The organism is Kitasatospora sp. NPDC089509, assembly GCF_044749365.1.
In the GTDB taxonomy this organism is placed as follows: Bacteria; Actinomycetota; Actinomycetes; order Streptomycetales; family Streptomycetaceae; genus Kitasatospora.
Window position 1 is genome coordinate 78,949 of sequence record NZ_JBIVHS010000026.1, and the last position, 57,671, is coordinate 136,619.

The window sequence follows — 57,671 nt, forward strand, 5'->3', positions numbered from 1 at the left end:
GCGGGGGGCGGGGGGGGGGGGGGGGGGGGGGGGGGGGGGGGGGGGCGCGGGGGGGGGGGGGGGGGGGGGGCGCGCGCCCCCCCCCCCCCCCCCCCGCGGCGGTTCCGGTGTGGGTCAGGTGTGGGTCAGTGCATCGCCACGCCGGCGCTGTCGCCGCTCGGCAGGTCGCTGGCCTTCGCCTTGATCGCGAAGATCGCTACCAGCAGCGCGACCCCGGCGAGTGCCGCGCCCACGATGAACCCGTGCGAAATGCCCTGGGCGAGCACCGAGTTGGCGGCGTCCGAACCCGGCGGGAAGTCGTGCTTGTCCTGCAGGTACGCCAGTTGGTCGGGTGAGGCCGAGTGCAGGAACGCGGGCATCTGCGCCTTGGCCTCGGGCACGGCGTAGTGCGCGAAGACCGTGGTGAGGATCGAGAGGCCGAGCGAACCGCCGATCTGCTGCATCGAGTTGAGCAGGCCCGAGGCGGCGCCGGTCTCCTCGCCGGGGACGCCCGCGACCGCGATCAGCATCACCGGGACGAAGATCAGGCCCATCCCGAAGCCGAAGATCACCGTGGGGGCGAGCACGCCGTCGAGGTAGCCGCTGTCCTTGTGGATCTGGGTCAGCCAGGTGAGGCCGATGGTGACCAGCAGCGCGCCGCCCGCCATGAACGGCTTCGGGCCGTACTTGGCCTGGAGGGCGGACGCGATCTGCGCGGCGATGATGATCGACACGCTGATCGGCAGGAACGACACGCCTGCCTTGAGCGGGCTGTACCCCAGCGGTCCCTGCACGAACAGGACCACGTAGAAGAAGATGCCGAACATGGCCGCGGCCAGGCAGAGCATCATCACCAGGCCGCCGGTGCGGTTGCGGTTGGCGAACAGGTGCAGCGGGGTGATCGGTTGGTCGGTGCGCCGCTCGATCACGAAGAAGGCGACCAGCAGGACCGCGCCGCCGACGAAGGAGCCGATCGTCAGACCGTCCGACCAGCCGTAGTCCGGGTTGGCGGCCCGGATGAAGCCGTAGACCAGGCCGACCAGGCCGAGTGTCGAGGCGAAGGCCCCGGGCAGGTCGAAGCGGCCCGGGTGGCGCTCGGACTCGGCGATGTAGCGCGGCGCGGCGATCGCGATCAGGACGGCGATCGGCACGTTGACGAAGAACACCCAGCGCCAGTTCAGGTATTCGGTGAGCAGACCGCCGGCCAGCAGACCGATCGCGGCGCCCGAACCGGCCACCGCCGAGAAGACCCCGAACGCCTTGTTGCGGGCCGGTCCCTCCTCGAAGTTGGTGGCGATCAGGGCGAAGGCCGTCGGTGAACAGATCGCGCCACCGATGCCCTGGAGTGCGCGGGCGGCCAGCAGCAGCGTGCTGTCCTGGGCGAAGCCGCCCAGCAGCGAGGCCAGACCGAACAGCAGGGTGCCGAAGATGAACACCCGGCGGCGGCCGAGGATGTCACCCGCGCGACCGCCGAGCAGCAGCAGGCCGCCGAAGGTCAGGGTGTAGGCGTTGATGACCCAGGACAGGTCGGTGGTGGAGAAGTTCAGCGCGTCCTTGATGTGCGGCAGCGCAATGTTCACGATGGTCGCGTCGAGCACCACCATGAGCTGGGTGGCCGCGATGACGGTCAGGGTGATGCCCTTCCCCCGGCCCTGGCCGCCCTTCGGTGGTGAGTTCTTGCTGAGCGTGTCGGTGATAGCCACGAATGTGCCCCCTGCTGGCTACGTGCTCGGTGCTGTGGGTGCGTGGGTACGGCGGTGCGTCGATACGGTGATGCGTCGGTACGGCGGTGCGTGGGTGCAGCACTGCGTCGGTACGGCGGTGCGCAGGCATGTCGGTGCTTCGGCATGTCGGTGCTTCGGCATGTCGGTGCGGTGATGCGTCGGCCGCGCTGTGGTTCGCGGGCCCGAAGGTGCTGCTGCGTGGCGACGCAGGCTAGGAAGGAACGGTGCCGTTCACTAATCTGGACGATAGCCTGGGCTTGATAGTGAACGCAAGCGTTCCTTAAGGATGGTGGGGATGGAGCGATTGATGCGGCGCCTGTCGGTGGACCGGGCGTCCGCCCGACCGGCGGATGCGGGCCCGTCGTCACCGGTACCTGCGGAACCCGGGGCGTCGGGGGTGCCGGAGGAGTCTGGCCGGTCGGCGAAGTCTGGTAGGTCGGAGAAGTCTGGCGGGTCCGCCGCGGAGCCGGACCCCCGGTGTCGGGGGCGGGCCGTCCGGGAGGCGTTGGCGCGTCCGGTGCGGCGGCGGGGGAAGGAATTGGAGAACGCGATCTTCGAGGCCGCGCTCGACCAGCTCACCTCCGGCGGATACGCCCGACTGACGATGGAAGGCGTCGCCGGTGCGGCACGGACCGGGAAGGCCGCGCTCTACCGGCGTTGGGCGTCCAAGGTCGAACTCGTCATCGACGCCCTGGACTCCACTCTGCCACGCCTCCACGGGATCCCTGATCTCGGGTCCGCCCGGGCGGAGTTGCTGCAGCTCATCGAGCTGTTCACGGACGCGATCTGCTCCCGGGCGGGCGCCGCGCTGCACACGTTGATGGCGGAGCTCTCGCACCAACAGGCCGAGGTGTTCAAGGACTTCATCGCGCAGCGGGTGATCGAACCGACCAAGGACACCATCCTGGACATCCTCCGCCGGGGCGTCGAGCGCGGCGACGTCCGGCCCGGTGCGGTCGCCCCGCTGGTCGCCGACGTCGTCCCGGCCATGCTGATGTACCAGGTCAAGGTCTCCGATCAGGGGCCGGCCCCCGACTATGCGGTCCGGCTGGTGGACGACGTGCTGATCCCGATGGTCCGGCAGCCGTAAGGCCGTCGGCCGGGCGTCGTGGCTGCGGTGACCGTGGTCGCCGGTCGCCCTGGTCACCGTCGTTGCGGCAGCGGTCGGGCTCAGGGGCCGGGCGGGACCGGGTGCCCGTCGGCGGGCTTAGGCTGGAGACCGCCCCACCGGTGCGGGCCGCCCGCCCAACGGGTTGCCCGGCCCGACCGGGCCGCCTCGCGCCGACCGGGCTGTTCCGCCCCACGGGGCTGCTTTGCCGAACGGAGTCCGTGATGCCCATCGTCCCGCCGACGCACTCCGTCGAACGCTCCCTCCGCCGGGCCGGCGCCAAGATCGTGGTCGGGCTGGACGAGGTGGGTCGCGGCGCCTGGGCCGGACCGGTCACCGTCGGCGCGGCCGTCACCGGCCTGCGCAAGCCGCCGGAGGGGCTCACCGACTCCAAGCTGCTCACCGAACTGCGCCGCCAGGCCCTCGCGCCGGTGCTCGCCGACTGGGTCACCGCGTACGCGCTCGGTCACGCCTCCCCGCAGGAGTGCGACGAACTCGGCATGACGGCGGCGCTGCGACTGGCCGCGGTCCGCGCGCTGGAGGCCCTTCCGGTCGAGCCCGACGCGGTGATCCTGGACGGCAAGCACGACTACCTCGGCGGCCCCTGGCGGGTCCGCACGGTGATCAAGGGCGACCAGTCCTGCATCTGCGTCTCCGCCGCCTCGGTGCTCGCCAAGGTCCACCGCGACGGACTGATGGCCGAATTGGGCGAGGACTGCCCGGAGTACGGCTTCGCGGACAATGCCGGCTATCCGTCCCCGGTGCACCGCGCCGCGCTGGAGGAACTCGGCCCCACCGAGCACCACCGGCTCTCCTGGTCGTACTTGGACGCGCTGCCCCAGTGGCGTCATCTGAAGCGCGGTCGGGACGTTCCGGGCGCGGGTCAGGGATCCGCCGACGAACAGTTGACGCTCGGTTTCTGACGGTCCGTCTGGAATTGCCCCGGTGGGGTCGCGGATGCTTGGTGCCCAATGGGTGGGGCGCCCGTGCGCGTTCGACCGGCATTTGATAGATATCCGGGTATGCCTGTCTTCCCCGAGGAGCCGGAGATTCACGAGAGCCTCCCGGGCCCCGGCGTTCCCTTCCCCCGCGAGTCGGACGCACAAGCCCTCCACGCGCCTGCCACCGGCGGCGCGCCCACCGCACCCACCACCACTGCCGCCGCGCCGCTCCCGGTGCCCGGCCCGCGTTCGGCGCCCCGCCCGGCACCGCCGCGTGCCGACCGCTCGGGTCCGCCGCGCCTGATCCCCAAGCCCGGGCCGGCACCGCGCCGCCCGGCCCCCGCCGTCCCGCAGGTCGAGGTCCGGCGCATCGCCGCCGTCCCGGCCGAGGCGCTCGAACGCGCCGATGGGACGGTCGACCAGTTGCTCGACTCGGGCCGCAACCCGGGCGAGATCCTGGTGTTGACCGTCGGCGAGGCACACCCCTGGCAGCAGCACGAGCTCTCCTTCGGTGAGCAGCGCTACTGGGCGCAACTCACCGAGGGCGGGGACGTGTTCTACGCGGACGCCGCGCTGACCCGGCCGGCCCGCCGTGAGGTGGTCGTCCTGGTGGTCAATGGCGGTTCGCCCGCCCGGGCCGCGGAGGCGTACACCGAGGCGCTCGGCCGCGCCACCGCCCTGTTGGTGGTCTGCGGGGAGGCCGGCCCGGCCGCCGCCTCGTCGGCCGGAGCCGCGCCGGGGCGCCCGGTCAAGGCCTGACCGGAGCGCCGCCAGTCCTCGTCCACTCCGGGCCCGGTGCCGTACGGTGCCGGGCCCGGAGTCCGTCCTCGGTGTGCCGCCTCGCTGCGGCGCCAGGGGTCCTGTTCCGGGCGTGTTCTCGGACGGTCGCCCCGGGCCGCTCAGCGCGTGCCGGTGCGGCGGCCCGGTCGGACGGCGTTGACCCGGGCCGGGATCCACGGCGGCTCGGACTGCGGGGAGCGCTGCGGTGCGTCGGCCCGCTTGGCCTGTTCGACGGCTTGCTGGCGGGCGCGCTGGCTGCGCGGAGCTTCGTCCAGTACCGAGCGCGGCGGCAGCTCCGTCACGGTGTGCACCGGGCCGTCCGCCCACGAACCCGCGTGCGGATTGCGCCCGCCCCGTCCGTCCCCGAGGATCTGCCAGCCCGTCGGGGTGAGCCCGACGTACGAGCCGCACCGCAGCCCGTGCAGCCCGGCCGCGTCCCGCAGTGCCCACATCCAGGCGCCGTCCTGCTCCGTCCAGCCGGGCGCGCCGTCGCGGCAGCGCAGCAGCACGGCCGTCCGGGTCGGCTCGGGCAGGCGCAGGTCGTGCGGGGTGATCCGGCGCAGGTGCGTCAGCAGCGCGTTCCGGTGCTGCCAGCCGTCGGTGTCGTGTGGCCAGGGCGTGAACGAGGCCGAGGCGGCGAGGTGGTGGAGCGCGTCCAGGACGGCCACCACGACCGTGCCCGGCTGGGGCAGGTGGCGTTGGTGCAGTTCCAGCACGAATTCGCGCGGATCGCGCAGCAACGGGATCCCCGAGGCGGTCCAGGTCTCCAGGTCCAGCTGCCGTCTCGGCGCCGACCTCCCGGAGAGGGGATGCTGACCTCGGCCGATACCGTTGATCACGATCCTCCTTCCTGACCCGTGGGCAGGCGGGTGCCTGGGTACGCCGGAGGGCGGGTCCGGTGGACCGGGTTTCGGGTACCTCCCAATTCTCGGGGCAACGAGGCCGGAGCGGCAACGATGAAATGATGAACGCCACCCGATAGCCCATGTTCTGCCGGATATGTTCCACGGTGGCCCGAGCGAGCTTCAGGTGCCGTCCGGCCTTGATCCACACCGTGTGAAGAGCATCGCGAACCGTCGTCGACATGGTGGGCACCCCTTTCTCGGGTCGGGTCTCCGGTGTGATCGAAATCGCCCTGCGGGCTCCTTTCCGTTAGGCCATTCGAGTGAAGGCGGCCGGGTGGGCGGCGCCCGGCCGCCACCCGGTCACCCCTGTCCGGTCACCCCTGCACGGCCAGCACCAGCGGCAGCACCGCGCCGGCCCCGGCCCGACGCAGCAGCCGGGCGGCCACGGTGACCGTCCACCCCGAGTCCACGAGGTCGTCCACCAGCAGCACCGGCCCGCCCGCGGCCGCCACCGCTTGCTCCAGCTCCGGCGGCAGGACGAGAGCTCCGGCCAGGGAGTGCAGCCGCTGGGCGCTGTTGCTGCGGGCCCCGTGCGGGGGCAGTCCACCGGCGTACTCGATCCGGCCGAGCAGCGGCATCCGCCCGATCTCGGCGATCCGCGCGCCGAGGCTGCCCACCAGCTGGGGGCGGGTCGAGGAGGCCATGGTCACCACGCCGACCGGACGCTCCAGCCGGGTGCCCTCCGTGGTGGCGGGCCCGGCCCAGCCGCCGGGGCCGCGCGCCCAGTCGGCCAGCACCGCCACCAGCGCGTCGACCGCCTCGCCGGGCACCGGCACGTCCGGCGCCTGCTCGGCGAGCAGGGTGCGCAACCGGTTGCCCCAGCCGATGTCGGACAGCCGGCCGAGCGCCCGGCCGGTCTCCGCCTGCTCGCCCGCCGGGATCCGGCCCTTGAGCGACACGCCGAGCGCCTCCATCCCGGTCGGCCAGAGCCGCCGCGGCTCGAAGCTCACGCCCGGGCGGCCGAGCGCGGCCCGGGCCGCTGCCAGGGTCTCGGCGGTGACCTCCGGGGTGTGCAGCGGCCCCGCGCAGTTGTCGCACCGCCCGCACGGCACGGCCTGCTCGTCGTCCAGCTGGCGGCGCAGGAACTCCATCCGGCAGCCGGTGGACGCCGCATAGTCGCGCATCGCCCGCTGTTCCGCCTCCCGGGAGGCGGCGACCTTGGCGTACCGGGCGGTGTCGTACTCCCAGCTCTGCCCGGTGGCCGTCCACCCGCCCTTGACCCGGCGGACGGCGCCGTCCACGTCCAGCACCTTGAGCATGGTCTCCAGCCGGGCCCGGCGCAGGTCGACCCGGGGCTCCAGGGCGGCGGTGGAGAGCGGTCGGCCGGCCTCGGCCAGGGCGTCGATGGTGCGCCGCACCTGCTCCTCCGGCGGGAAGGCGAGCGAGGCGAAGTAGCGCCAGATCGCCTCGTCCTCGCGCCCGGGCAGCAGCAGCACCTCCGCCCGGTCCACCCCGCGCCCGGCGCGGCCGACCTGCTGGTAGTAGGCGATCGGCGAGCTGGGCGAGCCCAGGTGGACGACGAAGCCGAGGTCGGGCTTGTCGAAGCCCATGCCGAGTGCGGAGGTGGCGACCAGCGCCTTGACCCGGTTGGCCAGCAGGTCGGCCTCGGCGGTGCGGCGCTCGGCGTCCTCGGTGCGGCCGGAGTAGGAGGCCACCGGGAAGCCGCGCTCGCGCAGGAAGGCCGTCACCTCCTCGGCGGCGGCCACCGTCAGGGTGTAGACGATGCCCGAGCCGGGGAGCCGGTCGAGGTGGTCGGCCAGCCAGGCGAGCCGGTGCGCGGGGTCGGGCAGGGCGAGCACGCCCAGGGTCAGGCTCTCCCGGTCGAGCGGACCGCGCAGCACCAGGGCGCGCTCGTCGGTGGTGCCGGTGCCGAGCTGCTCGGCGACGTCCGCGGTGACGCGGGCGTTGGCGGTCGCGGTGGTGGCCAGCACCGGGACGCCGGGCGTCAGGTCGGCGAGCATGGTGCGCAGCCGGCGGTAGTCCGGGCGGAAGTCGTGGCCCCAGTCGGAGATGCAGTGGGCCTCGTCGACCACCAGCAGGCCGGTGGAGGCGGCGAGCTTGGGCAGCACCTGGTCGCGGAAGTCCGGGTTGTTCAGCCGCTCCGGGCTGACCAGCAGGATGTCGACCTTCCCGGCGGCGACCTCGGCCTGGATCTCGTCCCACTCCTCGGTGTTGGCCGAGTTGATGGTCCGGGCGTGGATCCCGGCCCGGGCCGCCGACTCGACCTGGTTGCGCATCAGGGCGAGCAGCGGGGAGACGATCACCGTCGGTCCGGCGCCGCGGGCGCGGAGCAGTGCGGTGGCGATGAAGTAGACCGCGGACTTCCCCCAGCCGGTGCGCTGGACGACCAGGGCGCGGCGGTGGTCGACCACGAGGGCCTCGATGGCCGTCCACTGGTCCTCGCGCAGGCTGGCGGCGGGACCGGCCAGTTCGCGCAGGACGGCCTCGGCCCGCGCCCGGACCTCGGCGCGGTCGGCGGTTTCGGTGCTGTGGATGTCGGGCTGCTGCATGGCGTCGATGTAACCCCATGCCGCCGACAAGCGGCGAATGCGGCTTGGACGGTGAAGCGGAAGGTGGAGTGGATTTCATCCGCTGATCCGCTGAACGGCTGCTGAAATTCACTGACCGGAGTGGGTTTGGCGTGCTCCGAATGAGCGAACGAAAATTCGCGGGCCGAGTTATCCACAGGAAAAAAGAAAATTCCGGGGTCGGTGGCGGACGGCGTCCACGCTTGCGGCCATGAACGCGATGAACAACGAACACGTCACCCTGTCCCTCGGCCCCGCTTCCGAGCAGCGGCCGGTCGTCATGCGCGGTCCGGCCGACATGGCCGAACTGTTGCCCTACCTCCTGGGGTTCTACCCCGACGACAGCATCGTCGCGGTCGGCCTCCAGGGCCCCGACCTGCACCAGGGCGGGGTCATCCGGGCGGACCTCCCGGTCTCGCCTGCGGAGTGGCCCGCGGCGGCGGAGGAGACGGCGGCCCTGCTGCTCGCCCTCTCCGAGCGGCACGGCAGCCGGCCGCTCGAAGTGCTCCTCTACCTCTGCCAGGACCCGGTCCCGGCGCACGCCCCGCCGCCGGTGGAGGGCCTGCGTCCGCTGGCCGACCAGTTGCGCGCGGCCTTCGGGCGCAGGGGAGTGCCGGTCAAGGAGTCGCTGTGCGTCTCGGCCGGCCGCTGGTGGTCCTTCCTCTGCCGCCGGGAGGGGTGCTGCGATCCGGCGGGCAACCCGGTGCGGCGGGGGCCCGATCCGGGCCCGGCGGCCGCCGCCGCGACGGTGGCCGGCCTGGTGCCGCGCGGCAGTCGGAAGGCGATCGTCGGCGGGTTGGCCCCGGTCGGCCCGCCGGAGGACGCCGCGCAGCGCGAGGCGCTGGTGGGCGCCGAGCCGCGGGCCGGGGCCGTCACCCGGGAGCAGGGCCTCGAACTGCTGGAGCAGGCCTTCGCCGAGTTCGCGGCCGGCGCTCGGGAGCTCGACGAGGAGCGGACGGCCCGGCTGCTGTTCGCCCTGCGGGACCGCCTCACCCGGGACCGCGGCGTCGAGTACGTCCGGCCCGCCGAGCTCGCCCCCGCCGAGCGGCTCTGGCGCTTCCTCGCCCGGCGCGCGGTGCCGCCGTACGAGGGGTGCGCGGTGGCCCCGCTCACCCTGCTGGCCTGGGCCTCCTGGGTCGCGGGGGACACGGCCACCGCCCGGGTGGTGCTCGGCCACGTCCTGCGGCTGTCCCCGGGCTACCTGCTGGCCGAGCTGCTGTACGAGTCCATGAACGACGGCATGGCGCCTGGGGCGCTGCTGGCCGCCGTCGAAGCCCAACGGAGGCGGCGCGAGGAGCGTGCGGCCGGTCCTGAGTCCGGGCCTGAGCCGGGTCCTGAGTTCGGCCCTGAGCCCGAGTCCGGCCTCGTGACCGACGGCGGGCCGGAGTCGCCGCCGGGGCCGGGCCGGGCCCCGGGCGGCGCTCGCCGACGGCGACGGGGCGGTCGGCGGAAGGGCACCTCCACGGGGTCGGCCCCGGCCGATCGCGGCCCCGACGCTCCCGGGCGCTCCGGTGAGCCGGGTGAGGACGCGAGGGGCACCGGACCGGTCGCGGTGCTTCCGGCGCCCGGGTGCGGCCCGGCGGCGCAGGGCAGGCCCGCCCGGGGAGTTCGGCTCGGCCGGGCGGGGGCCTGCGCCTCGGCGGCAGCGGTCCGCTCCGGCACCGGAGTCCACCGGTGCCGGAGCAGCCGGCGGGCGGCGAGAGGGGTTCGCGGTGCGCACTGAACCACTCGCCGCCCCACCGGCCGGAAGGCCGCTACGCCTCGCCGTGGGCCATCTTGATCAGTCGGTCCATCACCTTGCCGCCGCTCACCCGCAGGCCGTCGTGCTCCCACTCGTTGGTGACCCAGACCCGCAGGCCGCGCACCGCGCGGGCGGTCTCCAGCGAGTGGGCCGTGTCCACGCACATGTCGTCGTGGTAGACGGTCGCCACGACGGGCACGGTGTTGTCGGCCAGCCGCGCGGGGTCGTAGAGGTCCGGCCAGTCGGTGCGGGCGGCGAGCAGCTCCGCGGTCTCCTTCAGCGGGCGCAGCGCCGGGTCGGTCTCGAACATCCAGGGGTAGATCATCTCCCCGGTGAACAGCACCGGCGCGCCGGACTCCAGCGCCGCCCGGGCGTCGAACTGCGGGTACTCCTTGCGGACCCGCTCGGCGGACCAGGCCGTGCCGCCCTGGTCCACCGAACGCTGGCCGTAGATCGATTCGTGCAGCACGGCGTACAGCGGGTTCTCGGCGAAGGAGAGCCGGGCCTGCACACCGGCCAGGAAGGTGTCGGAGAGCTCGGCGCCCGCCGGGCCCTCCACCCAGGCCTCCTCCAGCAGGTGGTGCAGCGATCCGGAACCGCTGCCACCGACGAACCCCAGCCCGAGCACCTGGAAGGCCTCGACGGTGAGCAGCCCGCCGTCGGGCAGGGTCGCGGGGGAGTCGGCGAGGTGGGCGGCGATCCGCCGCACGGCCTCGACGTCCTGCGGGAAGCGGGCGTAGTGGTCCTCGTTCTTGCGGACGACGCGCGGGTAGGCGGCGCGGTACACGTCGTCGGCCGAACGGTCCAGGCCGGAGAGGCCGCCGGTGAGGAAGACCTCGGTCAGGCCTTCGGGGGCGAAGGAGAGGTAGGTGAGGGCGCAGAAGCCGCCGAAGCTCTGGCCGAGCACGCTCCAGCGGCGGTCGGCGCCGAGCAGTCGGTGACGGATCAGTTCGGCGTCCCGCACGATCGAGTCCGCGCGGAAGTTGGCCAGGTAGTCCGCCTGCTGCTGCGGTCCGCCGCGCCGGGCGAGGGTCTGCCGGGTGGCCGGCGTGGACCGCCCGGTGCCGCGCTGGTCGAGCAGCAGCACCCGGTAGTCGTCCAGGGAGCGGTCCAGCCAGTTGTCCCGGCCGAGTGGGCGGGGGGCCTTGCCGCCGGGCCCGCCCTGGAGGAAGAGCAGCCAGGGCAAGTCGTCCTGCTCGCGGCCGGCGGCCACCACCTCGCGGGCGTAGACCTCTATCTGCTCCCCCTCCGGGGAGGCGTGGTCGAGCGGGACCTGGAAGACGTGGTCGGTCGTGACAATCCCGGGCAGCTTGCTGACGGTGGACATGCAACTCCTCGGTCTCTGCTGGTCACAGCGGTTGCGTCGCGGTTCGCGGGGTCACCGGGTACAGGCGCCGCGACCCTCGCACCGTATCCTGACCGCGGTCGAGCACAGGTTCGACCGCCTCGATTGACCGGACCGGGCCCTCGGCCGCGACCGGGCCCCGGCCCGCCCGGCGCCGAGTTCCGGGGATGGACGGCCTCGGGGCCCCGGCGGAGGCTTCCGTGACGGCTCGACAGGGGCGGCGCGACGGTCCGGTCCGCCGGACGCGACCAATGGCGGTCAGGGTGGGCGTGACCTGGCGGCGGTGCGCGGCGTTCACCCCGGGGGGCCTGTGCCCGGTCGGTGTCCGGCCGCAGCCCGGTTCCCGGGCGGCCGGTCGTCGGCGGGGTGGGCCGGCCGGGTGCGGCCCGTCGGCTCGTCCGATGCGGGCCGCGGGGGGCGGGTCGTCGCGGGCGGAGCGTCACCGACAGGCCGGGTTACCGGACCTGACGGTGTGCCGGGCACCATGACGTGTCCGAGGGCAAGGGCGCGGCGCGCCGGTACCGGTCCGGTGCCGCACACCGCATGGCACGACCCACCGCCGGGTACGGCCAGACACGGCACACCCGCCGACGGGAAGGCCCCGTCGGCCAGGCATCATCAGCACGCGATCGAGCATGCTCGCGGCCCACCGGCCTGACCGGCCACCGGACCGCCGAGGGGAGGAGAGTCCGGTGACCGCCATGAGGCCACTGCAGGCCATGCCGGCCGAGAGCGTGGTCGGCGCGCCCAGACCGCCCGGCCGACCCGACCAGGTCCCGGTGGCCGTGCCCGTCGGCGCCCCCGCCGGCCCCGGACGCACCGCGCCCCCGCCGCGCCCGCAGCCCCCGGCCGTCCACCACACGCTGCTCTGCGTCAACGCCCCCGCGATGGCCGCCTCCGGCCCGGACGGCCAACTGCGCGGCCACGGCCTGCACGGCTTCTACCGCAACGGCGTCCGGGTGCTGGCCCGGATGGAACTGCGGCTGGGCGGCATGGAGCCGCTGCCGCTCCAGGGCACCCTGACCAGCACCGCCCAGGCCCGCTTCCTCGGCGCCGTCCGCCTCCCCGGCGACCTCGACCCGGACCCGGCGCTCACCGTCGAGCGGCTGCGCCACGCCGACGGCGTGGAGACGGTCACCGTCCGCAACACCGGGGCCCGGCCCGCCCGGCTGCCGCTGGAGATCGCCCTCGGTACGGACCTCGGCCCGGTCGCCGAGATCGCCGCCGGGCACCGCCCGCCCGACCTGCCCGGCCAGGTGCAGTCCGCCGGACTGCGCTGGTCCGGTCCGGTGCACAGCGCCGTGGTCAGCGCCAAGCCCTCGCCGCACGCCGTCCTGGCCGGGGCCGGAGTGCTCCGCTGGGACTTGGAGGTCCAGCCCGGCGCCCGCTGGTCGGTCGAGCTGCGCGCCGAACTGGAGAGCGTCCCCGGTGGCCCGCGGCCGCCCGGTGGGCGCGGCACGGGCGTCCCGCTGCCCTGGGCCGAACCGGAGGTGCGCAGCGACGACCCACGGGCCGCGTTGCTGGTCGACCGCTCCCTGGACGCCCTCGGCGGGCTGCTGTTCGCCGACCCGGACCGCCCGACCGACCTCTACCCGGCCTCCGGCGCGCCCTGGCGCTTCGGTCTGGCCCCGGCCGACGCGCTGTGGGCCGCCCGGCTGACCCTCCCGCTCGGCACCCGGCTCGCCGCCGGCACCCTCCGCGCGCTGGCCCGCCGCCAGCAGCTCGCCCCCGCCCCCGGCCGCGCCGAGGGGCTGCTGCCCGGTGCGCTGCGGCACGGCGGCCCCGAGCTGCCGCCCACCTGCACGGCCACCGAGGCCACCCTGCTGTTCGTCACGGTGCTGGCCGAGGCCTGGCGTTGGGGCCTGCCCCGGGCGGAGGTCGCCGAGCTGCTCCCGGCCGCCGAACGGGCCCTGACCGCCCTGCGCGAGGGCCTGGTCGACGGCTTCGTCACCGACCTCAGCCGTCCGGTGGAGGACCGGGCCGCCCAGCCGGTGGCCGCCCGCGCGGAGGTCCAGGCGCAGGCCCACCGCGCCGCCCTGCACGGTGCCGAACTGCTGGAGTCCTTCGCCAGGCCGGGGGCCGGGGACTGGCGGAGCTGGGCCGCCGACCTGCGCGGGCGCTTCCGCGAGCGGTTCTGGATCGACGACCTTTCCGGCGGCCGCCCCGCCGCCGGGCTGGCCCCGGGCGGCCAACCGCTGCCCGCCCTCGCCTCCTCGCTGGTGCACCTGCTCGACACCGGGCTCGCCGCCGACGGCGGCCGGCACGAGAGCCTGTTGGACCGGGAGCAGACCAGGCTGTTCGCCCAGCGCCTGGTCACACCCGAGCTGGACAGCGGCTGGGGCCTGCGGACGCTCAGCGCCAAGTCCCCGCGCTTCAACCCGCTGGGCCACCGGGGTGGCGCGGTGCGGATCCACGAGACGGCGCTGGCGATCGCCGGACTCGCCGAGGCGGGCCACGAGAACGAGGCCCGCGCCCTGCTGGAGGGTCTGCTCGCCGCGTCCGCCCACTTCGAGGGTCGGTTGCCGGAGATGTACGCCGGGGAGCAGCGCACCCCCGGCAGTCCACCGGTGCCCCACCCCGCCGCCTGCCGCCCGGCGGCGGTCTCCGCGGCCGGAGCTGTTCACGCGGTGTTCGCGCTCGCCGGAGTCCGGCCGGACGTTCCGGGCGGCCGTGTCCTGGTGCGCCCGGCCAGCACCGCCCCGCTCGGCGAGCTCGAACTGACCGGCCTGCGGGTGGCGGGCGAACCCTTCTCGGTCCGGGTGAGCCGGATCGGGGTGGCGATGGTCGAGGAGGCCTCCGCGGACCTTCAACTGGTCGCCCGCTGACATCCGGCCAGGCCCGCGCCCGGGCCGGTCGACCCCCGGGGCGCGAGCCCGCGCCCCGGGCGGCCCCGGTCACCGGTGCTGCGCGCTCCGTGAACGGGCCTGTGCTTATCGTCAGAGAGACGACTATGATCGTCGCCATGTCGCGCTACGATCCGTCGGCCTTCCCGCCCTTCGCTGTCACGGTTGACCTGGTGGTTCTGACGGTGCGCGACCACTCGCTCTGCGCCCTGCTGGTCAGACGAGGTGAGCCGCCCTACCAGGGGTACTGGGCGCTGCCCGGCGGCTTCGTCCGTCCGGACGAGGGCCTGGCCGAGGCGGCCTCCCGCGAGCTGGCCGAGGAGACCGGGCTGCGCGCCCACTCCGCCCCCGGCCACGAGGCGGTCGGCCCCGGTGCGGCCGGCGCCCACCTGGAGCAGCTCGCCACCTACGGCCACCCGCAGCGCGACCCCCGGATGCGCGTGGTCAGCGTCGCCTACCTGGTGCTCGCCCCCGACCTCCCGACCCCCCGGGCCGGTGGCGACGCCAGCAGTGCGCGCTGGGCCCCGGTCGGCGAGCTCCTCGGCGAGAGCCCGGCCGACGGGGTCCCGCTGGCCTTCGACCACGGCCTGATCCTTGCCGACGGCGTGGAGCGCGCCCGGTCCAAGATCGAGTACTCCTCCCTGGCCACCGCCTTCTGCCCGACCGAGTTCACCGTGGGCGAGCTGCGCCGGGTCTACGAGGCCGTCTGGGGCGTGGCCCTGGATCCGCGGAACTTCCACCGCAAGGTCACCGGCACCCCCGGTTTCCTCCTCCCCTCGGGCGGCACCACCACCCGTCAGGGCGGGCGCCCGGCCCAGCTCTTCACCGCCGGTGGCGCCACCGTCCTCAACCCGCCCATGCTCCGCCCGGATTCCTGAGCACCCTGCGGCCCCGACGGCCGTCCGCGCGTGCCGTCGAACGGCCCCGGCCCGGGGGCCGACGGCCCGAGCCCGGCGCACAGTGTCGGTGGACGCTTCGGCCGCCGGGCCGAAGGCCATCGGACCCTGGGAGCCCCGTGATGACCGCGGACAACCCGTGCGCCGCCCGGCGGGACGGCATCGTGAAACTGGTGGCGGACTTCAAGAGCCTCACCATGACCACCGACCGGACCGAAGAGCAGCTGGCGGCCCTGAAGGCCGCGCACGCCGCCCCGGCGACGATCGCATCGGTGCAGGAGACGCTGGACGCCGAGCAGGAGCAGCTCGCCCTGCTCGCGCAAGAGGGCAAGGCCGCCGCCGAGGACTTCCAGCAGCAGTGCGCCGGCCAGCCGCTCCCGCCCGGGGCCGCGGCCTTTCTGGTGACGTAGCCACCGGCCTCCCGGGCAGGCGCCGACGGCGCGTCGGACCGTCCGAGCCCGTGAATCGCAGGATCGGATTGTCCCCTGATCGGGTGAGGTGGGCAGGCGGTGGGCCCGTGGCGGTTCGGTAATGCCCGGAATCTGCGGTGCTGACCCCTAATGTGCTGGCGTCGAGCAGGTCGGCCGAGGGCACGGGAGCAGCCAGCGATGATCCAGATCACCGGACTGACCAAGGTCCATCGCAAGGGCGCGCCGCCGGCCGTCCTCGATCTGACCTTCGACGCCCGGCCCGGGATGGTGACGGTCCTGCTCGGTGACGAGGGGGCCGGGAAGTCCACCGCCCTGCGGCTGATGCTCGAACTCGAACGGGGCCAGGGCATCACCCTCTTCGACGGCCGCCCCTACCGCCGGATCCGCCGGCCCGAGCGCGAGGTCGGCGTGCTGCTGCCCGGGCCGGGGGAGGGGGCAGCGGCGGTGGCCGGCAACCCGGGGCGCAAGGCGCGCGGCCACCTGCGGATGCTGGCGGCGGCCGTCGGCGTTTCGGCGCGACGGGCCGATGAACTGCTGGAGCAGACCCGGCTGGCCGCCGTCGCCGGGCAGCGGCTGCGCACCTTCTCGCCGGGCATGCACCGCCGGCTCTCGCTGGCCGCGGCGCTGCTCGGCGATCCCGGCACACTGCTGCTGGACGCGCCGACCGAGGGCCTGTCCCCGCGCAACGTCGAGTGGTTCCACTCCTTCCTGCGCTCCTTCGCCGTCGCGGGCGGAACGGTGCTGGTGACCACCCGGACCCCGCGGGAAGCAGGGCAACTCGCGGACCGGGTGGTCACCCTGGACCGCGGCCGCATGATGGCCGACCAGCCGGTCGCGGAGTTCTGCCGGACCAGGCTCAGCCCCGAGGTCGCCGTCCGCGGACCCCAGATGGCGCGACTGGCGGACCTGCTGGTCGGCCAGGGCGCCGAGGTCCGCCGGGACGGTGGTGCGGGCCTCGCGGTGGCGGGCATCGACCGCACCGAGATCGGCGAACTCGCCTACCGCCACGGGATCCTGCTGCACGAGCTGGCCGACCGGGTGGTCGAACAGCCCGCGCCCCGCACCGCCCTGCCGGTCGCCTCCGGGCGCTCCGGCCACCTTCGCCTCCAGCCGGAAACCGAGCGGGGCCATCAACAGCCCCATGAGCCGGCCCACGAGTCGGTCCACGAATCGGCGCCGGGGGCCGCACGGTCGGGCGCCGACCCGGACCGCCGGTCCAGCACGCCCGAGCCCACTGTCCCCGAGCCCACCGTCCCCGTCCCCGTGCCCGCGACGGAGGGCCGCTCCCGCGAGGAGGTGGTGGCCCGCGGCACCCGCGCGCTGCCCGTCGCCGCCGTGACGGCCGCCCTGCCCGTCCTCGCCACGGTCACCACCCCGCCGTCGGCCGCCAAGGCCGCCACGACCCGCACGACCCCCGCCGTCGTCGTCGACCGGCTCTTCCGTGACCAGCCGGCCGCTGCCACCCGCCTCACCCCGGTCGCCCGGCCCCTCCACGCCGAGCCGGCCCACACCGAGCCCTCCCCGGCGGAGCCCCTCCTGGTCGAGCCCGTGGGCACCGATCCCGCCCACCCGGAGCCCGCCCACCCGGATCCCCACCGAACCGAGGCACTCCGCACCGAGACCGAGCCCACGCGTCGCCGCCAGAGCGCCGCCGACCTGCTCACCGACGACACCGTCCGCCTCGGCCGGGTCAGCACCGGCAAGGCCCCCGCCGCCCCCGCCACCCCCGACGACCACCGGAGCGAGTGAACCGTGCGTGTCCTGGCCTACGAGCTGCGCCGCCTGCGCGGCCTGCGTTCCACCTGGCTGCTGCTCGCCGCCGTCCTGCTCTGCGACGCGGTCGTGGCCGCCGTCCTGGCGAGCCAGGCCCCGACCGGCCCGCTGGCCGCCCCGGCCGGGGTGCGGCTGCTGACCGCCGCCGTCCCGCTGATCCCACTGCCGTTCGCGGCGCTCGGCGCCGGGGTGCTGGGCGCGCTCTCCTACGGCCACGAGGTGCGCCACCCCGGGCTGGCGGCCTCGCAGGTGACCTACTCGCGCCGGGTGCGGCTGCTGCTGGCCAAGCTGCTGGTGGTCGGCCCGGTGGCGGCGCTGCTGGCGCTGGCCACCCTGCTGATCGACACCGTGGCCGTGCACCTCGCCCTGCCGGGCGGGGTGACGGTGGCGGCCTGGACGGACCCCGGTGCGCTCTCCGACCAGGCCTCCGGGCTGCTGGGCGCCGTCGGGCTGAGCGGACCGGCCGACCTGCCCGGGCTGTTCGCCCCGTTGGCGCTGCTGGCCGGGCACGGAGTGCCGGCCGCGCTGCTGGCCTTCGTCCTGCTGACCGTGGTGGCCGCCTGGACCGGTGTGCTGACCGCCTCGCTCACCCGCAGCGCCACCGCCGGGGTGCTGCTGCTGTGCGCGCTGCCCCCGCTGCTGGAGTCGGGCGTCGCCCTGCTGCTGCGCCGGACCGGCCACCCGTGGCCGGTCCGGGCGGCGGAGCTGCTGCCCTTCCAGTCCGGCCTCGAATGGGCCTACGGCTGGGTGTACGGCGGCGTCCGCGGGACGGCGGCCGGAAGCGCGGCGCTGACGGATCCGGCCCTTCTCGTGGTGGGAGCGGCCCCCGCGGCGGCCCTGCTGCTGGCGGCCCTGTTCGTCCAGGTCCGCCGTCGCTCGCTGTAGTACCGCAGCACCGAAGTGCCGCGCGGCACCGCGACGGGCTGCCGCCGCGCGTCCGGGCCCCGCGCCCCGAAGGACCAAGATCGACCAGCACTGACCGCAATGCGCGGTTCTTCCTGATAAGAAGTCAATTATCCAGTCACGGCCGATCACCCTTTCGTGTGCTTTTCACGAGAATTCTCAAGCTGCGCCTGCCGATCGCCGACAAAGGAGGCGTGAGTACCCTTGCGCACCCCATGACCCCCGCCCGTTCCGCCGATGGGCCCATCCACGGTCCCGGCGATCTGGACCGCTTCTCGTACGCCGACCGGCCGACCCCGCCGGCGCCCCGCTGGGAGGGCGCCGAGTCCGACATCGCCCGGGTCGGCCGCAAGACCACCAGCAGCCGCGGTCGCGGTCTGCACGGCCAGCTGGTCCAGCAGCTCGGCCAGATGATCGTCTCCGGCGACCTGGGCGCCGACCGTCCGCTCGTGCCCGAGGAGATCGGCCAGCGGTTCGAGGTGTCCCGGACCGTCGTCCGCGAGTCGCTGCGCGTGCTGGAGGCCAAGGGCCTGGTCAGCGCCCGCCCGAACGTCGGCACCCGGGTCCGCCCGGTCGGCGACTGGAACCTGCTGGACCCGGACATCATCGAGTGGCGCGCCTTCGGCCCGCAGCGCGACGAGCAGCGCCGGGAGCTGTTCGAGCTCCGCTGGGCGATCGAGCCGCTGGCCGCCCGGCTCGCGGCCGGTCACGGCCGGGAGGACGTCCAGCAGCGGCTGGTCGAGCTGGTCGAGATCATGGGCCACGCCGCCGCCCAGGCCGACCTGTCCACCTACACCCGGGCCGATGCCGAGCTGCACGCCCTGATCCTGCAGATGGCCGGCAACCGGATGCTGGAGCACCTGTCCGGGATCGTCTCCTGCGCCCTCCAGGTCTCGGGCGGTCCGACGATCTCCTGCGAGCGCCCCTCCGAGTCCTCGGTCAGCCTGCACGCCCGGCTGGTGGACGCGCTGGGCACCGGCGACGGCACCGCGGGCGAGGCCGCCATGCGGGCGCTGCTCACCGTCCACCCCGAGATGGAGCCCTCCGTCCCCGCGCCCCGGGAGCACTGAGCGGACTGTTCTCACGAGCGGGCGCGTCGGGCGCGGTCCGCTCCTCCAGGGCCCTCCGGTCGCGCCGTACGGCGCAGCCGGAGGGCTTCTGTACGACGTCGGCCGCGAGGGCCCGGCGCGAGCGGGGGCGGCGTCACCCGACCCGAAACGATCGGCGGTCATCCCGACCCGAAGCGATCGGCCGTCGCCCTGCTCCGAAAACGATCGGTGCCCTCGCCCTGCTCCGAAAACGATCGGTGCCCTCGCCCCGCTCCGGAACGATCAGCGCCGTCGCTCCGACCCGGGTCGGGCGGTGCCACCCCGGGCGGAACGCCTCGACATCCGACGCCCCGTCCATGACAATCAGCTCGGGCAGGAGTGCGCGATGATGGATGTCGGCCCCGGGCCGCGGGCGCCGAGCGGTGTGACCCGCGACACGAAGGCCATGCGTAACACTTGACGAGTAGCAGCGATGTGTCCTGAGCGGGAGCAGCTCCGGAATACTCCAACATGTCAGAATGCTGTGTTGGTCCGCGGCGCTGCTGCCGTCCTGCAAACCCAGTCCTCAAGCCCGAGTCGGTCGGAATCGACACCGCGCGTCCGACGCGCGATCTCCTTCCCCGCCCGCTCGGGCGGCCGGTACGGGTTCGAGTCCACTCATCGTCCGAGAGGTTGTTCGTGTCGGCCAGCACATCCCGTTCGCTTCCCCCCGAGATCGCCGAGTCCGCGGCTCTGCTGGCGCTCATCGAGCGGGGCAAGGCCCAGGGGCAGATCGCCGGTGACGACGTGCGCCAGGCGTTCGAGGCGGACCAGATCCCGGTCACCAAGTGGAAGAACGTCATGCGCAGCCTCAACCAGGTGCTGATTGAGGAGGGGGTGGACCTCATGGTCAGCGCGGCCGAACCGGCCGGCGCCAAGCGCAAGAGCGTTGCTGCCAAGAGCCCCACCAAGCGCACCGCCACCAAGGCTGTCACCACCCGGACCCCGGCCGCCCCGTCGGCCCCGACCAAGCCGCCCGTGCGGATCGCCCCCGGTGCCCCCGTCGCGGCTCCGGCCGTCGCGGCCGCCGCGGCGCCCGCCCCCACCGTGTCCGCCGAGATCACCGTCGAGGAGACGACCACCGTCGTCTCCGAGATGAAGGCGGCGGTGGCCAAGAAGGCCGCTCCGGCGAAGAAGGCCGCGGCCAAGAAGACCGCCGCTCCGGCCAAGAAGACCGCCGCCAAGAAGACCGCCGCCGGCAAGGCCGGCAAGGGCGACGAGGAGCTGCTCGGCGAGGAGGAGCTGCTCGAGGACGCCGCTCTGCCCGGCGACAAGGCCGAGGCCGAGAGCGGCCCGGAGGAGGAGTCGGAGGGCTTCGTCCTCTCCGACGACGACGAGGACGACGCGCCGGCCCAGCAGGTCGCCGTCGCCGGTGCCACCGCCGACCCGGTCAAGGACTACCTGAAGCAGATCGGCAAGGTCCCGCTGCTCAACGCCGAGCAGGAGGTCGAGCTCGCCAAGCGCATCGAGGCCGGTCTGTTCGCCGAGGACAAGCTCTCGGCCGCCGACAAGCTCGCCCCCAAGCTCAAGCGCGAGCTGGAGATCATCGCCGAGGACGGCCGCCGGGCCAAGAACCACCTGCTGGAGGCCAACCTCCGTCTGGTGGTCTCGCTGGCCAAGCGCTACACCGGTCGCGGCATGCTGTTCCTGGACCTGATCCAGGAGGGCAACCTCGGTCTGATCCGTGCGGTCGAGAAGTTCGACTACACCAAGGGCTACAAGTTCTCGACCTACGCCACCTGGTGGATCCGCCAGGCGATCACCCGCGCCATGGCCGACCAGGCCCGCACCATCCGCATCCCGGTGCACATGGTCGAGGTCATCAACAAGCTGGCCCGTGTCCAGCGCCAGATGCTCCAGGACCTGGGCCGCGAGCCCACCCCGGAGGAGCTGGCCAAGGAACTCGACATGACCCCCGAGAAGGTCATCGAGGTCCAGAAGTACGGCCGTGAGCCGATCTCGCTGCACACCCCGCTGGGCGAGGACGGCGACAGCGAGTTCGGTGACCTGATCGAGGACTCCGAGGCGGTCGTCCCGGCCGACGCGGTCTCCTTCACCCTGCTCCAGGAGCAGCTGCACTCCGTGCTGGACACCCTGTCTGAGCGCGAGGCGGGCGTGGTCTCGATGCGCTTCGGCCTGACCGACGGTCAGCCGAAGACCCTCGACGAGATCGGCAAGGTGTACGGGGTCACCCGTGAGCGCATCCGCCAGATCGAGTCGAAGACCATGTCGAAGCTGCGCCACCCGTCGCGCTCCCAGGTGCTGCGCGACTACCTGGACTGATCGGTCCGACCGATCGACGGGCCGGTCGGCCCCGTCCGATCGGCGGCAGTACGTGACGAAGGCCCGGAACCCCGTGGTTCCGGGCCTTCGGGCTGTTCGGGGGCGGTGTGTCAGCGTCCGGGTGGCGCTTGTCGCTCGTCCGGGTGGCGGGACGCCGGGAAGTGGTCGCGCAGTGTAGTCGATCACCTACGCTGTGCCGGTTGCCTGCTGCCGAGCCTTGTGGAGACACGGTGCTGACCGACCCGGACCGAGCCGACCTGCCGAACCCCGTCCCGTGCCGGGCCGACCAGCGACGGGCCGACCCGGCCGCCGCGCGGGCGGGCCGCCGCAGGCGGCGGGGCGCCCTGCTGGCGCTGCTCGCCGCCGTGCCCGTGCCGCTGGTGGCCCTCGGCACGGCCGGGCCGGCCGAGGCGCAGCGCCGGGTGGTCGGGGGCGACGCCGTGACCACCGCGGAACACCCGTGGATCGTGGCGCTGGCCAGCCGCCAGCAGTTCGGCGGCGGCCGTTCCGGCCAGTTCTGCGGGGGCGCGCTGGTCACCCCGACCAAGGTGGTCACGGCCGCGCACTGCTTCTACGACGAGGCCAAGGGCCGGGTGGACCGGCCGGGCCTCAAGGTGATCGTCGGCCGGGACGACATGCGCGGCTCGGCCGGCCGGGAGGTGGCCGTCCAGCGGATCTGGGTCCACCCCGACTACAACTACGCCGCGAACATGAACGACGTCGCGGTGCTCACCCTCGCCGAGTCCCAGGGCTCCCGGCCGGTGCTGGAGCTGGTCGGCCAGGGCGAGACCGGGCCGTACGCGGCCGGGACGGCGGCGCGGGTCTACGGCTGGGGCGACACCAGCGGGCGGGGCGACTACTCACCGCTGCTGCGCGCGGCGGACGTGTCGATGGTCGCGGACCAGACCTGTGCGCACGCCTACCCGGGCGGGCAGGACGGAAAGTTCGACGCCCGGGGCATGGTCTGCGCGGGCGAGGAGAAGGGCGGCAAGGACGCCTGCCAGGGCGACAGCGGCGGCCCGCTGGTGGTGGCCGGTCGACTGGTGGGGCTGGTGTCCTGGGGGACGGGCTGCGCCGAGGCGGCCCACCCGGGGGTCTACACCCGGGTGTCCTCGGTCACGGACGCGGTGCGCTCCGTGCTGTGAGTCCGGCGGGGTGGCCCCGGCGGGCCGGGTTCGGCGGAGTGGCTCCGGCGGGGCCCCGGTGCCGTAGGCTTCGCGGCCCCGGGATGTCGCCGCGGGTGATGGTGCGGTGACGTTCTGACGTCACGTCGGCACCCGGCGGCCCGGGGTCGGCCCGGCGCGCGGCCCCGGGAGGGACGGCCCCGGGCGAACGCGGGAGAACCGTCGGGAGAACAGCGGAGCCGGGCGGTCGGCCCCCGAAGGGATCGACCACCCGGCTCCCCGGTCGCGCGCGGTGCGCGACCGGACACAGCTCGACGCTGGCTGCTGGTGGTGGCGCCTGTGATCAGCGCTCGTCGTCGACGGCCGTCGCGGTGGTGGTGGTGCTGAGACGGCCGCTCTCGTCCTGTATCTCCACGGCGATCTTCTTGAGCTCCGGCTCGAACTTCCGGCCGTGATGGGCGCAGAAGAGCAGCTCTCCGCCGCTGGCGAGTACGACGCGCAGGTAGGCCTGGGCGCCGCAGCGGTCGCAGCGGTCAGCCGCGGTCAGCGGGCTCGCAGGTGTCAGAACAGTAGTCACGTCGCCTCTTCTCTAGCTCGACGAGCTGTCGTACCAGGGTCAACATCCAACCAGGCCGAAAACGTTCCCGCTCGTGGCTTTTCTTCTCTGAGGATTCTGCTGTGTTGATGAGGACGTGCCCCGGGCACCGGTGGTTCATGCCTGCCGGATGCCGGGATCCGCCCGTGCCTCGAACGCCCGATCGGGACCGGGTTCGAGGTCCGCGTAGCATAATCCTCTGCCGGGTTGGAGCATAAGCCCCGCCCCGGGCCCCGGTAGCCTGCATAACGGCAGTTCCGGAGCCTGTGCCGGACCCCACGATCCGCCAGGACCGGTGGTACCGGGAGGAGATGGCGCCCCCGGGGCCCACACCCGGGTGCGGTCCTTGTTCGCGCAGCGCGTACAAGCTGCGCGGGACCGGCCCGTCGTGCTGTGCACCCGTCGCAGGGGCGCGAGCACACAGAGCAACGACTGTCGGTGCGGCGTGCTGCACTGGCGGTTGGTCCGGATGCGTCCGGATGTGACCGATGAGACAGATCTTCACCGAGGAGAGTGCCGCGTGAGTGCCGAAACGACCGTGCCGTCCGCGCTGCTGGCCGGCGACGACGGTTCCAACTACACCGCGCGGCACCTGCTCGTCCTGGAGGGCCTGGAGGCGGTCCGCAAGCGCCCCGGCATGTACATCGGCTCCACCGACAGCCGCGGTCTGATGCACTGCCTCTGGGAGATCATCGACAACTCGGTCGACGAGGCGCTGGGCGGCTACTGCGACCGCATCGAGGTCCTGCTGCACCCGGACTCCTCGGTGGAGGTCCGCGACAACGGCCGCGGCATCCCGGTGGACGTCGAGCCCAAGACCGGGCTGTCCGGCGTCGAGGTCGTGATGACCAAGCTGCACGCGGGCGGCAAGTTCGGCGGCGGCTCGTACGCGGCCTCCGGCGGTCTGCACGGCGTCGGCGCCTCGGTGGTCAACGCACTCTCCGCCCGCCTCGACGTCGAGGTCGACCGCAGCGGCCACACCCACGCGATCAGCTTCCGCCGCGGCACCCCCGGCATCTTCACCGAGACCAGCCCGGACGCGCCCTTCGAGCCCGCCAACGGCACGACCCGGACCCGCAAGGTGCCCAAGACCCGCACCGGCACCCGGATCCGCTACTGGGCCGACCGGCAGATCTTCCTCAAGGACGCCAAGCTCTCCCTGGAGAACCTGCACAACCGCGCCCGGCAGACCGCCTTCCTGGTCCCCGGCCTGACCATCGTGGTGCGTGACGAACGGCTCACCGAGAGCGAGCAGGTCGAGGAGTCGGTCTTCCGCTACGACGGCGGCATCGCCGAGTTCTGCGAGTTCCTGGCCCCCGACAAGCCGGTCAGCGACGTGGTCCGGCTGCGCGGAGAGGGCACCTTCAAGGAGACCGTGCCGGTCCTGGACGACCTCGGTCACATGACCCCCACCGAGGTCACCCGGCACCTCGGCGTGGACATCGCGCTGCGCTGGGGCACCGGCTACGACACCACCCTGCGCTCCTTCGTCAACATCATCGCCACCCCCAAGGGCGGCACCCACGTCACCGGCTTCGAGCGCTCGCTGGCCAAGACCGTCAACGAGGTGCTGCGCTCCAGCAAGCTGCTGCGCGTGGCCGAGGACGACATCACCAAGGACGACGCCACCGAGGGCCTCACCGCCGTGGTCACCGTCCGGCTCGCCGAGCCGCAGTTCGAGGGCCAGACCAAGGAGGTGCTCGGCACCTCGGCGGCCAACCGGATCGTCGCGGCCGTCGTCGCCAAGGAGCTCAAGACCTTCCTCACCTCGGCCAAGAAGGACGAGAAGCTGCAGGCCCGGTCCGTGCTGGAGAAGGTCGTCGCGGCCGCCCGCACCCGGGTCGCCGCCCGCCAGCACAAGGAGGCCCAGCGCCGCAAGACCGCGCTGGAGACCAGCTCGCTGCCCGCCAAGCTGGCCGACTGCCGCAGCGACGACGTCGAGCGCAGCGAACTGTTCATCGTCGAGGGCGACTCCGCGCTCGGCACCGCCAAGCTGGCCCGCAACTCCGAGTTCCAGGCGCTGCTGCCGATCCGCGGCAAGATCCTCAACGTGCAGAAGGCCTCGGTGAGCGACATGCTCAAGAACGCCGAGTGCGCCGCGATCATCCAGGTGATAGGGGCCGGCTCGGGCCGCACCTTCGACATCGACCAGGCCCGCTACGGCCGGGTCATCTTCATGGCCGACGCCGACGTCGACGGCTCGCACATCCGCACCCTGCTGCTGACCCTCTTCCACCGCTACATGCGGCCGATGGTCGAGCAGGGCCGGGTCTTCGCCGCCGTCCCCCCGCTGCACCGGATCGAGCTCACCAGCCCCAAGCGCGGCCAGGAGAAGTACCACTACACCTACTCCGACGCCGAGCTGCGCTCCACCCTGCTGGAGTTCCAGCGCAAGGGGCAGCGCTGGAAGGAGCCGGTGCAGCGCTACAAGGGCCTCGGCGAGATGGACGCCGACCAGCTGGCCGAGACCACCATGGACCCGCGCCACCGCACCCTGCGCCGGATCAACCTGGGCGACCTGGAGCAGGCCGAGAAGATCTTCGACCTGCTGATGGGCAACGACGTCGCCCCGCGCAAGGAGTTCATCGTGGACTCGGCGGCCACCCTGGACCGCTCCCGCATCGACGCCTGACCCGCCCCAGCGGCGCGGCACGACCAGGGCCCTCCACCCACGGGTGGAGGGCCCTTGCGCTGCCGGTTCCACCCGGGGTCCACCCCGGCTCCGATCAGCGCGGGGCGCCGGATCCGTAGCGTCGGAGAGGTCAGAACAAGCCTCTCCTCGGACGGAGAAATCCGATGGTCTCCCTCGCCAACCTCCTCGTGATCGTCGCGGTGGTGGCCGTGGTGGTCACCCGCCAGATGCGTGTCCAGCGTCTGGACACCGAGCGCCGCTTCTGGTTGCTGCCGCTGATCCTGGGCGCGCTCGCCCTGCGCGACCCGCAGATCATCGACCACCAGCACACCGCGCTGTCCGCCACCCTGCTGGTCGCCGGACTGGTCTCCGTGGTCGCGATGGGATCGGTCTGGGGCTGGACCGTCCGGATCTGGCGGGCCGCCGACGGCGCCGTCCTGGTCAAGGGCACCAAGGCCACCCTGGCCGCCTGGGGTGGGATGATCGCCATCCGGATCGGTCTGTACGCGGTCGGCTCGGCCCTGGGCGTGCACCAGGCGGGCAGCTCGCTGATGCTCGGCATGGCGGTCCTGCTGCTGGTCCGCTCGCTCGTGGTCAACTGGAGGGCCCGGACGCTGGAGCCCGCGCGGGCGACCGCGATCCTGCACTGACCCGCCGCCGTGAGCACCGAGGAGGCACCCTTGTCCGGGTGGTACTGGACCCGCTGGCCCGCCCGGGAGGGGCTGGAGCGCGAGGCCGAGAGCCTGCCGCGGCGGGTCCTCACCGTGCTCGGCCGGATCGTCCTGCTGGCCGTGGTCGGCTGGGGGACCTTCGCCGGCGGCCGGTACGAGGGCTGGGCGGTGGTGGTGGCGGCGGCCGGGCTGGCCGTCGCCGTCGTACTCGTCACCGCGTACCTGCGGGCCACCCGGGGGCAGCGCCCGGCGGCCTCGTACCTGCTGGCCGCCGCCCTGGTCGGCGGCGCCTGGCTGGCCAACTGGGGCCGGGCCTACACGCTCGCCGACCTGCTCTGGGTCGGGCTGGCGGTGTTCTCGGTGGTCCGGCTGCCGCCCGCTCCGGCGCTGCTCACCATGGCGGCCGCGCTGGGCTCGTACGCGGCGGCCAGCTGGGCGAGTTGGCTCAGCGTCCTGGCCACCGTCGGCGGGGTCACCCTGCTCGGGTTCCTGCTCCGGCTGGACATCGAGGCGCGCGGCGCCGCCCGCCGGCTGCTGGTCCAGGAACGGGCCGCCCGGGCCGCCGAGGCGGAGAGCGCGGCGCTCGCCGAACGGGCCAGGATCGCCCGGGAGATCCACGACGTGCTCGCCCACAGCCTGTCCGCGCAGCTGGTCCACCTGGAGGCGGCCCGGCTGATGCTGGACGCCGGGACGGACCGGGAGCAGATCCGCGAACGGGTCGTCGCCGCACGGCGGATGGCGCAGGACGGACTGGCCGAGACCCGGCAGGCGCTGTCCGCGCTGCGCGGGGAGTTCACCCCGGTCGGGGAGTTCCTGGTGGAGCTGACCGAGCGCGAGCGGGCCCCGCTGACCGTCACCGGTACGCCCCGGCCGCTGCCCGCCGAGGCCGGGTTGGCGGTGCGGCGGACGGCGCAGGAGGCGGTCACCAATGTGCGCAAGCACGCTCCGGGCGCCCGCTGCTCGGTCGAACTGCGCTACCTGGACGGCGCGGTGGAGCTGGAGGTGCGCAACACCCGGGCGCCGCGCGGTCCGTCGACGGGCGGGGCGTCCGCCGCGGAACTGGCCGACAGCGGCAGCGGGTACGGTCTGCTGGGGATGCGCGAACGCGCGGAACTGCTCGGCGGCACCCTGCTGGCGGGCCCGGAGGACGGAGGGTGGCGGGTGTTGCTGCGGGTGCCGGCATGAACGAGGCGGTCACCAGGGTGCTGGTGGCGGACGACCAGACGGTGGTGCGCGAGGGCATCGTGATGCTGCTGGGGCTGCTGCCCGGCATCGAGGTGGTCGGTGCGGCGGCGGACGGGGAGGAGGCGGTCACCCTGGTGGCCCGCCATCACCCGGACGTGGTGCTGATGGATCTGCGGATGCCGCGGGTGGACGGCGTCGAGGCGACCCGACGGATCCGGGCCGCGCATCCGGAGACCGAGGTCGTGGTGCTCACCACCTACGCCGACGACGAGTCGCTGTTCCCGGCGCTGCAGGCCGGGGCGCGCGGCTACCTCACCAAGGACGCCGGCGGCGAGGAGATCGCCAAGGCCATCGCGGACGTCCGCGCGGGTGCGGCCGGGCTCTCGCCGCAGATCCAACTCCGGTTGCTGGAACGGCTTTCGGAGCCGCCGAAGAAGGCCGATCCGACGGCCGGGGCGGGCCCGGAGCGGTCGGCCGGGCGGGGCGGGGAGCTGCCGGACGGGTTGACGGTGCGGGAGGCGGAGGTGCTCGCGCTGATCGCCGAGGGGCTCTCCAACGCCGAGATCGCCCAGCGGCTGTTCGTCAGCCAGGCGACCGTGAAGACCCACATCAACAATCTGTTCGCCAAGACCGCGGTGCGGGACCGCGCGCAGGCCGTCGCGTACGCCTTCCGGCACGGAATCACCGGTTCGCAGCAGTAGTCGGATGAGCGTCCGTCAGATGATCGATCACCTCATTGAGTGAACGTATCTGCGATGGTCGGGGACGGTGTCCGGGGGCCTCCATGATGGTGCGGGTCAGAACGCCCGGCCCGGCCCAGGAGCAGCAGTGCCACAGCAGCAGACCAGCAGTCCCGGCCAGGGGCAGCGATTCGACTGGTGGGCCGCTCCGGCCGCCGCCACCGCCTCCGAGCCTGCTGCCGCGCCCCGCCGAACGGCCGTACCGGCCCAGCCGGTGCCCACCCGTCCGGCCGCCGCCCGCCCGGCCGACACCGGGGCCGAGCCGGGGATTGCGCCCGCCGCCCCGCCGGCCGCGCCGCCCGTGGTGCCGCCGCCCGCCCCGGCCGCCGCCCCGCCGGTGTCGGCGCCGCAGGCACCGGCGCCGACACCGGCGAGCGGCACCGACAGCACCGAGGTCTACCGGAGCGTCCAGGCCAGCGCGGCCTTCCAGGACATCCGCCGCAGCTACCGGGCGTTCGTCTTCCCGACCAGCGGCGCCTTCCTCGGCTGGTACCTGATGTACGTCGCCGCCGAGGCCGCCGCGCCCGGCGTGATGCGCAGCCGGGTGGCCGGCCCGCTCAACGTGGCCTGGGTGCTCGGGCTGCTGCAGTTCGTCACCACCTTCCTGCTCACCTGGCTCTACGCCCGCAACGCCCGGACCAAGCGCGACCGCGCCGCCCTGGGCCTGCGCTGGGACACCCAGGACCAGCTGCGATGACGACCACCAGCGGCGTGCTGAGCACCGCCACCCCGCCCCCCGTCGCCCCCACCGGCCAGCACCACGGCCTGGCGATCGTGCTGTTCGCCGTCATCGTCCTGGTCACCCTGGGCATCACCCTCTGGGTGGGCCGCCAGGGCAGCGCCGCCGAGGACTTCTACACCGGCGGGCGCGACTTCACCCCGCTGCAGAACGGCTTCGCCCTCTCCGGCGACTACCTCTCCGCGGCCTCCTTCCTCGGCGTCGCCGGGCTGATCGCCCTGTACGGCTACGACGGCGTGCTCTACAGCATCGGCTTCCTGGTCGCCTGGCTGGTCGTGCTGATGCTGGTCGCCGAACTCGTCCGCAACGCGGGCCGGTACACCCTCGCCGACGTGCTCGAACTGCGGCTGCGCCACCGCAAGGTGCGGGCGGCGGCGGGCGGCGCCAGCGTCGTGGTCACCCTGCTCTACCTGGTCGCCCAGATGGTCGGCGCCGGCTCGCTGGTCGCCCTGCTGCTCGGTACCAACAGCGCCCAGGCCCGGACCTGGACCATCATCGCGGTCGGCGCCCTGATGATCGTCTACGTCACGATCGGCGGGATGCGGGCCACCACCTGGATCCAGATCGTCAAGGCCTTCCTGCTGATCGCGGGTTCGGTGCTGCTCACCGTGCTGCTGGTGGTCCGCTTCCACGGCGACCTCTTCGACCTGATGCGCCAGGCCGCCCGGCACAGCGGCGCCGGACAGCGCTACCTCGAACCCGGGCTCAAGTACGGCGCCACGTTCACCAGCCGGCTGGACTTCTTCAGCCTCGGTCTGGCGCTGGTGCTCGGCACCGCCGGCCTGCCGCACATCCTGTCCCGCTTCTACACCGTGCCCACCGCCCGGGCCGCCCGGCGCTCCACGATGTGGGCGATCGGCCTGGTCGGCGGCTTCTACCTGATGGCCATCGCGCTCGGCCTGGGCGCCACCGCGCTGGTCGGCTCCGCCGAGGTGCGGCACGCCAACTCGGCCGGGAACACCGCCGTCCCGCTGCTCGCCCTGGTGCTCGGCGGCGGCAACGGCAGCACCGGCGGGGTGGTGCTGTTCGCGCTGATCTCGGCGATCGCCTTCGCCACTATCCTGGCCGTGGTCGCCGGGCTGACCCTGGCCTCCTCGGCCGCCTTCGCCCACGACATCTGGGCCGGCGCCTGGCGGGTCCGCCCGCGCCGCGACGGGGGAGCGGCCGCCGGGAAGCCGACCGAGCAGCAGGAGGTGGTGGTCGCCCGGTTCGCGGCCGGCGGGATCGGCGCGGTCGCGATCGTGATCAGCCTGTACGCCCAGCAGCTGAACGTCGCCTTCCTGGTCGGCCTGGCCTTCGCGGTGGCGGCCTCCTCCAACCTGCCGGTGCTGCTGTACAGCCTGTTCTGGTCTCGGTTCACCGCCCGGGGCGCGGTCTGGGCGGTGTACGGCGGGCTGGTGCCGGCGATCGTGCTGGTGTTCTTCTCGCCGGTGGTGTCCGGCTCCAAGGTGGCGCTGTTCCCCGGCGTCGACTTCCACTGGTTCCCGTTGGAGAACCCCGGGATCGTCTCCATCCCGCTCGGCTTCCTGGCCGGCTGGATCGGGACGCTCACCTCGCCCGAGCCCGCCGACGCGGACCGCTTCGCCGAGCTGGAGGTCCGCGCCCTCACCGGCGCGGGCGCCGCCTAGGGCCTGTCCCCGTCGTGCTCCGGGGAACCCCGGTGGGCCCGCGCCCGCCGGGGTTCCGCCGTGTCTAGGCGCTCCGGGCCGCCAGCCCGTAGCGGTGCTCCGGGCGGCCGGTGTCGCCGTAGCGCAGGGTCAGCCGCAGTCGGCTGTCCCGCTCCAGCTGTTTGAGGTAGCGCTGGGCGGTCGAGCGGCTCAGCCCGGTGGCGTCGGCGACCTCCTGGGCGGACAGCGGCCGGCCGGCCCGGCGCAGCACGCCGAGCACCAGGTCGGTGGTGGGCGCCGAGTGGCCCTTCGGCAGCACCCCGGTGGGCGGGCCGGCGCTGCGCAGGGTCGCGAACAGCCGGTCCACCTCGTCCTGGCCGGCCTCCCGGGCCGGGGCGGCCAGCGCGTGCCGCAGCTGCGCGTACGCGACCAGCTTGTCCCGCAGCCCGGCGAAGGTGAACGGTTTGACCAGGTACTGCAGGGCGCCGTGCTGCATCGCGGCGTGCACCGTGGAGACGTCCCGGGCGGCGGTCACCATCATCACGTCGCAGGCCACCTGGCGCTCCCGCAGTCGGCGGACCAGGGCCAGGCCGGTCTCGTCCGGCAGGTGGTGGTCGAGCAGCAGCAGGTCCACCGGGCGGCGCTCCAGCGCGGCCAGCGCCTCCCCGGCCGAGTGGGCGGTGCCGGTGACCCGGAAGCCCGGCACCTTGGCCACGTAGGCGGCGTGCACGTCCGCGACCCGGAAGTCGTCGTCCACCACGAGTACGTCGATCATCACGCCTCCACGAGCTGAGCGGTGAGCAGGGCCTCGGGCAGTTCGACGGTGAACCGGGCGCCGCCGAGCGGGCCGGTGTCGAGCACGATCCGGCCGCCGGTCCGTTCGACCAGCCGCCGCACCATCGCCAGGCCCAGCCCGCGCGGACGGTGCGCGGGCGCGTCCTTGCTGGTCCACCCCTCCTCGAAGACCTGCTCACGCAGCTCCTCCGGCACGCCCGGGCCGCTGTCCACGACCTGCAGCAGCAGGGTGGAGCCGGCCGCGGCCAGGGTCACCTCCAGCCGGCCGCTCCCCGCCAGGGCGTCCATCGCGTTGTCGATCAGGTTGCCGAGCACCGTCACCAGGGCCCGGGGGTCCACCACCGTGTCCGGCAGGTGCGCGGCCGGGGCCAGCACCAGCCGCACCCCGCGCTCGCCCGCCACCGCGGTCTTGCCCGCCAGCAGCGCCGCCACGTGCGGGTCCTGCACCTGTTCGGCGATCCGGGCGGCGACCACCGCGTGCGAGCCGGACTGCTCCGAGATGAAGGCCACCGCCTGTTCGTGGCGGCCGAGTTCGAGCAGGCCGAGCAGGGTGTGCATCCGGTTGGCGTGCTCGTGGTCCTGGGCCCGCAGCGCCTCGGTCAGGCTGCGGGTGGTGTCCAGCTCGCGGACCAGCGACTCCAGCTCGGTGCGGTCGCGCAGCGTCACCACCGCGCCCTCGGTGGTGGCCGTCCGGTTGACCACCAGCACCCGGTCGTCCCGGACGGCCGGCAGGTCGGTGCCGGTGATCCGCCCGGTCAGCACGTCGGCCAGTCGGCCCGGCGGCAGCACCGCGGCGATCGGGCGGCCGGTGCAGTCCCCGGGCAGGCCGAGCAGCCGCAGGGCCTCGTCGTTGGCCAGCCGGATGCCGCCCCGCTCGTCCAGCGCCACCATGCCCTCGCGGATGCCGTGCAGCATCGCCTCGCGCTCGACCAGCAGCGCGGAGATGTCGGCCAGCGCGATGTTGTGGGTGCGGCGCTTGAGCCGGCGGGCCAGCACCAGGGTGGCGACCGTGCCGGCGGTCAGGCCGGCGGCGGCGCACAGCAGGATGCCGGTGAGCATCTTCAGCAGGCGGCGGCGGATCGAGTCGTCGCTGATGCCGACCGACACCTCGCCGACGATCCGGCCGTCGGCGGTGCGCAGCGGCACCTTGCCGCGGGCGGTGCGGCCCAGCGTGCCCTGCTGGATCGCGGTGACGCTGCGGCCGTTGAGCGCGGGCTCGGGGTCGGTGCTGACCCGCTGGCCGATCCGGCCCGGGTCGGTGTGCGAGAGCCGGATCCCGTCCAGGTCGGTGACCACGACGAAGCTGGCGCCGGTGGCCAGCCGGATCTGTTCGGCGTTGCGCTGCGCGGTGGCGGTGTCCCGGGCGTCGGCGGCCCGGGCGATGGTCTCGTCGGTGGCGGTGGCCTGGGCGATGGACAGCGCCCGCTGCATCGCGTCGTGGTCCAGTTCGCTGCTGACCGGGGCCAGGAACAGCCCGGCGGTCACGGCGGTGACGCCGACGGTGACGACGGTCTGGCTCAGCAGGAGCTGGGCGAAGACCCGGCGGGGCCAGTGGGGGAGCTTCATCCGGGCCTCCTCTCGGTGGCGTCGGTGCTGCGGGGGTGGGGTCGGGACACCCTATGTTTCCGGGGTGTTTCTGTCAGCCCGCGTCCCCGCAGTTGTAGCGGAAGCAAAACGAGCAGAACACCCCTCAATGCGGAGAAGTCGCACTACGCGCAGATGGCTCCCGCCGGGGCGGGGCCCGCTCCTACCTTTCCGGGGCAAGCACTGACCCGGGAGGAATGCATGACCACTGCCCCGGCGATCGAGCTGACCGGCGCGACGAAACGCTTCCGGACCCCCTCCGGGGCCCTGCACACCGCCGTCCGCGATCTCGATCTGACCGTCGCCCAGGGCGAGTTCGTCGCCGTCGTCGGCCCCACCGGCTGCGGCAAGTCCACCACGCTGACCCTGGTCAGCGGCCTGGAGGAGCCCACCGAGGGTGAGGTCCGGGTGTACGGCGAGCCCGTGCGCGGGATCGACCCGAAGGTCGGGTTCGTCTTCCAGCAGGACGCCGTCTTCCCCTGGCGCACCGTGCTGTCCAACGTGATGGCCGGGCCGCGCTTCCGCGGCGTGCCCGCCGCCGAGGCCCGGGAACGGGCCCGGGACTGGCTGGGCCGGGTCGGCCTGGCCGCCTTCGAGGACCGCTACCCGCACCAGCTGTCCGGTGGCATGCGCAAGCGCGTCGCGCTCGCCCAGACCTTCGTCAACGACCCGACCATCCTGCTGATGGACGAGCCGTTCTCGGCGCTGGACGTGCAGACCCGGGCGCTGATGTCCGACCAGCTGCTGGAGCTGTGGGCGGGGACCGGCTCGTCGGTCGTCTTCGTCACCCACGACCTGGACGAGGCCATCGCCCTCGCCGACCGGGTCGTGGTGATGACGGCCGGGCCCGCCACCGTCAAGGAGGTCTTCACCGTCGACCTGCCACGACCGCGCACCGTGGAGGCCGTCCGACTGGAACCGAGGTTCGTCGAGCTGTACCGCGAGATCTGGGCCTCGCTCGGCGAAGAGGTGCGCATCACCCGGGAGAGAGGAGCGGGTCGTGCCGCTTGAGACCGTGTCCGCCGTCACCGCGGAGACCCCCGCCGCCCCGAGCAGCAGGACCGAGGCCCGCGAACGGGCCGCCCGCAACCGCAGGTTGACCGTCTACGCGGCTCGGGCCGCGGTGCTGGTCGCCTTCCTCGGCCTGTGGGAGGTGTGCGCCCGCACCGAGGTGATCGACCCGTTCAACTTCTCCCAGCCGTCCAGGATCTGGGACCAGATCTGGCAGTGGATCACCCACGGCACCGCCCAGGGCTCGCTCGGCGAGCAGATCGGCTACACCCTGTACGAGGCCCTCAGCGGCTGGGTGATCGGCGTGGTCGGCGGCGTGCTGCTGGGCATCGCGCTCGGCCGGATCCGCTTCCTGGCCGACGTGTTCGGCCCGTACATCAAGGTGCTGAACGCCATCCCGCGGATCGTGCTCGCCCCGATCTTCCTGATCTGGTTCGGCCTCGGACCGGCATCCAAGGTCGCCTCCGCGGTGGTGCTGGTGTTCTTCCCGGTGTTCTTCAACGCCTTCCAGGGCGCCCGCGAGGTGGACCGCAACCTGGTCGCCAACGCCCGCATCCTGGGCGCCGACAACCGCAGGGTCACCCTCCAGGTGGTCATCCCCGCCGCCACCACCTGGATCTTCACCAGCCTGCACGTCAGCTTCGGCTTCGCGCTGATCGGCGCGATCGTCGGCGAGTACATCGGCGCCACCAAGGGCCTCGGCCTGCTGGTCGCCGCCGCCCAGGGCACCTTCAACTCGGCCGGGGTGTACGCCGCCATGACCATCCTCGCGGTGGTCGCGCTGCTCACCGAGGGGCTGCTGACCTTCGCGGAGAAGAAGCTGTTCCGCTGGAAGCCCGCCGACTCGGGCGACGGCCGCTGAACTCCCGCTGCCCGTAGGGCCCATGAGGCCCATAAGGCCCGTATCGCCTGTACGGCCCATGAGGCCCATGCGGCCCGTAAGACGTCAAGACTTCCGAGAAGAGAGGCACCCCCACCCATGCGCCGCTCAGCCGCCGCCGCCCTCGCCGCCGTCCTGCTGTTCCCGCTCGCCGCCTGCGCCAACGACGCCGCCACCGCCGGCCACGGCGCCGCCGCCCCGGCCGGGCAGCAGGTCGACGGACCCAAGGTCAAGATCATGGTCGGCGGCCTGGACAAGGTCATCTACCTGCCCGCGATGCTCACCCAGCGGCTCGGCTACTTCGCCGAGGCCGGCGTCAACGTCGAGCTGCTGACCGAGCCGGCCGGCGTCAACGCCACCACGGCGTTGCTGGCCGGCGACGTCCAGGGCGCCGTCGGCTTCTACGACCACACCATCGACCTCCAGGCCAAGGGCAAGCACGTGGAGTCCGTGGTGCAGTTCGCCCAGGCCCCCGGCGAAGTCGAACTCGTCTCCACCAAGCAGGCCGACGCCATCAAGTCCGGCGCCGACTTCAAGGGCAAGAAGCTCGGCGTCACCGGCCTCGGCTCCTCCACCGACTTCCTGACCAAGTACCTCGCGGTCAAGAACGGCGCCTCCGCGAGCGAGTTCAGCCCGATCGCGGTCGGCGCCGGGCAGACCTTCATCGCCGCGCTCCAGCAGGGCAGCATCGACGCCGGGATGACCACCGACCCCACCGTCGCCACCGTCCTGGACAAGGGCCTCGGCAAGATCCTCTACGACCTGCGCACCCCCGAGGGCTCCCGTCAGGCGCTCGGCGGCCTCTACCCGTCCTCCTCGCTCTACATGAACACCGAGTGGGTGGAGAAGAACAAGGACACCACCCAGAAGCTCGCCAACGCCTTCGTGAAGACCCTCAAGTGGATGTCCACCCACAGCCCCGAGGAGATCGCCGCGAAGATGCCCGCCGACTACGCGCAGGGCGGTGCCGAGCAGTACGCGGCGGCGATCAAGTCCACCCTGCCGATGTTCACCACCGACGGGGTGATGCCGGCCGACGGCCCGAAGACCGTGCTCGCGGTGCTCGCCGCCTTCCACCCGGACGTCAAGGGCAAGGAGGGGACGATCGACCTGTCCCGGACGTACACCACGGAGTTCGCGGGCAAGGCCACCGGCTGAGCCGGCTCCGACCGCGGTCCCGCGCCCACCCCCACGGGCGCGGGGCCGCCGTGGTGCTCGGACGGTGCTCAGACGCCCCGTACGGACAGCACGTCCATCCGCGACGGCGTCCCCGGCGTCTTGCCGCAGCTCTCCGGACGCGCCGGCTCGCTCACCGACTCGATCACGTCCACCTCCCAGGCCCGCCCGTCCCGGTGCAGCACCCCCACCAGCCAGCGGCGCTCGCCGTCCGGCCGCTGCGTCACGGTCAGCGCGTCCACCTCGGTCTCGCCGGTCGCCAGCCGCACCGCGTGCTCGGCCGCCTGCCCCGGCCGCTGCCAGCCCGAGCAGCCCCGCGACCACTCCGGCACCATGTGCCCGGCCGCCGTCGCCGCCAGCACCTCCTTGGCGCTCTCCGACGTCAGCCGCCCGTACGCGTAGCCGTACGGCAGCACCAGCATGGTGGGGGAGAAGCGGTGCCCGCCCAGGTGGGTCACCTCCCAGACCTCGCTGTGCCCGGCCGCCGCCAGCTCCGCCGCCAGCGGACGGCCCAGCAGCGCGCAGCAGCGGTCCCGGCGGCCGTTGGTGCACACCAGCGCCACCGGGCCGCCGACGTGATCCACCCCGAAACCCGTGTGGTCGCCGGCGCCCAGCGCCGCGAAGTCCAGCTCCAGCAGCTCCGCCGGATCCGCCACCCGCGCCCGGCGCACCCAGCCGCGGCCCGGCACCGTGTGCGCCACCAGCACCTCGTGCCGCGTCGTCGGCAGGCAGTCCGCGTGCCGGCCCGGCCGCCGGATCAGGGCCACCCGCACCCCGGTGCCCGCCGCCGCGGCGTCCAGCGCCCGGCCGGTCTCCCGGTCGAGGTGGCTCTCGCCCAGCGCCTTCGCACCCCACGGGCCGTTCTGCTCCACCAGCAGCCAGGTGGTCGCCACCGCCGCCGTGGCGGTCAGCGGTTCCGAAAGTTCACGCGACACGGTCGCACAGGTGCTCACCCGGGCAAGGCTACCCTCAGCGGTTCCACCCGGCCCGGGCTCCGGAAACGGCCCGCGAACGGGCCCGACGCCGATCCCGGTACGGCCCCCGTACGACCCCGGCACGGCCCCGGGTACGCCGGAGGGCGGGGCGCCCGCAGGCACCCCGCCCTCCCGGACCCGTCATCACGCCGGGCCGGCCACCACCACGATCGGCGCCGCCACCGGAGTGCCCGAACCGTCCCGGCGCGGGTCCCGCTCCGGCAGCTCGACCGGCACGCCCTTGGCACCGGCCGCCCGCGCCGGGGCGGCACCCGCCCAGGCGAACGTCAGACCGTCCTCACCACGCAGGAAGCGCTGGCACCGCACCCCGCCGGTCGCCCGGCCCTTGCGCGGATACTGCTCGAACGGCGTGACCTTCCAGGAGGTCTGCTCCTCCCCGGAGAGCGTGCCCGAGGCCGTCGCCACCGAGACCACCACCGCGTCCGCGGCCGGATCCACCGCCGTGAAGGACAGCACCCGGGCACCGTCCGACAGCTTGATGCCCGCCATGCCACCCGCCGGACGGCCCTGCGGACGCACCTGCCCCGCCGGGTAGCGCAGCAACTGGGCGTCCGAGGAGATGAACACCAAGTCCTCCTCGCCGGTGCGCAGTTCGACCGCGCCCACCAGCTCGTCGCCGTCCTTGAGGGCGATCACCTCGAACTCGTCCTTGTTCGCCGGCCACTCCGGCACCACCCGCTTCACCACACCCTGCACCGTGCCCAGCGCCAGCCCCGGCGAGGACTCGTCCAGCGTGGTCAACGCCAACACCCGCTCCCCGGCCTCCAACCGCAGGAACTCGCCCACCGCGGCCCCGCCCGCCAGCGTCGGCGACGGCATCGGCGGCAGCGCCGGCAGATCGATCACTGGCAGCCGCAGCACCCGGCCCGCCGACGTCACCACACCCACGTCCGCCCGCGCCGTGGCCGGCACCGCCGACACGATCACGTCGTGCTTCGCCCGCTTCTCCGACAGCTCGAACGGCTCGCCGTCCGCCGTCCGCGCCAGCAGCCCCGTCGAGGACAACAGCACCCGGCACGGGTCGTCCGCCACCTCCAACGGCACCGACAACGCCGCCGACGGAGCCGCCCCCGCCTCCAGCAGCACCGTGCGCCGCTCCGTCCCGAACTGCTTGGACACCGCGCCCAGTTCGGACGACACCACACTGCGCAGCCTGGAGTCCGACTCCAGGATCTCGGTCAGCTCCGCGATCTCCGCGGACAGCTTCGCCTTCTCCTGCTCCAGCTCCACCCGGTCGAACCGGGTCAGCCGGCGCAGCGGGGTGTCCAGGATGTACCCGGTCTGCGTCTCCGACAGCGAGAAGCGCTCCATCAGGCGCTCCTTCGCCTGCTGCGCGTTGTCACTCGACCGGATGATCGCGATCACCTCGTCGATGTCGACCAGGGCCACCAACAGGCCCTCGACCAGGTGCAGCCGCTCCTCACGCTTGCGGCGCCGGAAGTCGCTGCGCCGACGCACCACCGTGAACCGGTGGTCGACGTAGACCTCCAACAGCTCCTTCAGCCCCAGCGTCAACGGCTGCCCGTCCACCAGCGCCACGTTGTTGATGCCGAAGGTCTCCTCCATCGGCGTCAACTTGTAGAGCTGCTCCAGCAGCGCCTCCGGCACGAAGCCGTTCTTCACCTCGATCACCAGCCGCAGCCCGTGCTCGCGGTCGGTCAGGTCCTTGACGTCCGCGATGCCCTGCAGCTTCTTCGCGTTGACCAGGTCCTTGATCTTCGAGATGACCTTCTCCGGGCCGACGTTGTACGGCAGCTCGGTCACCACGATGCCCTTGCGGCGCGCCGTCACCGACTCGATCGCCGTGGTCGCCCGGATCTTGAACGTGCCACGGCCGCTCTCGTACGCGTCCCGGATCCCCGACAGGCCCACGATCCGCCCGCCCGTCGGCAGGTCCGGACCCGGCACGAACCGCATCAGCGTGTCCAGGTCCGCGCTCGGGTGCTTGATCAGGTGCCGGGCCGCCGCCACCACCTCGGACAGGTTGTGCGGCGGCATGTTCGTCGCCATGCCCACCGCGATCCCGGTCGCGCCGTTCACCAGCAGGTTCGGGAACGCGGCCGGCAACGCCAGCGGCTCCTGCTCGCTGCCGTCGTAGTTCGGCCCGAAGTCGACCGTGTCCTCGTGGATCGACTCCACCAGCGCCATCGACGCCGCCGTCAGCCGCGACTCGGTGTACCGCATGGCGGCCGGCGGGTCGTCGTTGCCCAGCGAACCGAAGTTGCCGTGCCCGTCGATCAGCGGCAGCCGCATCGAGAACGGCTGCGCCATCCGGACCACCGCGTCGTAGATCGACTGGTCGCCGTGCGGGTGCAACCGGCCCATCACCTCGCCCACCACACGGGCGCACTTCACGTGCGAACGCTCCGGACGCAGGCCCATCTCGTTGGCCTGGTACAGGATCCGGCGGTGCACCGGCTTCAGACCGTCCCGCGCGTCGGGCAGCGCCCGCGAGTAGATCACCGAGTAGGCGTACTCCAGGAAGGAGCCCTGCATCTCGTCCACGACGTCGACGTCGAGGATCCGCTCCTCGAAGTCTCCGGGCGGCGGGGTCTGCGAACTGCGGCGGGCCATCGCGGCGGGGCTCCCTTACGTGTCGCTGGCAGTGGCGTCGGCCGTCGTCCGGCCGTCGGTCGGTCGGCGCACGGGCGTCGCCGTCCTGATTCACCGTCCCGTCGCCGCCACCCGTCAACCGGGCGCGACCGACAGGGCACGGCGCCCCCATTGTGGACCCTCCCGCCGACAGTCCCGGTCAGCGGCCCTCTTCCGCCCCTGGCGAACGCCGCATCCGCGCGGGCACGAACACGCCCCCCACGCGTTGCACCACAATGGGGGACGCCACACGAACCCCGACATCGACGACGGGAAGGACCCGAGCGCATGGCCAACCCGGCCCCCGCCTCCAGCCGAGGCATCGCCATCACCGAGCACCGCCTGGCCAACGGCCTGCGCGTCGTCCTCTCCGAGGACCGACTCACCCCCGTCGCGGCAGTCTGCCTCTGGTACGACGTGGGCTCCCGCCACGAGGTCAAGGGCCGCACCGGCCTTGCCCACCTCTTCGAGCACCTGATGTTCCAGGGCTCCGCCAACGTCTCCAACAACGGCCACTTCGAGCTCGTCCAGGGCGCCGGCGGCTCCCTCAACGGCACCACCAGCTTCGAGCGGACCAACTACTACGAGACCATGCCCGCGCACCAGCTGGAGCTCGCCCTCTGGCTGGAGGCCGACCGGATGGGCTCGCTGCTCGCCGCGCTCGACGAGACGTCCATGGAGAACCAGCGCGCCGTCGTCAAGAACGAACGCCGCCAGCGCTACGACAACGTCCCGTACGGCACCGCCTTCGAGAAGCTCACCGCGCTCTCCTACCCGGACGGCCACCCGTACCACCACACCCCGATCGGCTCCATGGCCGACCTCGACGCCGCCACCCTCGACGACGCCCGGACGTTCTTCCGCACCTACTACGCGCCCAACAACGCGGTCCTCTCCGTGGTCGGCGACATCGACCCCGAGCAGACCATCGCCTGGGTCGAGAAGTACTTCGGATCCATCCCCGCCCACGACGGCAAGCAGCCCCCGCGCTCCGGCGAACTCCCCGACACCATCGGCCACGAGGTGCGCGAGAACGTCACCGAGGACGTCCCCTCCCGCGCCCTGATGGCCGCCTACCGCCTGCCGCACGACGGCACCCGGGAAGCCGACGCCGCCGACCTGGCCCTCACCATCCTCGGCAGCGGCGAGTCCAGCCGGCTCTACAACCGGCTCGTCCGCCGCGACCGCACCGCCGTCGCCGCCGGCTTCGGCCTGCTGCGCCTCGCCGGCGCCCCCAGCCTCGGCTGGCTCGACGTCAAGACCTCCGGCGACGCCACCATCGCGCAGATCGACGCCGCCGTGGACGAGGAACTCGCCCGCTTCGCCGCCGAGGGCCCCACCACCGAGGAACTCGAGCGCGCCCAGGCCCAGATCGAGCGCGAGTGGCTCGACCGGCTCACCACCGTCGCCGGCCGCGCCGACGAACTCTGCCGCTACGCCGTCCTGTTCGGCGACCCCAAGCTGCTGAACGACGCCCTCCCCAAGGTCCTCGACGTCACCGCCGAAGAGGTCCAGGCCGTCGCCAAGGCCCGGCTCCACCCCGACAACCGGGCCGTCCTCGTCTACGAGCCGACCGCGACCGCCGACGACGCTTCCGACGCCGCTTCCGAAGAGGAGGGTGCCGCCGTATGAGCACCGACTACGTCCCCGCGATGACCTTCCACCCCCAGCCCCAGCCCGGCACCCCCAGCCCCTGGGCCTTCCCCGCCCCCGAGCGGTCCGCCCTCGGCAACGGCATCACCGTCCTGCACTGCCACCGGCCCGGCCAGCAGCTGGTCGCCGTCGAGGTCCTCCTCGACGTCCCGCTCGCGGCCGAACCCGAGGGCCTCGACGGCATCGCCGCCATCCTCGCCCGGGCGTTCAACGAGGGCACCGACACCCTCACCGCCGAGGAGTTCGCCGGCGAACTGGAGCGCGCCGGGGCCACCCTGGACGCCCACGCCGACCACCCGTGCATCCGGGTCGCCCTGGAGGTCCCCGCCTCCCGACTGCAGCGCGGCCTCACCCTGCTCGCCGACGCCCTGCGCGCCCCCGCCCTCCCGGCCGAGGAGATCGAGCGACTGGTCGCCAACCGCCTGGACGAGATCGTCCATGAGCAGGCCAACCCCGCCCGGCGCGCCGCCAAGGCCCTCTACGCTGAGCTCTTCGACGCCGCGGACCGCCTCTCCCGGCCCCGCAGCGGCACCGCCGACACCGTCAAGTCGATCGACCGGGCCGCCGTCAAGGCCTTCTACGACGCCCACGTGCGGCCCGCCACCAGCACCGTCGTGGTGGTCGGCGACCTCACCGGCGTCGAGCTGCCCGCCCTGCTGGAGAGCACCCTCGGCACCTGGACCGGCTCCACCGCCGGGCTCTCCACGCACGCCCCGGTCACCGGCGACGACCGCGGCCGGGTCCTCATCGTCGACCGCCCCGGCTCGGTCCAGACCCAGCTGCTGATCGGCCGCATCGGGCCCGACCGCCACGACCCGGTCTGGGCCGCCCAGATCCTCGGCACCTACTGCCTCGGCGGCACCCTCACCTCCCGCCTCGACCGCGTCCTGCGCGAGGAGAAGGGCTACACCTACGGCGTCCGGGCCTTCGCCCAGCCGCTGCGCTCCGCCGCCGACGGCAGCGGGCGCTCGCTGCTGGCCATCAGCGGCTCGGTGGACACCGCCTCCACCGCCCCCGCGCTGGCCGACACCTGGACCATCCTGCGCACCCTCGCCGCCGAGGGCCTCACCGACGCCGAGCGCGACGAGGCCGTGCAGTTCCTGGTCGGCGTCGCGCCGCTGAAGTACGAGACCGCGGGCTCGGTCGCCGGCACCCTGGCGGACCAGGTCGAGCAGCACCTCGCCGACGACTACCAGGCCGAGGTCTACCGGCAGCTGGCCGAGCTCTCCACCGCCGCGGCCACCGAGGCCGTGGTCGCCGCCTTCCCGCCGGACCGCCTGGTCACCGTCCTGGTCGGCGACGCCGCCGCGATCGCCGAGGACGTCCGGGCGCTCGGGATCGGCGAGGTCACCGTCGTCAGCTGACGCCCGGTGGCGTCGGACTCCGGCCCGGTGGAGCGAACCCGCTCCGCCGGGCCGGACGCGTTTTTAAATCCCTTGCGGGCCCGTCCCGTTCCGTGGATAGATGTTCCCCGACGCACCGAACGTGCGAACGGCGAGCAGCGAAAGGAGGCGGTCACCATGCGGGTCGAGCGAACCATACGACGACGCTCCCCAAGGCCGTCCCTCCCCTGCTCCACCCCGGCCGCCTGAGCGCAGCCGCCCCCGAACTTCCCCGAGCCGCGCCGGGATTCTCATGCGCGCGGCAGCTCATCTTCCTGAACTCCCCGACCGCTGGAGGTCGTTCACCATGACGTACACCGAAGTGCCCGGAATCCGGGTCCCGATCCGGATGTGGACGGACCCGGCGACGGTCGAGGGCCAGGCCCTGCAGCAGCTGCGCAACATCAGCTCGCTGCCCTGGCTGCACGGCCTCGCCGTGATGCCCGACGTCCACCTGGGCAAGGGTGCGACGGTCGGCTCCGTCATCGCCATGAAGGGCGCGGTCTGCCCGGCGGCGGTGGGCGTCGACATCGGCTGCGGGATGAGCGCGGTGAAGACCTCCCTCACCGCGAAGGACCTCCCGGACGACCTCTCCGGCCTGCGCTCCAAGATCGAGCAGGCCATCCCGGTCGGCCGCGGACTCCACACCGACCCGGTCGACCCGGCCGGGCTCCAGGACTTCCGCGCGCCGGGCTGGGACGACTTCTGGCAGCGCTTCGACGGCATCGCGGAGGACGTCAAGTGGCGCCGGGGGCGGGCGATGCAGCAGATGGCCACGCTCGGCGGAGGTAATCACTTCATCGAACTGTGTGTTGATACGACTGATGCGGTCTGGCTGATGCTGCACTCCGGCTCGCGCAACATCGGCAAGGAGCTGGCGGAGCACCACATGGGCGTCGCCCGCTCGCTGCCGCACAACCAGGGCCTGGTGGACCGGGATCTGGCGGTCTTCCTCGCGAAGACCCCGGAGATGGCCGACTACCGCCAGGACCTGTTCTGGGCGCAGGAGTACGCCAAGAACAACCGGGCGGTCATGATGGCGCTCTTCCAGGACGTGGTCCGGCGCGAGTTCGCCAAGGCGCGGGTCACCTTCGACGAGGTGATCAGCTGCCACCACAACTACGTGGCGGAGGAGCAGTACGACGGTGTCGACCTGCTGGTGACCCGCAAGGGTGCGATCCGGGCCGGTTCCGGTGACCTCGGGATCATTCCCGGCTCGATGGGGACGGGTTCGTACATCGTCCGCGGCCTGGGCAACGAGGCGGCGTTCAACTCCGCCTCGCACGGCGCCGGCCGCAAGATGAGCCGCACCGCCGCCAAGAAGCGGTTCACCGCGCGCGACCTCGCCGAGCAGACTGCGGGCGTGGAGTGCCGCAAGGACAGCGGCGTGGTCGACGAGATCCCGGGCGCCTACAAGAACATCGAGAAGGTCATCGAGCAGCAGAAGGACCTGGTCGAGGTGGTCGCGCACCTCAAGCAGGTGATCTGCGTCAAGGGCTGACCGGGGCAGGGGCCTGCCGAAAGCCGATCGGGGTGCCGCCACGACGTGGCGACACCCCGATCGGGAGGCTGCGAGGCTCAGGCGGCGGCCGGGAGCTCGTCGAGGCCTTCGGCGACCAGCTTGGCGAGGCGGTCGAGGGCGTCGTCGGCGTTGGGGGCGTCGGAGGCGAGGATGACCTCTTCGCCGCCCTGGGCGCCGAGGCCGAGCAGGCCGAGCATGGAGGCGGCGTTCACGGGGTTGCCGCCCGGCTTGGCGATGGTGATCGGCACGCCGGTGGCCGTGACGGCACGGACGAAGACGGAGGCGGGACGGGCGTGCAGGCCCTCGGCCCAACCGATGGTGACGCGGCGCTCAGCCATGAGACGTGCCTTTCCGGTGAAGCTGGTCACGGCCGTGCTCGGGGAGCGGGGGAAACGACCGTGTTGTCTAGACCAGTGTTGCACGCAGGCGACCCCTGCGAGGCGCCGCGTTCGGGACTTGTGATTGTTTCTTTTCGGGGCATAAGGCCCGGCCAGTGGCCCTGTCCACCCTGCCGTGGGCACGCGTCCGGCGCCATTCGGCTCGCCGCCGGATAACCTGACGAATGTGGAAGACCCCGCGGTGGCGAACCCCGAGCAACCCGACTATCCGCAGCACTGGGAAGCCGACGTCCTGCTGCGCGACGGCGGCACGGCCCGGATCCGGCCGATCACTCCCGGCGACGCCGGGCGGCTGGTGGAGTTCTACGAGCAGGTCTCCGACCAGTCCAAGTACTTCCGCTTCTTCGCCCCGTACCCGCGGCTCTCCGACAAGGACGTCCGCCGCTTCACCCATCACGACTTCGTGAACCGGGTCGGCCTCGCCGTGGTGGTCCGCGACCACTTCATCGCCACCGTCCGCTACGACCGGATCGACGCCGAGGGCCGCCCCTCCGACACGGGGACGGACGCCGAGGTGGCCTTCCTGGTGCAGGACGCCCACCAGGGCCGCGGGGTGGCCTCCGCCCTGCTGGAGCACATCGCGGCGGTGGCCCAGGAGCGCGGCATCCGCCGCTTCCAGGCCGAGGTGCTGCCGGAGAACCGCAAGATGGTGAAGGTCTTCACCGACGCCGGCTACACCCAGCGCCGCAGTTTCGCGGACGGCGTGGTGCACCTGGAGTTCGACCTCGAACAGACCGACCGCTCGCTCGCCGTGATGCGCGCCCGCGAGCACCGTGCCGAGGCCCGCTCGGTGCAGCGGCTGCTGACCCCGCGCTCGGTGGCCGTGATCGGTGTCTCCCGCAACCCGCAGACCGTCGGCCGGGCCCTCCTGCGCGACCTGCTCGGCAGCTTCGACACCGAGTTCGAGAGCCGGTACGAGCCCAAGGACGCCGAGCGCACCGTGTACGCGGTGAACCGCAGCGCCCCGCCCGGCACCGTGCTGGACGGCGTACCGGTGCACCGTTCGATTCTGGACATTCCCGGGCCGGTCGACCTCGCCGTGATCGCCGTCCCCGAGGGCGCCGTCCCGGCGGCCGTCGCCGAGTGCGGCGCGCACGGCGTGCAGGGCCTGGTGGTGGTCACCGCCGGCTACGCGGAGACCGGCCCGGAGGGCCGCGACCGCCAGCGGGCCCTGGTCCGCCAGGCCCGCGCGGCCGGCATGCGGGTGATCGGCCCGAACGCCTTCGGCCTGATCAACACCGACCCCGACCGCCCGTTGAACGCCTCGCTCGCCCCGCACCTGCCGAACCGCGGCGGCTTCGGGATCTTCTGCCAGTCCGGGGCGATCGGCGTGGCCCTGCTGGAGTCCGCCCACCGGCGCGGCCTGGGCGTCTCCTCCTTCGCCTCGGTCGGCAACCGCTCGGACGTCTCCGGCAACGACTTCCTGCAGTACTGGGCCGAGGACGAGGCCACCGAGGTGGTGCTGCTCTACCTGGAGTCCTTCGGCAACCCCCGCAAGTTCACCCGGATCGCCCGCCGGCTGGCCGCCGCCAAGCCGGTGGTCGTGGTCAAGGGCGCCCGCCACACCGGCAGCCTGCCGCCCGGTCACGCCGTCCCGGCCACCGCGACCGGCCTGCGCGACGCCACCGTGGACGCCCTGTTCGAACAGGCCGGCGTGATCAGGGTGGCGACCATCACCGAGCTCCTCGACACCGGTGAACTGCTCGCCCAGCAGCCGCTGCCGCCCGGCGACCGGGTCGCCGTGGTCGGCAACTCCGACTCGCTCGGCCTGCTCACCTACGACGCCTGCCTGAGTGCCGGGCTGCGTCCGCGCACCCCGGTCGACCTGACCACCGCCGCCACCGGCGAGAACTTCCGGATCGCCCTGGACGTGGCGCTCGGCGACCCCGCCGTGGACGCGGTGATCGCCGTCGCCATCCCCCCGATCGGCACCTCCGCGCACGCCTTCATGGGCGGCCGGCTGACCGGCCCGGACGACCCCGAGATGGGCTCGGACGACCCGGAGATCGCCGCCGCCCTGCTCGAAGCGGGCGAGCGCGCCCGGGAACGGGGCAAGCCCCTGGTGCTGGCCCACCTGGCGCTGACCGACCTGCCGACCCGGCTGCGCCCCGGCGGCATCCCGGCCTACGCGGCGCCGGAACGCGCCGTGCGCGCCCTCGCGCACGCCGTGCACTACGCCCAGTGGCGCCGCCGCACCGCCGAGGCGGAGGAGACGGCGCGCGTCCCCGAGCTGGACCGGATCGACGAGCCCGGCGCCCGCGCCCTGGTGGAGGCGGCGCTGAGCACCCGCGCCGCGACGGCGGCCCGCACCCAGCCCGGCGGCGCCCGGATCACCCTGTCGGACACCGAGGCCCGTCAGCTGCTGGCCCGCTACGGCATCGACGTCTCGCCCGCCCTGCCCGCCCCGGACGAGGAGACCGCCGTCCGGGCCGCCGAGCAGCTCGGCTACCCGGTGGCCCTGAAGGCGACCGCCCCGCACCTGCGGCACCGCCCCGACCTGGGCAGCGTCCGCCTCGACCTGACCGCCGAATCCGGCCTGCGCCGCGCCCACCGCGAACTGGACGCGCTGCTCGGCGGCGCGGCCGGGGCCCGGCTGGTGGTGCAGCGGATGGCCCCGCGCGGCGTGGACACCGTGATCGGCGCCACGGTCGACCCGGCGGTCGGCGCGATCCTGTCCTTCGGGTTGTCCGGAGCCCCCGCCGAGCTGCTCGGCGACGTGGCCCACCGGCTGGTCCCGGCCACCGACCAGGAGGTCGCCGGGCTGATCCGCGAGGTCCGGGCGGCTCCGCTGCTGTTCGGCTGGCGCGGTGCCGAGGCGGTGGACACCGACGCGCTGGAGGAACTGCTGCTGCGGGTCTCGCAACTGGCGGACGACGTGCCGGAGATCGCCTCGGTGGACCTCGAACCGGTGGTCGTCGCCCCGCACGGACTGGCGATCCTGGGGGCGCGGGTGCGGGTCGCACCGCTGCCCGTCCGCAGCGATCTGGGCCCGCGCGCGATGAGCACGCTGTAACCTTCCTTGGTTGCGCCTGCCCGTGGGCGCTGATGTCCGAAGCTCGGCGCCGTGCCGCCCGCTTCGTCGGCGGACCATGCCAGGATGGAGTTATGGCGAAGACCGGTACCACCACCACTCAGGACCTGCGCTCGGCGATCGAGCGCAGCGGCTACTACCCGGCCCTGGTGTCCGAGGCGGTCGAGTCCGCGGTGGGCCCGGAGCCGATCAGCTCCTACCTGGTGCACCAGGAGACGACCTTCGACTCCAACGAGGTGCGCCGGCACGTGACGGTGCTGGTGCTGACCCCGACCCGGTTCGTGGTGAGTCACACCGACGAGCAGTCGGGCGACGCGGGCACCCCCGCCGTGCCGTTCGCGACGACCTCGACGGAGAGCGTCCGGCTGGACCGGATCGGCTCGGTCGTGGTGAGCCGGATGGTGGCGAACCCGGAGACGTACACGCCCGGGACGCTGCCCCGCGAGGTGGTGCTGACGATCGGCTGGGGCGCGGTGCAGCGCCTGGACCTGGAGCCGGCCGGCTGCTCGGACCCGAACTGTGACGCCGACCACGGCTACACCGGCTCGGCGACGGCCGACGACCTCTCGCTGCGGGTGAGCGAGGCCGGGGACGGCCCGGAGACGGTGGCCCAGGCCCTGGTGTTCGCCCGGGCGCTGTCCGACGCGACGATCGACACCAGCCCGCGGGTCTGACCCCGCGGCTCGACCCCGCAGTCCCCGTTCGCGTCCCCGTTCGCGCCTCCGACCGCGTTCCCGCCCGCTACGAATCCGGTTCCATGTCCTTCGCACCCTCCGACGGTTACGACGCCTTCGAGATCCTCGACCCGGCCGCCGCCCCCGCGCCCCCGTACGGCAGCGGCTCGCTCTGCGACCTGCTGCCCTCGGTGGCGGCGGGCCTGGGCGTCCCGGGGTTCACCGCGACGCTGCCGATCGCCCCGGCCGACCGGGCGGTGGTGTTCCTGGTGGACGGCCTGGGCTGGGAGCTGCTGCTGCGCCACCCCGAGTACGCCCCGTTCCTGTCTTCGCTGGCCGGGAGTTCGATGGGCGGTTCGGGCCGTCCGCTGACCGCGGGCTTCCCGTCCACCACCGCGACCTCGCTGGCCTCGGTCGGCACCGGCACCCCGCCGGGCCTGCACGGTCTGGCCGGGTACACGGTGGCGGTGCCGGGCGCCGACTACCTGATGAACCAGCTGCGCTGGCAGCCGCACACCGATCCGCAGGCCTGGCAGCCGTACCCGACGGTGTTCGAGCAGACCCACCGGGCCGGGGTGGCGACCGCGCAGGTGTCCTCGCCGCTGTTCGCCCAGACCCCGCTGACCAGGGTGGCGCTCTCCGGCGGCACCTTCCTGGGCCGCACCACGGGCGAGGAGCGGATGGACCTGGCGGCCTCCTGGCTGGCCGAGCACGACCGGGCGCTGGTGTACACCTACGTCAGTGAGCTGGACGGCGCGGGCCACCGCTTCGGGGTGGACTCCGACGAGTGGCGGATGACGCTGGACGCGGTGGACCGGCTGGCCCGTCGGCTGGCCGAGCAGCTGCCGCCGCGTTCGGCGATGTACGTGACCGCGGACCACGGCATGATCGACATCGCCCCCGAGGACCGGATCGACTTCGACGAGGACTGGGAGCTCGGCGCCGGCGTCGCCCTGCTCGGCGGTGAGGGCCGGGCCCGGCACGTGTACGCGGTGCCGGGCGCCGCGGCCGATGTGCACACGGTCTGGAGCGAGGTGCTGGGCGACCGGATGTGGGTGGCCACCCGGGACGAGGCGATCGCGGCGGGCTGGTTCGGCCCGACCGTCGACGACCGGGTGTACCGGCGGATCGGCGACGTGGTCGCCGCGGCGCGCGACGACATCGCGATCATCGCCTCCCGCAACGAGCCCGGCGAGTCCGCGATGATCGGCCTGCACGGTTCGATGACGCCGGTCGAGCAGTTCGTGCCGCTGCTCGAAGTCCGTGGCTGAGTCGGTCCCTTGACTCCTCTGTGCCCGAACCCCCTTGATGTGAAAGGCCTTTGCTCCACCCATGGCTGAACTGGTGTTCTTCTCGGGCACGATGGACTGCGGCAAGTCGACGCTGGCGCTGCAGATGGACCACAACCACACCGCGCGCGGCCGGCAGGGCGTCATCCTGACCCGCAACGACCGGGCCGGCGCCGCCACCATCTCCAGTCGGCTGGGCCTGCGCGCCGACGCGGTCGAGGTGACGGACGACTTCGACTTCCACGCCCATGTGGTGCAGCGGCTCTCCGCCGGCGGTCGGGTGGACTACCTGATCTGCGACGAGGCGCAGTTCTTCGCCGCCGAGCAGGTCGACCAGCTGGCCCGGGTGGTGGACGAACTGGACATCGACGTCTTCACCTTCGGCATCACCACCGACTTCCGCACCCGGCTGTTCCCGGGTTCGCAGCGGCTGATCGAGCTGGCCGACCGGGTGGAGGTGCTGCAGGTCGAGGCGCTGTGCTGGTGCGGTGCGCGGGCGACCCACAACGCCCGTACGGTCGGCGGGGTGATGGTGGTCGAGGGCGCCCAGGTGGTGATCGGCGACATCTCGGTGCGCGAGGACGAGGTGGGCTACGAGGTGCTGTGCCGCCGTCACCACCGCCGTCGGCTGACCGCCGCTACCGCGCGTGCCTCGGTGCTCTCCCCGGACGTGCTGCCCTTCGAGGAACAGCAGGCCTGAAGCCGGCAGGCCTGAGGTCAGCAGGTCTGAAGCCGGCAGGCCTGAGCCCGCTACTCGGCGACCTCCAGGACCGAGAAGTGCCCGCCCTGCGGGTCGGCCAGCCGGGCGGCCGTGCCGCGGACGGTCCCGTGCGGTTCGACCAGGATCCGGCCGCCGAGCGCGACGGCCTGACGGGCGGTCAGTGCGGCGTCCCGGACGGCGAAGTGGGTGCGCCAGCGCGGCGGGTGGCCGCGCAGGTCGGCGTGGTGGCGGATGCCCGCGACCGGGCGCCCGTGCACCAGTAGCGCGGTTTCGCCGCCGGTGGGCCGGACCGGTCGGTCGAGCACGGCGGCGTAGAAGACGGCGGCGCCGTCGGCGTCCGGGGTGAGCAGTTCGGCCCAGGCGGGGCCGCCGGGCTGTGTCCCGGATTCCCGGCCGAGGTGTTCCTCGCCCTGCCAGAGGCCGAAGACCGCGCCGGAGACGTCGGAGGCGATGGCCATCCGTCCGGCGCTCTCGGCCTGCAGCGGTCCGACCGCGACGGTGCCCCCGCACTGGCGCACCAGTTGGGTGGTGCGGTCGGCGTCGTCCACGGCGAAGTAGGTGGTCCACTGCACCGGGAAGCCGGTGGCGGTGGAGACGCCGAGGCCGGCCACCGGTGCGCCGTCGAGTTCGGCCCGGACGTAGGCGCCGAGTTGGCCCGGCCCGGGGGAGTACGTCCAGCCGAGCAGTTCGCCGTAGAAGGCCCGGGCACCGGGCAGGTCGTCGGTCAGCAGGCTGACCCAGCAGGGCGTGCCCTGGGCCAGTCGGAGTTCCACCGCGGGCAATGCGGGCCTCCTCACGGGTGGTTGGCGCACGACGGGTGGTGGGCGCACGGAATTCCTGGCGCGCGAGGGTGATGCTTCCACCCTGGCGCGCGCCCAACCCTCGACCCGCGCGGAAAGTCCGGCAAAGAGCGCACAAAGAGCCGTGGGCCGGTGGCGCTGCGCGACAATGGCCGACATGACCACCTTCAACGACGGTTCCCCGCTGATCTCCGCGGCCGAGCTGGGCGAGGCGCTGGCCTCCGCCCGGCCGCCGGTGCTGCTGGACGTGCGCTACCAGTTGGTCGGCGCCGCGCCGGGCGGCCCGACCGCGGCCGAGGAGTACCGGGCCGGGCACCTGCCCGGCGCCCACTTCGTCGAGTTGGACCGGGACCTTGCCGCCCCGCCCGGTGCTCCCGGCCGGGGCGGGCGCCATCCGCTGCCGGATCCGGAGGAGTTCGGGGCGGCGATGCGCGGGTTCGGGGTGAGCACCGGGCGTCCGGTCGTGGTGTACGACGGCGCAGCGTCGATGGCGGCGGCCCGGGCCTGGTGGCTGCTGCGGTGGGCCGGGCACCGGGAGGTGCGGGTGCTGGACGGCGGCTTCGCGGCCTGGCGGGCGGCCGGGCTGCCGGTGACGGCCGAGGTGCCGGAGTCGGCCGCGGGTGACTTCAAGGCCGTCCCGGGGCAGTTGCCGACGGTGGACGCGGACGGTGCGGCGGCCTGGGCGCGTGAGGCCCTGCTGCTGGACGCCCGCTCGGGTGAGCGCTACCGGGGCGAGAGCGAGCCGGTGGACCCGCGGGCCGGGCACGTCCCGGGTGCGCTGTCGGTACCGACCTCGGAGAACGTGGGACCGGACGGGAGGTTCCGTCCGGTCGCCGAACTGGCCGCCCGTTTCCGGGGGTTGGGCGCGGGGGAGCGCGAGGTCGCGGTGTACTGCGGCTCCGGGGTGACGGCGGCGCACGAGATCCTGGCGATGGCGGCGGCGGGTCTGGAGGCCACGCTGTACCCGGGTTCGTGGAGCGAGTGGTCGAGTGACCCGGGCCGCCCGGTGGCGGTGACCGACCAGCCGGGCTGAGCCCGGCCGGACGCGACGGAGGGGCGGGAGGCTCGGCCTCCCGCCCCTCCGTGCTGTCCGGGGACTACTCCTGCTTCTTGCGCCGGCTGCCGAAGACGATCTCGTCCCAGCTGGGCACGGTGGCCCGGCGGCCGGGCCGGACGCCGTCCGCCTCGGCCTGCCGGTCGGTGGTGCCGACCAGGCGCTCGCGGTGCGGGGCGACGGCGCGCGGCATCAGGATGTCGGCGTAGGCCGAGCCCGCGCCGACCGCCGGGGCGGCCGCGGCCGGCTCCTCGTTCTCCTCGGCGATCTCGGCGGGCACGGGGTCGATCGGGGCGGGGCCGCCCACGGTGAGGTCACCGCGGAAGGCGGGCACGACGTCGAGCAGGCTGGTCAGCGAGTCCCGGGAGTCGGCGGTGGCCTCGCGCGACTCGCGGACCTCGCGGGCCGACATGATGCGGTCGGCGGAGGGCCGGTCGATCATCGGGCGGGGCGGCCGGTCCTGGGGGAGCCGGGCGATCCGCGGGATGAACGGGAAGACCGAGTCCTCCTCGCGCTCGACGGTCTCGCCGATCAGCGCGCGGGCCTCGTCGTCGTTGGGCTGGACCAGGCGTCGGGGCGGGTCGTACGTCCAGGACGCGCTGCGGCCCTCGCCGTCGGCCCGGTAGGAGAGGATGACCTCCCAGGTGCCGTCGTCGCGCCGCCAGGAGTCCCAGCGCTCGGTGTCCTTCTCGGCGCCGCGCAGCGCGAGCCGCTCGGCGACGGCCTCGCCGAGCTGCGGCCCGGGGGACTCGCCGTTGCGGCGGATGGCGGTCTTGCGGGCGCGCTCGGCCATGAAGGCGCGTTCGGCGAGGACCGGCCCCTCGAAGCGGCGGACCCGGTCGACGGAGATGCCGGCGGCCTGGGCGACCTCCTCGGCGGAGGCACCGGCTCGTATCCGGGCCTGGATGTCCCGGGGGCGGAGGTGGCTCTCGACCTCGATCTCGATCTGGCCGAGGCGCGGTCGGTCGCCGCGGATGGCGGCGCGCAGCCGCTCGTCGATGGGGAGGGTGTACTCCGTGCTGTCGGCAGCCTTGAGCACCAGCCGTGTGCCGTCGTTGCTGACGGCCACAACCCGCAGTTCGGGCACGGTTACCTCCCGGGTTGTGCCTGCCGACGTCACCTGCGTCGCTGCTCCCGTACTGAGTGTGGCCTGCCCACTCGCGACTGGCCACAACCTTGCTGAGTTCCCCGGCGTGTCGGGCTTACGCCCGGCCACACCGCTGTGGCACGGTTGCCTTTTTGCCACGTCATCCGTCGACGTCGCGCCTGGGTGTCCCGGCCGTCCTCGCACGCGGAGTGTTCGCGACGATCCGGGACCGGCGTCGCCGTGCGTGTCCGATCCGTGGCTCTTCGTCAAGCTGCCGGTACAGGCACAGTCGACAAGTCGACCCAGGACTCGGGCTTTACGAACAGTACTCCATTCGTGGCATCCGAAGGGGCGGCTCGCCGCTCAAGTCTCCCGCGATTCACGGGAATCTCAAGAGCGCCCGCCCCCAACGGCGGACCATCGCCGGGTGAACGGTGATCATCTTCACACAATCCGGGCGCGGAGAACCGCATTTTCGTCCCTTGTGTCCTTCTTTGGGCAAGATGGAGAGGCTTGTTCGAGTAGCAGTCGTACGGACCGAAGGATGTTGATGTCGGAGCGGAGCCCCGCCGGGGAAGGCGGCAAGGAGGAGCGCAAGCGGATCGATCTGAGTGTGGCTCAGGTCGCGGCGAGCGCTCTGGCCACGGTGGTGGGCGCGCTGCTGGCGTCCGAACTCGGCGTGTACGGCACGATCATGGGCGCGGCGGTGGTCAGCATCGGGGCCACCACCGGGGGCGCGGTGTTCCAGCACCTGTTCCGCCGGACCGGCGAGCAGTTGCGCGGGGCGGTGGACCGCGGGCCGAACGAGGCCGCGAACGCCCTGCGCCAGGTGCCGGCCGGGCCGGAGCACCCGGCCGCGGGGCCGGCGATCACCTCGGAGTGGAACGAGCCGCAGGTGGTGCGGGCGCGCCGGCGGTGGGGCTGGAAGTCCTACGCGGCGGTGTCCGCACTGGTGTTCGTGCTGGCGATGACGCCGATCGTGGCGTTCGAGCTGGCCACCGGGCAGCCGGTGGCGGCGACGGTGAAGGGCGAGACCGGCAACGGGACGTCCTTCGGCGGCACCTCGACGCCCAAGTCCTCGACGCCGCGGGACACCCCCGCGGACCGGCCGTCCACCGGCGGTGGGCGCGGCCCGGACAGCACGCCGTCCGGCGGCGCCTCGGCCCCGGCGACCACCCGGCCGAGCCGGGAGCCGAGCACGACCCCGAGCACCGGCTCCGGCGGGCAGGGCGGCAGCGCGTCGCCCTCGGCCGGTCCGAGCGCTAGCCCGTCGGCCGGTTCCTCCCCGTCCGCGGGTGGCGGCGCCGGGAGTGGCGGCGGTGGCGAGGGTAGGCCCACCGGCGACGCCACGCCGAAGCCGCCGGTGCCGAGCAACGCCCCGGCGAACGGGACGGTGGCCCCGCCGCCGCCCGCCGGGACGCCGGCGAACTAGGCCCTCAGGCGCCCAGCACCCGCCGCAGGTAGTCGTTGCCGAACAGGCGCTGCGGGTCGACCTCGTCGCGCAGCGCCGTGAAGTCGCCGAAGTGCGGGTAGACGCCGGCCAGGTACTCGGCGTCACGGGTGTGCAGCTTGCCCCAGTGCGGGCGGCCCTGATGGGCGGTCATCAGCTGTTCCACGCCGGTGAAGTAGCCCTGGTCGCGGGTGCCCCGGTAGAGGTGGACGGCGATGTAGGCGCTGTCCCGGCCGGAGGCGGTGGAGAGCCAGAGGTCGTCGGCGGGGGCGAAGCGCACCTCGACCGGGAAGCCGACCTTCCAGTCGGAGCGTTCGACCAGGGCCTTCAGTTCGCGCAGCACCTCGGCGACGGCCGCGCGCGGGACGGCGTACTCCATCTCCACGAAGCGCACCTTGCGCGGGCTGGTGAACACCTTGTACGCGGTGTCGGTGTAGCTGCGGTCGGACCAGGCGCGGCTGGCGAGCGAGGCGATCGACGGGATGGAGCCGGGGAAGCGGCGGCCGACCCGGCAGGCGCCCTCCCAGACGGTGTTGGAGAGGAAGTCGTCCTCCAGCCACTCCTTGAACCGGGGCAGCGGGGCGGTCGGCCCCTGGCTGCGGTTGTTGCGCTTGGTGGCGCAGCGGTCGGTGTGCGGGAACCAGTAGAACTCGAAGTGCTCGTTGACGGCGGTGAGGTCGTCGAGGCGTTCCAGCACCTCGTCGAAGGGCATCGGCTGTTCGTGCGCGGTGAGCAGGAAGGCGGGTTCGACGCCGAAGGTGAGGGCGGTGATCACGCCGAGGGCGCCGAGGCCGAGCCGGGCGCCCTGGAACAGCCGGGGGTTCTCGGTGGGGGAGCAGTGCCGGACGGTTCCGTCGGCGAGCACGATCTCCAGGGCGCGGATCTGGGCGGCGAGCGAGCCGGAGTCCCGGCCGGTGCCGTGGGTGCCGGTGCTGGTGGCGCCGGCGACGGTCTGCACCTCGATGTCGCCCATGTTGGTCAGGGCGAGGCCCTCGGCGGCGAGGACCCGGTTGAGGCGGCTGAGCGGGAGGCCGGACTCGACGGTGACGGTGCCGGCCTCGCGGTCGATGCCGCGGACCGCGGTGAGCGCGTGCGGCCGGAGCAGCAGTCCGTCGCCGGCCGAGGCGATCGCGGTGAAGGAGTGGCCGGAGCCGACGGCCTTGACGGTGCGGCCCTGTTCGGCGGCCCGCAGGATCTCCCTGGCCAGCTCCTCCGCGGTGCCGGGGGTGGCGGTCCGGGCCGGGTGGGCGCTCTGGTTGCCGGCCCAGTTGGTCCACCGGGTGGGGGTCGCGGTGCTGGCCTGGGGCATTGCGATGCCTCCTGCTGCCGGGCCGAACGGGGTCGGCGCGTCCGGGGCGGCGGGGCCGCCGACAGGGTCCGTCCGCGGTGTCCGGGGAGGCGGGCCCTACCCGTGGGTAGGGCCACGGGTAGGGCGAGATTAGTCAGTTCACCGTTCGACGTCTACGGGTCGTTCGACCGTTGCGGAGGGCACTGCGACGGGTTGTGCGGCGGTGAGTCCGGCGCGCAGTCGGCTGAGTCCGGCGAGCGCGGCGAGCACGCCGAGGACGCCGGCCGCGAACGGCACCCAGTAGCCCGCGGCGGCGCCGGAGGCGTCGATCACCCAGCCGGCGGCCGAGGAGCCGGCCGCGACGCCGAGGGCCAGTCCGGTGGTGGTCCAGGTCATGCCCTCGGTGAGCTGGGCGGCCGGGACGAGCCGTTCGACCAGGGCCATCGCGGTGATCAGGGTGGGGGAGATGGCGATGCCGGCGACCAGCAGTGCGGCGCCGACCGCGACCAGTCCGCCGATGCCGTGCACCGCGTGGGCGACCAGCAGCAGCGGCACCATGCTGAGCGCCATGAACAGCACGCCGAGGAAGAAGCGCTTGGCCATCGAGCCGGCGGGCTTGAGCGCGCCGAACACCACCCCGGCCAGGCAGGAGCCGAGCGCCCACAGGGCGAGGATCACGCTGGAGACCGGCTTGTGCCCCTGGGCCTCGGCGAAGGCGACGGTGACCACCTCGACCGAGCCGAAGATCGCGCCGGTGGCGACGAAGGTCAGGATCAGCACCTGGAGGCCGCGGTTGGTGATCACCGAGCGGCCCGCGTGCCGGGCGGCCTCGTGGACCGGCGGCTCGGTGGAGCGCTGGCCGGCGAAGAGCAGGACGCCGACGGCCAGGAAGATCCCGGCGAGCAGCAGGCCGGCCTCGGGGAAGACCGAGGTGGCCAGGCCGATGGAGAGGATCGGGCCGACGATGAAGCAGGCCTCGTCGACCACGGCCTCGAAGGAGTAGGCGGTGTGCAGCTGGTCGGTGTCCTCGCGGTAGAGGTGCGCCCAGCGGGCGCGGACCATCGCGCCGGTGCTCGGCATGACGCCCATGCCGGCGGCGAAGACGAACAGCGTCCAGTCCGGGGCGTTCAGCCGGGCGCAGAGCAGCAGGCCGACGACGGCGCCGATGGTGAGGGCCATCGCCGGGACGATGATCCTCGCCTGGCCGTGCCGGTCCACCAGCCGGGAGACCTGCGGACCGAGGATCGCGGCGGAGACCGCGAGGGTGGCCGAGACCAGTCCGGCCACGCCGTACGAGCCGCGCAGCTGGGACAGCATGGTCACGATCCCGATGCCGGTCATCGAGATCGGCAGTCGGGAGACGAATCCGGTGGAGGAGAAGGCCGCGCTGCCGGGCGCGGTGAATATTCGGCGGTAGCTGGACAGCACGGGGGCTCCGGGCAGGGACGTAAGGAACAAGGCTGGTCAAGACAGCTTACGTACTTTGGCAAATGGTATTTTCCGGACGCCCGCGCGGCCCCGGCGTCTGCGCCCGGCCCCGCAGTGGCAGGATCGGTGCATGCCCGACGCGCGCAAACCCTCCCCCTCCGGCGCCGCCCCGTACGACGCCCTGCTGCTGCTCTCCTTCGGCGGGCCCGAGGCCCCCGAGGACGTCGTCCCGTTCCTGGAGAACGTCACCCGGGGCCGCGGCATCCCCAAGGAACGGCTGAAGGAAGTCGGCAAGCACTA

The 57,671-nt window shown here is 73.5% G+C and carries 45 protein-coding genes (1 of these 45 running past the window's edge); 31 read left to right on the plus strand and 14 right to left on the minus strand.

Going from position 1 to position 57,671, the window contains the following annotated elements:
• Positions 1–125: 125 nt before the first annotated feature.
• Positions 126–1,682 carry an MFS transporter gene (locus ACIP4P_RS36535; RefSeq protein ID WP_400926094.1) on the minus strand — a complete coding sequence of 519 codons (1,557 nt, stop codon included), beginning with the start codon at positions 1,680–1,682 and terminating at the stop codon, positions 126–128.
• 559 nt (positions 1,683–2,241) lie between these two features.
• On the opposite strand from ACIP4P_RS36535, the gene ACIP4P_RS36540 reads away from it, so the two are divergent.
• From ACIP4P_RS36540 to ACIP4P_RS36550, 3 genes are all read left to right on the plus strand, one after another.
• Entirely contained in the window at positions 2,242–2,793 is a 552-nt protein-coding gene (locus ACIP4P_RS36540) for a TetR/AcrR family transcriptional regulator (protein ID WP_400926097.1), read from the plus strand.
• 242 nt (positions 2,794–3,035) lie between these two features.
• On the plus strand, positions 3,036–3,734 hold the full coding sequence (locus ACIP4P_RS36545) for a ribonuclease HII (protein ID WP_400926100.1): 699 nt from the start codon (positions 3,036–3,038) through the stop codon (positions 3,732–3,734).
• A gap of 99 nt (positions 3,735–3,833) precedes the next feature.
• Positions 3,834–4,511: a hypothetical protein gene (locus ACIP4P_RS36550; RefSeq protein ID WP_400926103.1), complete on the plus strand. Its 678-nt coding sequence runs from the start codon at positions 3,834–3,836 to the stop codon at positions 4,509–4,511.
• 140 nt (positions 4,512–4,651) lie between these two features.
• Here ACIP4P_RS36550 and ACIP4P_RS36555 read toward each other — a convergent pair whose 3' ends face one another.
• Positions 4,652–5,371 carry a hypothetical protein gene (locus tag ACIP4P_RS36555; RefSeq protein ID WP_400926106.1) on the minus strand — a complete coding sequence of 240 codons (720 nt, stop codon included), beginning with the start codon at positions 5,369–5,371 and terminating at the stop codon, positions 4,652–4,654.
• A gap of 380 nt (positions 5,372–5,751) precedes the next feature.
• On the minus strand, positions 5,752–7,947 hold the full coding sequence (locus tag ACIP4P_RS36560; RefSeq protein ID WP_400926109.1) for a RecQ family ATP-dependent DNA helicase: 2,196 nt from the start codon (positions 7,945–7,947) through the stop codon (positions 5,752–5,754).
• 229 nt (positions 7,948–8,176) lie between these two features.
• Here ACIP4P_RS36560 and ACIP4P_RS36565 point away from each other — a divergent pair, with 229 nt between their 5' ends.
• On the plus strand, positions 8,177–9,688 hold the full coding sequence (locus ACIP4P_RS36565; protein ID WP_400926112.1) for a DUF4192 domain-containing protein: 1,512 nt from the start codon (positions 8,177–8,179) through the stop codon (positions 9,686–9,688).
• 31 nt (positions 9,689–9,719) lie between these two features.
• On the opposite strand, the gene ACIP4P_RS36570 is transcribed toward ACIP4P_RS36565, so the two are convergent.
• Complete coding sequence (locus tag ACIP4P_RS36570) at positions 9,720–11,033, minus strand: alpha/beta fold hydrolase (RefSeq protein WP_400926115.1); 1,314 nt, start codon at positions 11,031–11,033, stop codon at positions 9,720–9,722.
• Between the two features lie 719 nt (positions 11,034–11,752).
• Between ACIP4P_RS36570 and ACIP4P_RS36575 the strand changes: the two genes are divergently transcribed.
• The 8 genes from ACIP4P_RS36575 to ACIP4P_RS36610 all read left to right on the plus strand — a co-directional run bounded on the left by ACIP4P_RS36575 (position 11,753) and on the right by ACIP4P_RS36610 (position 22,413).
• Complete coding sequence (locus ACIP4P_RS36575; protein ID WP_400926222.1) at positions 11,753–13,876, plus strand: glycogen debranching N-terminal domain-containing protein; 2,124 nt, start codon at positions 11,753–11,755, stop codon at positions 13,874–13,876.
• A 137-nt stretch (positions 13,877–14,013) separates the two neighbouring features.
• Entirely contained in the window at positions 14,014–14,772 is a 759-nt protein-coding gene (locus ACIP4P_RS36580; RefSeq protein ID WP_400926118.1) for an NUDIX domain-containing protein, read from the plus strand.
• Between the two features lie 140 nt (positions 14,773–14,912).
• On the plus strand, positions 14,913–15,200 hold the full coding sequence (locus tag ACIP4P_RS36585; RefSeq protein WP_400926121.1) for a hypothetical protein: 288 nt from the start codon (positions 14,913–14,915) through the stop codon (positions 15,198–15,200).
• Between the two features lie 198 nt (positions 15,201–15,398).
• The gene (locus ACIP4P_RS36590) at positions 15,399–16,970 is read left to right on the plus strand and encodes an ATP-binding cassette domain-containing protein (protein WP_400926124.1); all 1,572 of its coding nucleotides are present in this window, start codon (positions 15,399–15,401) and stop codon (positions 16,968–16,970) included.
• A gap of 3 nt (positions 16,971–16,973) precedes the next feature.
• On the plus strand, positions 16,974–17,879 hold the full coding sequence (locus ACIP4P_RS36595) for a hypothetical protein (RefSeq protein ID WP_400926127.1): 906 nt from the start codon (positions 16,974–16,976) through the stop codon (positions 17,877–17,879).
• 158 nt (positions 17,880–18,037) lie between these two features.
• Positions 18,038–18,967, plus strand: coding sequence for a FadR/GntR family transcriptional regulator (locus tag ACIP4P_RS36600; protein ID WP_400926130.1), 930 nt, complete (start codon positions 18,038–18,040; stop codon positions 18,965–18,967).
• Positions 18,968–19,618: 651 nt separating this feature from the next.
• Positions 19,619–21,268, plus strand: a complete 1,650-nt coding sequence (locus ACIP4P_RS36605) for an RNA polymerase sigma factor (protein WP_350513697.1) — start codon at positions 19,619–19,621, stop codon at positions 21,266–21,268.
• Between the two features lie 230 nt (positions 21,269–21,498).
• Entirely contained in the window at positions 21,499–22,413 is a 915-nt protein-coding gene (locus ACIP4P_RS36610; protein WP_400926134.1) for a S1 family peptidase, read from the plus strand.
• Positions 22,414–22,735: 322 nt separating this feature from the next.
• Here the strand turns inward: ACIP4P_RS36610 and ACIP4P_RS36615 are convergent, their stop codons facing one another.
• Positions 22,736–22,969 (minus strand): hypothetical protein, encoded by a 234-nt coding sequence (locus ACIP4P_RS36615; protein WP_400926137.1) that lies wholly within the window; start codon positions 22,967–22,969, stop codon positions 22,736–22,738.
• 538 nt (positions 22,970–23,507) lie between these two features.
• Here ACIP4P_RS36615 and ACIP4P_RS36620 point away from each other — a divergent pair.
• The 6 genes from ACIP4P_RS36620 (at position 23,508) to ACIP4P_RS36645 (ending at position 30,582) form a co-directional block, all read left to right on the plus strand.
• Positions 23,508–25,619, plus strand: coding sequence for a type IIA DNA topoisomerase subunit B (locus tag ACIP4P_RS36620; RefSeq protein WP_400926140.1), 2,112 nt, complete (start codon positions 23,508–23,510; stop codon positions 25,617–25,619).
• Between the two features lie 164 nt (positions 25,620–25,783).
• Positions 25,784–26,269, plus strand: a complete 486-nt coding sequence (locus ACIP4P_RS36625) for a DUF1453 domain-containing protein (RefSeq protein WP_400926142.1) — start codon at positions 25,784–25,786, stop codon at positions 26,267–26,269.
• Between the two features lie 30 nt (positions 26,270–26,299).
• Positions 26,300–27,475, plus strand: coding sequence for a sensor histidine kinase (locus tag ACIP4P_RS36630; RefSeq protein ID WP_400926145.1), 1,176 nt, complete (start codon positions 26,300–26,302; stop codon positions 27,473–27,475).
• Entirely contained in the window at positions 27,472–28,176 is a 705-nt protein-coding gene (locus tag ACIP4P_RS36635) for a response regulator (protein WP_400926148.1), read from the plus strand. Before ACIP4P_RS36630 ends, ACIP4P_RS36635 begins: the two co-directional genes overlap by 4 nt.
• Positions 28,177–28,303: 127 nt before the next feature.
• Positions 28,304–28,912: a DUF485 domain-containing protein gene (locus ACIP4P_RS36640; RefSeq protein ID WP_400926151.1), complete on the plus strand. Its 609-nt coding sequence runs from the start codon at positions 28,304–28,306 to the stop codon at positions 28,910–28,912.
• Entirely contained in the window at positions 28,909–30,582 is a 1,674-nt protein-coding gene (locus ACIP4P_RS36645; RefSeq protein ID WP_350513705.1) for a cation acetate symporter, read from the plus strand. The genes ACIP4P_RS36640 and ACIP4P_RS36645 overlap by 4 nt, the downstream gene beginning before the upstream one ends.
• Before the next feature lie 64 nt (positions 30,583–30,646).
• On the opposite strand, the gene ACIP4P_RS36650 is transcribed toward ACIP4P_RS36645, so the two are convergent.
• Complete coding sequence (locus ACIP4P_RS36650) at positions 30,647–31,336, minus strand: response regulator (protein WP_400926154.1); 690 nt, start codon at positions 31,334–31,336, stop codon at positions 30,647–30,649.
• Positions 31,336–32,922 (minus strand): ATP-binding protein, encoded by a 1,587-nt coding sequence (locus ACIP4P_RS36655; RefSeq protein ID WP_400926157.1) that lies wholly within the window; start codon positions 32,920–32,922, stop codon positions 31,336–31,338. The genes ACIP4P_RS36650 and ACIP4P_RS36655 overlap by 1 nt, the downstream gene beginning before the upstream one ends.
• A 219-nt stretch (positions 32,923–33,141) precedes the next feature.
• Between ACIP4P_RS36655 and ACIP4P_RS36660 the strand changes: the two genes are divergently transcribed.
• The 3 genes from ACIP4P_RS36660 to ACIP4P_RS36670 all read left to right on the plus strand — a co-directional run bounded on the left by ACIP4P_RS36660 (position 33,142) and on the right by ACIP4P_RS36670 (position 35,989).
• The gene (locus tag ACIP4P_RS36660) at positions 33,142–33,951 is read left to right on the plus strand and encodes an ABC transporter ATP-binding protein (RefSeq protein ID WP_350513708.1); all 810 of its coding nucleotides are present in this window, start codon (positions 33,142–33,144) and stop codon (positions 33,949–33,951) included.
• Complete coding sequence (locus ACIP4P_RS36665) at positions 33,941–34,813, plus strand: ABC transporter permease (RefSeq protein WP_400926161.1); 873 nt, start codon at positions 33,941–33,943, stop codon at positions 34,811–34,813. The genes ACIP4P_RS36660 and ACIP4P_RS36665 overlap by 11 nt, the downstream gene beginning before the upstream one ends.
• 117 nt (positions 34,814–34,930) lie before the next feature.
• A complete protein-coding gene (locus ACIP4P_RS36670) occupies positions 34,931–35,989 on the plus strand; it encodes an ABC transporter substrate-binding protein (protein WP_400926164.1) in 1,059 nt (352 codons plus the stop codon).
• Positions 35,990–36,057: 68 nt separating this feature from the next.
• On the opposite strand, the gene ACIP4P_RS36675 is transcribed toward ACIP4P_RS36670, so the two are convergent.
• Entirely contained in the window at positions 36,058–36,960 is a 903-nt protein-coding gene (locus tag ACIP4P_RS36675; RefSeq protein ID WP_400926167.1) for a sucrase ferredoxin, read from the minus strand.
• Between the two features lie 165 nt (positions 36,961–37,125).
• Positions 37,126–39,576 carry a DNA topoisomerase (ATP-hydrolyzing) subunit A gene (locus ACIP4P_RS36680; RefSeq protein ID WP_400926170.1) on the minus strand — a complete coding sequence of 817 codons (2,451 nt, stop codon included), beginning with the start codon at positions 39,574–39,576 and terminating at the stop codon, positions 37,126–37,128.
• A gap of 306 nt (positions 39,577–39,882) precedes the next feature.
• Here ACIP4P_RS36680 and ACIP4P_RS36685 point away from each other — a divergent pair, with 306 nt between their 5' ends.
• The 3 genes from ACIP4P_RS36685 to ACIP4P_RS36695 all read left to right on the plus strand — a co-directional run bounded on the left by ACIP4P_RS36685 (position 39,883) and on the right by ACIP4P_RS36695 (position 44,130).
• Positions 39,883–41,226, plus strand: a complete 1,344-nt coding sequence (locus ACIP4P_RS36685; RefSeq protein ID WP_350513712.1) for a pitrilysin family protein — start codon at positions 39,883–39,885, stop codon at positions 41,224–41,226.
• A 20-nt stretch (positions 41,227–41,246) separates the two neighbouring features.
• Positions 41,247–42,611: a M16 family metallopeptidase gene (locus ACIP4P_RS36690; protein ID WP_400926225.1), complete on the plus strand. Its 1,365-nt coding sequence runs from the start codon at positions 41,247–41,249 to the stop codon at positions 42,609–42,611.
• 325 nt (positions 42,612–42,936) lie between these two features.
• Positions 42,937–44,130 (plus strand): RtcB family protein, encoded by a 1,194-nt coding sequence (locus ACIP4P_RS36695; protein WP_400926173.1) that lies wholly within the window; start codon positions 42,937–42,939, stop codon positions 44,128–44,130.
• Between the two features lie 77 nt (positions 44,131–44,207).
• Here the strand turns inward: ACIP4P_RS36695 and ACIP4P_RS36700 are convergent, their stop codons facing one another.
• Entirely contained in the window at positions 44,208–44,489 is a 282-nt protein-coding gene (locus ACIP4P_RS36700) for an HPr family phosphocarrier protein (protein ID WP_350513715.1), read from the minus strand.
• Positions 44,490–44,715: 226 nt separating this feature from the next.
• Between ACIP4P_RS36700 and ACIP4P_RS36705 the strand changes: the two genes are divergently transcribed.
• The 4 genes from ACIP4P_RS36705 (at position 44,716) to ACIP4P_RS36720 (ending at position 50,243) form a co-directional block, all read left to right on the plus strand.
• A complete protein-coding gene (locus tag ACIP4P_RS36705; RefSeq protein WP_400926177.1) occupies positions 44,716–47,562 on the plus strand; it encodes a GNAT family N-acetyltransferase in 2,847 nt (948 codons plus the stop codon).
• 92 nt (positions 47,563–47,654) lie between these two features.
• Positions 47,655–48,254 carry a DUF5998 family protein gene (locus ACIP4P_RS36710; protein WP_350513717.1) on the plus strand — a complete coding sequence of 200 codons (600 nt, stop codon included), beginning with the start codon at positions 47,655–47,657 and terminating at the stop codon, positions 48,252–48,254.
• Positions 48,255–48,337: 83 nt separating this feature from the next.
• Positions 48,338–49,525, plus strand: a complete 1,188-nt coding sequence (locus ACIP4P_RS36715) for a nucleotide pyrophosphatase/phosphodiesterase family protein (protein ID WP_350513718.1) — start codon at positions 48,338–48,340, stop codon at positions 49,523–49,525.
• Between the two features lie 61 nt (positions 49,526–49,586).
• Positions 49,587–50,243 (plus strand): thymidine kinase, encoded by a 657-nt coding sequence (locus ACIP4P_RS36720; RefSeq protein WP_350513719.1) that lies wholly within the window; start codon positions 49,587–49,589, stop codon positions 50,241–50,243.
• A 50-nt stretch (positions 50,244–50,293) separates the two neighbouring features.
• Here the strand turns inward: ACIP4P_RS36720 and ACIP4P_RS36725 are convergent, their stop codons facing one another.
• A complete protein-coding gene (locus ACIP4P_RS36725; RefSeq protein ID WP_400926228.1) occupies positions 50,294–51,037 on the minus strand; it encodes a VOC family protein in 744 nt (247 codons plus the stop codon).
• A gap of 184 nt (positions 51,038–51,221) precedes the next feature.
• Between ACIP4P_RS36725 and ACIP4P_RS36730 the strand changes: the two genes are divergently transcribed.
• Positions 51,222–52,097, plus strand: coding sequence for a sulfurtransferase (locus ACIP4P_RS36730; RefSeq protein ID WP_400926182.1), 876 nt, complete (start codon positions 51,222–51,224; stop codon positions 52,095–52,097).
• A 64-nt stretch (positions 52,098–52,161) separates the two neighbouring features.
• Here the strand turns inward: ACIP4P_RS36730 and sepH are convergent, their stop codons facing one another.
• Complete coding sequence (gene sepH, locus ACIP4P_RS36735) at positions 52,162–53,238, minus strand: septation protein SepH (RefSeq protein WP_400926185.1); 1,077 nt, start codon at positions 53,236–53,238, stop codon at positions 52,162–52,164.
• 517 nt (positions 53,239–53,755) lie between these two features.
• On the opposite strand from sepH, the gene ACIP4P_RS36740 reads away from it, so the two are divergent.
• Positions 53,756–54,637, plus strand: coding sequence for a hypothetical protein (locus tag ACIP4P_RS36740; RefSeq protein ID WP_400926188.1), 882 nt, complete (start codon positions 53,756–53,758; stop codon positions 54,635–54,637).
• 4 nt (positions 54,638–54,641) lie between these two features.
• Here the strand turns inward: ACIP4P_RS36740 and ACIP4P_RS36745 are convergent, their stop codons facing one another.
• Together ACIP4P_RS36745 and ACIP4P_RS36750 are read right to left on the minus strand one after the other, a co-directional pair.
• The gene (locus tag ACIP4P_RS36745) at positions 54,642–55,964 is read right to left on the minus strand and encodes a D-arabinono-1,4-lactone oxidase (RefSeq protein WP_400926191.1); all 1,323 of its coding nucleotides are present in this window, start codon (positions 55,962–55,964) and stop codon (positions 54,642–54,644) included.
• A 138-nt stretch (positions 55,965–56,102) separates the two neighbouring features.
• The gene (locus tag ACIP4P_RS36750) at positions 56,103–57,371 is read right to left on the minus strand and encodes an MFS transporter (RefSeq protein ID WP_400926194.1); all 1,269 of its coding nucleotides are present in this window, start codon (positions 57,369–57,371) and stop codon (positions 56,103–56,105) included.
• 130 nt (positions 57,372–57,501) lie between these two features.
• Here ACIP4P_RS36750 and ACIP4P_RS36755 point away from each other — a divergent pair, with 130 nt between their 5' ends.
• Positions 57,502–57,671 carry the 5' portion of a ferrochelatase gene (locus ACIP4P_RS36755; protein WP_400926197.1) on the plus strand. It continues 973 nt past the right edge of the window, so 170 of the gene's 1,143 nt are visible here — the first part of the coding sequence; its start codon is at positions 57,502–57,504; its stop codon lies off the right edge, out of view.

Excerpts from the sequence above, each read along its gene's own strand:
- ACIP4P_RS36690 (WP_400926225.1), top strand. The coding sequence starts at position 41,247 with ATGACCTTCCACCCCCAGCCCCAGCCCGGCACCCCCAGCCCCTGGGCC.
- ACIP4P_RS36680 (WP_400926170.1), bottom strand. The coding sequence starts at position 39,576 with ATGGCCCGCCGCAGTTCGCAGACCCCGCCGCCCGGAGACTTCGAGGAG.
- ACIP4P_RS36590 (WP_400926124.1), top strand. The coding sequence starts at position 15,399 with ATGATCCAGATCACCGGACTGACCAAGGTCCATCGCAAGGGCGCGCCG.
- ACIP4P_RS36670 (WP_400926164.1), top strand. The coding sequence starts at position 34,931 with ATGCGCCGCTCAGCCGCCGCCGCCCTCGCCGCCGTCCTGCTGTTCCCG.
- ACIP4P_RS36745 (WP_400926191.1), bottom strand. The coding sequence starts at position 55,964 with ATGCCCCAGGCCAGCACCGCGACCCCCACCCGGTGGACCAACTGGGCC.
- ACIP4P_RS36730 (WP_400926182.1), top strand. The coding sequence starts at position 51,222 with ATGACCACCTTCAACGACGGTTCCCCGCTGATCTCCGCGGCCGAGCTG.
- ACIP4P_RS36645 (WP_350513705.1), top strand. The coding sequence starts at position 28,909 with ATGACGACCACCAGCGGCGTGCTGAGCACCGCCACCCCGCCCCCCGTC.
- ACIP4P_RS36560 (WP_400926109.1), bottom strand. The coding sequence starts at position 7,947 with ATGCAGCAGCCCGACATCCACAGCACCGAAACCGCCGACCGCGCCGAG.
- ACIP4P_RS36565 (WP_400926112.1), top strand. The coding sequence starts at position 8,177 with ATGAACGCGATGAACAACGAACACGTCACCCTGTCCCTCGGCCCCGCT.
- ACIP4P_RS36635 (WP_400926148.1), top strand. The coding sequence starts at position 27,472 with ATGAACGAGGCGGTCACCAGGGTGCTGGTGGCGGACGACCAGACGGTG.
- ACIP4P_RS36710 (WP_350513717.1), top strand. The coding sequence starts at position 47,655 with ATGGCGAAGACCGGTACCACCACCACTCAGGACCTGCGCTCGGCGATC.
- ACIP4P_RS36550 (WP_400926103.1), top strand. The coding sequence starts at position 3,834 with ATGCCTGTCTTCCCCGAGGAGCCGGAGATTCACGAGAGCCTCCCGGGC.
- ACIP4P_RS36740 (WP_400926188.1), top strand. The coding sequence starts at position 53,756 with ATGTCGGAGCGGAGCCCCGCCGGGGAAGGCGGCAAGGAGGAGCGCAAG.
- ACIP4P_RS36715 (WP_350513718.1), top strand. The coding sequence starts at position 48,338 with ATGTCCTTCGCACCCTCCGACGGTTACGACGCCTTCGAGATCCTCGAC.
- ACIP4P_RS36545 (WP_400926100.1), top strand. The coding sequence starts at position 3,036 with ATGCCCATCGTCCCGCCGACGCACTCCGTCGAACGCTCCCTCCGCCGG.
- ACIP4P_RS36720 (WP_350513719.1), top strand. The coding sequence starts at position 49,587 with ATGGCTGAACTGGTGTTCTTCTCGGGCACGATGGACTGCGGCAAGTCG.
- ACIP4P_RS36685 (WP_350513712.1), top strand. The coding sequence starts at position 39,883 with ATGGCCAACCCGGCCCCCGCCTCCAGCCGAGGCATCGCCATCACCGAG.
- ACIP4P_RS36625 (WP_400926142.1), top strand. The coding sequence starts at position 25,784 with ATGGTCTCCCTCGCCAACCTCCTCGTGATCGTCGCGGTGGTGGCCGTG.
- ACIP4P_RS36655 (WP_400926157.1), bottom strand. The coding sequence starts at position 32,922 with ATGAAGCTCCCCCACTGGCCCCGCCGGGTCTTCGCCCAGCTCCTGCTG.
- ACIP4P_RS36660 (WP_350513708.1), top strand. The coding sequence starts at position 33,142 with ATGACCACTGCCCCGGCGATCGAGCTGACCGGCGCGACGAAACGCTTC.
- ACIP4P_RS36580 (WP_400926118.1), top strand. The coding sequence starts at position 14,014 with ATGTCGCGCTACGATCCGTCGGCCTTCCCGCCCTTCGCTGTCACGGTT.
- ACIP4P_RS36695 (WP_400926173.1), top strand. The coding sequence starts at position 42,937 with ATGACGTACACCGAAGTGCCCGGAATCCGGGTCCCGATCCGGATGTGG.
- ACIP4P_RS36570 (WP_400926115.1), bottom strand. The coding sequence starts at position 11,033 with ATGTCCACCGTCAGCAAGCTGCCCGGGATTGTCACGACCGACCACGTC.
- ACIP4P_RS36575 (WP_400926222.1), top strand. The coding sequence starts at position 11,753 with ATGAGGCCACTGCAGGCCATGCCGGCCGAGAGCGTGGTCGGCGCGCCC.
- ACIP4P_RS36585 (WP_400926121.1), top strand. The coding sequence starts at position 14,913 with ATGACCGCGGACAACCCGTGCGCCGCCCGGCGGGACGGCATCGTGAAA.
- ACIP4P_RS36700 (WP_350513715.1), bottom strand. The coding sequence starts at position 44,489 with ATGGCTGAGCGCCGCGTCACCATCGGTTGGGCCGAGGGCCTGCACGCC.
- ACIP4P_RS36650 (WP_400926154.1), bottom strand. The coding sequence starts at position 31,336 with ATGATCGACGTACTCGTGGTGGACGACGACTTCCGGGTCGCGGACGTG.